Genomic DNA, 57,404 nt, shown 5'->3' with positions numbered 1-57,404 from the left:
GCGGCTGGCTCCTGCATCTCGACAGATGCGACAGGCGCAACGGCGGTTTGTTCAAGGCTCACGCCACAGGCCGTTAACAGGGCTGTGCTCAGGGCTGTGCTCAGGGCTGTGCTCAGGGCCATGCTCAAGGCGAAAAATAATACGGGTGCTCGGCGCATCGTGCGCTCCTTCTTGTCGGGGTCGGGGACAAAGGGGGAATACTGCAGCGATCATGAGCCAAATTATTTGACGTGTAAAGTTAACTTTGGGAAATATTTCATTCCACTTCGCAACTAGTTGCGATTAGTCAGCATTGCACAGGATTGCCCCGCTCGGACCGGGCAAGCGCGGGGTCCCCGCGCGCGAATGGCGGGCTGCCGAAAGGCCCTTGTGGACGAAAAAAACGCTGCCGGTTTGCACGGGCAGCGTTTTTCTTGATAACGGTCAAGCCTGGATCAGGCGCCGGCTTTTTCCAGCTTCTCGAAAATCTTGTTCAGCTTTTCATCGAGGGTCGCGGCCGTGAACGGCTTGACGACATAACCGCTGGCGCCAGCCTGGGCGGCGGCGATGATGTTTTCTTTTTTCGCTTCGGCGGTGACCATCAGCACGGGCAGCTTGGCCAGTGCAGGATCGGCGCGGATATGCTGCAGCATCGTCAGGCCATCCATGTTTGGCATGTTCCAGTCCGACACGACGAAATCGTACGATTCGGCGCGCAGCTTGGCCAGGCCCATCACGCCGTCTTCCGCCTCATCGACGTTGGCATAACCCAGTTCCTTCAACAGATTCCGGACAATGCGGCGCATCGTCGAAAAATCGTCAACGACTAAAAATTTCATCTTTGGATCAGCCATGAATAACTCCGTTGTTTCTGTAGCGGTTTGTTAATAATATCGACATGAATGCCGACATTATGGTCGACACTACGGCAGCAAGTTGTAGGATAGCATTTTCGTTGCTTTTAGGCGAACAAACTTGCCTCAGATCATATAAAACGTGGCTTACACGCGCAAAGCGCGCATGCCATGCGCCGCCAGGTGTCCCAGCACCATGCCAGGCAGCGCCGTGAGAGCACCGACCTCGTGCGTAGCGCCGACAGCGATCGCCTCGCGCGGCATGCCGAACACCACGCAACTGGCTTCATCCTGTGCAAAATTATACGCTCCTGCGGCCTTCATCTCCAACATGCCTTGTGCGCCATCCTTGCCCATGCCGGTGAGGATCACGCCGACGGCATTTTTACCGGCCGATTGCGCGGCCGAACGGAACAGCACATCGACCGATGGGCGATGACGGTTCACCGGTTCGCCCTGGTCGATCTTGGTCATGTAGTTGGCGCCGCTGCGCGTCAGAGTCAGGTGCGAATGGCCAGGCGCGATGTAGGCATGGCCGGGCAGCACACGTTCGCCGCCCGCCGCTTCCTGTACCGATATTTTGCACAGCGAATCGAGGCGGCGCGCGAACGAGCGCGTAAAGCCTTCCGGCATGTGCTGCGTGATCAGGATGCCGGGGCAATCGGACGGCATCTGCATGAGGAATTCGCGGATCGCTTCCGTGCCGCCCGTCGAGGCGCCCACGATGATCAGCTTTTCGCTCGACGTCAATGGGCTGCGCAGCGCAGGCAGCGGCGCGGCCACCTTGTCACCGGCCGACGGCAGGGTGCGCGCGCGGATGCGCGCCTTCGAGGCGGCGCGGATCTTGTCGGCGATCATGTCCGTGTACTCGCGCATGCCGCTCTGGATGGAAATCTTCGGCTTGGTGACGAAATCGACGGCGCCCAGTTCCAGCGCGCGCATGGTGATTTCCGAACCGCGCTCGGTCAGCGACGACACCATCAGCACCGGCATGGGGCGCAAACGCATCAGCTTTTCCAGGAAGTCGAGGCCATCCATCTTCGGCATCTCGACGTCGAGGGTCAGCACGTCGGGATTGGTCTGCTTGATCATCTCGCGCGCCACCAGCGGATCGGGCGCCGCGCCCACCACTTCCATGTCGGGCTGGCTGTTCACGATTTCCGTCATGACGCTGCGGATCAGCGCCGAATCATCCACGATCAATACTTTGATCTTCATATATTTTCCTTTGCGCCTACCGGCCCATTAAAGCACCTGATCCCACCTACTGCGCGTCGCGATTTGCGGCCTCCGATGCTCACTGTGCTACAGCACAGCTGCGCGTCTCGACCACAACTCCCATCTGCTCGCTACTACGGTGTGATCAGGTGTTGTTATCTATATCTCACACGATTAAAAAAGTTCCACTTCGCCGCCGACCGGCGCGACCTTGAGACGGCTGGCGTAATCGAGTTCGCGGCGCACCAGCGTATCGTTGTGCGTCTGCATCAGCTTTTTCACCAGCACCTTGCCGCTACGGGGGAAAAAATACACCTTGCGCGGGTGGATATCGTTCAGGTCTTCCGCCACCACGCGCATCTTTTCCGCCTTCAGGTAATTGATGACGAAGGCCGCATTGCGCTCCCCCACGTTGATCGCTGTAAAGCCGCGCAGCACGGCGCCGCCGCCGAATACTTTCGCTTCCATGTTCTCGCGCCGCGCGCCGGCCTTCAGCAAATCGTTGATCAGGATTTCCATGGCGTAGGTGCCATAGCGCATCGACGCGGAAATCGGGCTATTCGGATCGCTGCCGCCATCAGGCAGCATGAAATGGTTCATGCCGCCCAGGCCCGTGACGCGGTCGCGGATGCAGGCCGAGACGCAGGAGCCGAGCACGGTGACGATCAGCATGTCCTTGTTGGTAAAGTAATACTCACCAGGCAAGATCTTGGCGGCGTCACAATTGAACGTCCTGTCGTAATAGACGTTAGTGGCAAATTGCTCTTTGGATTCCAGGCTCATATTTCACTCTCATGTACGATGCGACGATGCCTTGGGCGCGGCGCCCCGAGGCTGATCGAGCTCATAGACTGTTTTACCGCGCAGCTTCAATGAATCCGACACGTACAGAAAATTTTCCGAATGGCCCGCAAACAGCAGGGCATCCGGCTTCATCAATGGCACAAAGCGCGACAGGATCTTGCGCTGCGTCGCCTTGTCAAAATAAATCATCACGTTACGGCAAAAGATGACGTCGAACTGGCCCGTCAATGGCCAGCTGTCGGCCAGCAGGTTGAGCGGCTTGAAGGTAATCATCTGGCGCAGTTCCGGGCGCACCCGCACCTGTCCCTCGCGATCGCCCTTGCCGCGCAAGAAAAAGCGCCGCGCGCGGTCGGCCGGCATCTTGTCGAGCCGGTCCAGGTTGTAGACGCCATTGGCGGCCGTGGCCAGCACGTTCGTGTCGATATCCGTGGCGATGATGGTGACTGGCGGCGTGAGCGTATTGAATGCCTCGCACACCGTCATGGCGATCGAATACGGCTCCTCGCCGGTGGAACTGGCCGAACACCAGATGGTGATCGGCCCACTCAGTTTTTTCACATGCTCGGCCAGCAGCGGGAAATGATGCGCCTCGCGGAAGAACGACGTCAGGTTGGTCGTCAGCGCATTCGTGAACGCTTCCCACTCGTCACCCATGCGGCCCGCTTCCAGGTCGTCCAGATAGCGGACGAACGAGGAGATGCCGGTCGCGCGCAGGCGCCGCGCCAGGCGGCTGTAGACCATCTCCTGCTTGCTGTCGGCCAGCGCAATGCCGGCCCGCTTGTAAATCATGGCACGGACCCGTTCGAAGTCCTTGCCCGTGAAATCAAATTCCTTGACCGAATCCGTTTTAGTTTGCGGCATTTTGTTTTTACCTCTCTATGACTACTCTGACCAATGCCTTTGCAAGTATAACTAGCGGGACCGGGTTGGCGTCAGAACTCTTCCCAATCGTCGCCGCCGGCCGCCGCCAGCTTTTTCGCGGGCGGTGGCGTGCCAGCTTGCGCCGTCTTTGCCAACCGCCGTGTCGTTGCCGCCACGCTCGGTGCCGGCCGTGCCGCCACCTGCACCGGCACGGGTGCGGGTGCAGGCATGGCCGCTTGCGCCGCGCTCTCGCCATCGAGCTTGAAGATGCTGACGGCGTCGGCCAGCCTCTGCGCCTGCTCCTGCATGCTTTCGGCCGCCGCCGCCGCTTCCTCGACCAGCGCCGCATTTTGCTGCGTCATCTGGTCCATCTGCGCGATGGCCTGGTTCACTTCCTCGATGCCATGACTCTGTTCCTGCGTTGCCGCCGTGATCTCGCCCATGATGTCGGCCACCTGCCGGATCGATGTGACGATCAGGCCCATGGTCTGTCCCGCCTCGTCCACCAGGCGGCTGCCGGCATCGACCTTGTCGACCGAGTCGCCGATCAGGCCCTTAATTTCCTTGGCTGCGCCAGCGGAGCGTTGTGCCAGATTACGCACTTCCGACGCCACCACCGCAAAGCCGCGTCCCTGCTCGCCTGCGCGCGCCGCTTCGACGGCCGCATTCAGCGCCAAGATATTCGTCTGGAACGCAATGCCGTCGATGACGCCGATAATGTCGACGATCTTGCGCGAACTGTCCTTGATGGAGCCCATGGTATCGACCACTTGCGCCACCACCTTGCCGCCCTGCTCCGCCACCGACGATGCCGACACGGCCAGCTGGTTGGCCTGGCGCGCGTTGTCCGCGTTCTGCTTCACGGTCGACGTCAGCTCTTCCATCGACGATGCCGTCTCTTCGAGCGAACTGGCTTGCGTTTCCGTGCGCGCCGACAGGTCCGCATTGCCGCTGGCGATCTCGCGCGACGCCACGGTAATCGTGTCCGTACCATTGCGCACGTCGCTGACCGTCTGCACCAGGCTCTCGTTCATGTCCTTCAGCGCCTGCTGCAGCGCGCTCGTTTCATCCTTGCCCTCGACCACCACGCGCGCCGTCAGCTCGCCGGCAGCCACTTTCTGCGCCACGGCCACGGCACCGGATAGCGGCACCGTGATCGAGCGGGTGATGAAGATGGCGCACCAGGCGCCGATCGCCACCGCCGCGCCGCCCAGGACGAACAATACCGTCATCAGGCGCGCATCGGCCGCCAGCGAATCGTCCATGAAGCTTTGCTGCGCCACGTGCTGCAAGTCGAGCAGCTTGTTGATATCGGCCAGAGTCGTCTTGTTCAAGGGGTCGATGCGGGTGGCAATCACCTTGGCCGCGCCCTCGCTGTTAAACGCCAGCACCTGCCCCATCGCCTCCTTGAAGGCGGCATCGACTTCGCCGTCGACCTTGGCGATATTAGCCAGCAGTGCCTTCTCGCCCTCGGACAGGCCCAGGCCGGCCAGCTTGCCGCGCGCGCCGTCGTACAGCTTGCGCTGCTCGCGCACCTTGCCCTCCTCCGCCTGCATCAGGCCCACATCGCCCTGCAGGCCGATATTGCGCATGGCGATACCGGTTTCCAGCATCGCGCTTTTCATCAGCGACGCCTGCGTATTTTTTTCGCTTGCCAGCTCCAGGCCCGTGAGCAACTGGGCCTTGTTACGGTAATTCAGTGCATTCGCCGAAACGATCACCACCACCAGGATGGCGAGGATGCTGCCAAAACCTATGCCCAGCCGGGTGCCTATCTTGAAATCGCGCAAACTCATTACAGTCTCCAATATTTATGTGAACGGCGCCCGTTCAACCGGACGGCGCCGTGTTGTGGCCTGGTCTCTGTCGGACCTTGCAGCCTGCCGGCGCGCCTCTAAGCAATACTGCCCGCGCCGGTACATGCATATCTGTAGTGATTCTTTGCGTGCCAAAACGCCGGCGCACAGGGCGCCGCCTTGCTGCCTCTTACGCCGCCAGCTTGTCGATCAGGCCCATCTCGCTGCTCGACATCAGCTTGTCGATGTCGACCAGGATCAGCATGCGCTCGTCGATGGTGCCCAGGCCGATCATGTAGTCGGTCGAGAAGGCGGTGCCCATTTCCGGCGCCGGCTTCACCTGTTCCGGCGTCAGGGTGGTGACGTCGGAAACGCTGTCGACCACCATGCCGACGATGCGACCGCCGATGTTCAGGATGATCACCACCGTGAACTGGTCATACACGGGCGTGCCCAGGTTGAACTTGATACGCATGTCGACCACGGGAATGATGATGCCGCGCAGGTTGATCACGCCCTTGATGAATTCAGGCGCGTTGGCGATGCGGGTGACCGCTTCGTAACCACGGATTTCCTGAACCTTCAGGATATCGATGCCGTACTCTTCGGAGCCCAGGGTAAAGGCCAGGAATTCACGGCCGGCGATATCCTTGCCGTCGCCCGCATTGCTTCCGGATGTTTGTTGAGTATCTGACATGGTGCGTTTTCCTATCTTTATCTATCGGTATTACGAAAAAATGGACTCGTCGGCCAGCTGCCGAGAGGAACGGATCAGGGCGGCGACATCGAGAATCAGCGACACGCCGCCATCGCCCAGGATAGTGGCGCCGGAAATGCCCACCACCTTGCGGTAGTTCGATTCGAGGTTTTTCACCACGACCTGCTGCTGTCCCACCAGGTCGTCGACAAACAGGGCCGCCTTGCGCCCTTCCGTCTCGAGGATCACGCAGATGCCTTCCGAGGGATTGGTAAAGCGCGGCGCGATGTCGAACATCTGGTACAGCGGAATCAATGGCAGGTATTCGCCGCGCACTTTCACCACCTGCCCCTTGCCACTGATGTCCTTGATATCCTCAACGGCTGGCTGCAGCGATTCGATGACAAAGCCCAGCGGTAAAATATACACTTCGTCGCCGACTCTGATCGACATGCCGTCCAGGATGGCCAGGGTCAGCGGCAGCGAGATGGAAATCGTCGTGCCGAAACCCTTCGCCGAACGGATGTCGACGACGCCGCCCATGGCGCTGATATTGCGCTTGACGACATCCATGCCCACGCCGCGGCCCGACACGTCGGTGACCGCTTCGGCGGTGGAAAAGCCGGGCGCGAAAATCAGCTGCCACACATCGGCGTCGCTCATCGTCTCGGACACGTCCAGGCCCTGCTGCGCGGCCTTCGCCAGGATGCGCTCGCGGTTCAATCCTGCGCCGTCATCGGACACTTCGATGATGATATTGCCGCCCTGGTGGCTGGCTGAGAGGAACAAACGGCCGGCCTCGGTCTTGCCGGCGGCCACGCGGGCGGCCGGCATTTCCACGCCATGGTCGATACTGTTGCGCACCAGGTGCGTAAGCGGATCGACGATGCGTTCGATGAGGCCCTTGTCCAGTTCCGTGGCGGCGCCATTGGTGATGAAATCGACCTTCTTGCCCAGTTTCGTCGCCAGGTCGCGCACCATGCGCGGGAAGCGCGAAAAGACGAAATCCATCGGCATCATGCGGATCGACATCACCGCTTCCTGCAAGTCGCGCGTGTTGCGCGTCAGGTGGCTGACGCTGTCGAGCAGTTTCTCGTGCAGCATCGGGTCGAGCGCACCGGCGCGCTGCTCGATCATCGCCTGCGTGATCACCAGTTCGCCCACCAGGTTGATCAGCTGGTCGACTTTTTCAATCGAGACGCGGATCGACGACGATTCGGCGCCGGCCTTGTCGCCCTCTTTCTTGGCCGGTTTCTTTTCCTGCTCCGCTTCGGCCACGGCGCTCGCCACGGCCGGCATGGCGGCAGCGCTGGCGTTGCCCGCCTTGGCGGCATCGGCACGAATCTGTTCGAGGGGCTGGAAGAAACCGTAGCCCTGTTCGGCGTCGCTCTGCACGCCGGCGGCGGCGCGGATGTCTTCGATCGGCTGGAAGAAGCCATAGCCGGGATCCGCCGCACCCTGCGCGCCAGGCGCGCCTGGCAGCGGCTCGAAGAAACCATAGCCCTGGGCTTTTTCCTGCGCCGCGCGGGCCGCATCGGCTTCGCCTGGCGCCAGTGGCGGCGCCTGCGTGATCACCATGTCGTCGGGATTGAGCACGAACGAGCAGATGGCCAGGATATCGTCCAGGCTTTCATGCGTCGTCACTTCCAGCACCTTGCGCGCGTCGGGCAAGGCGGACACGGCGACGTCGCCCAGCAAACCCAGTTCGGCCGCCAGCGCATCGACTTCGCGCGGCTCCATGGCCGGCAGTTCCAGGCGGATGCGATGGCCGCCGGCATGGCTGACGGCTGCCTTTTCCGCCGTGTGGAAGGCCGGCGCGACGGGCGTGAGCGCGGCCACCGGCACGTCTTGCGAGAACGACTGCAGCATCATGCGCACATTGGCCACGGCATCCTGATCGACGGCGCTGCCAAGACGATGGCCGTCGAGCTGCATCTTGAGAATATCCTTGGCCGCCAAAAAGGCGTCGACGTGTTCCGCCGTCAGGGCCATCTGGCCCTGACGGATGCGGTCGAGCAGCGACTCGAGGATGTGCGTCACCTCGCTCATATCGGAGAGACCGAACGTCGATGCGCCGCCCTTGATCGAATGGGCGGTGCGGAAAATGGCATTCAGGTCTTCGGCGTCGGGCGCCGCAATATCAACGGCCAGCAGCAGCCGTTCTTTTTCAGCCAGCAGTTCTTCGGCCTCATCGAAAAAGACCTGAAAAAACTGGCTAATATCGATGGTCATAGGGTGACTCCGTCAATTGCATCGTTGTGCTGCGCGGCTGGCATCAGCCGATCACCTTCTTGACCACTTCGATCAGGCGTTGCGGATCGAAGGGCTTGACCAGCCAGCCATTGGCGCCGGCGGCACGTCCTTTCGACTTCATCTCGTCCGACGACTCCGTCGTCAGCATCAGGATGGGCACTTTCTGGTAGGTTGGCAGCTCGCGCAGCAGCTTGATCAGCTCCAGGCCATCCATGCGTGGCATGTTCTGGTCCGTCAAGACCAGGTCCACGGTTTGCAGCTTGGCTTTTTCCAGTCCGTCCTGGCCGTCGACGGCCTCCACCACCTGGTAACCGGCGGCTTTCAGGCTGAACGCCACCATCTGGCGCAATGAGCTGGAATCGTCCACTGCAAGTATCGTTTTGGCCATCTTTGCTCCCACTTATTCCGGGCATCCTGCCCGAGTATTTGATTAATCAATCCATGCAACCACAAGCGTTCCGCACTGGCATGCTAGAACAGCTCGATGTCGCCACTTTCCAAATGCTGTTGACTGACAGCCTTGCGCAGCACGCTGCGCAACTCCAGGCTTTGAATCGCCAGCGCCATGCTGACCCGCCCCAGCAAGGCGACAATTTCTTCATTGTCGCTCTCCGGCAACATCTCCGCGCCATGTTCGCCCAGGGTCCCGAGGAACTCGCGCAAGCCCGTCACGCGCTTCAAGGTGCGCTCGATCAGCTGGCTGGTCATGTCCTGGAATTGCAGGCTGGTGATGGCGGCATTCACATAGCCCCCCACCTCATCTTGCAAGGCCAGCAGTTTTTCCCGCTGCTGCTCGGCCGGTATACCGCCTTCGAGCAGCAGGGCGATGGTATCTTGCTGCGCAGCGACGGCGGCGTGTATCGCCATGAAATTGAAGGACAGCTTTTCGATCGCCTCTTCCAGCAAGATGCCGGTCTGCACCAGGTCGGTTTCCACCTCCGTCAAGTGCTTGCGGCCATGGTCCGACACGCCAGACAGCAGGCGCTTTACATGCGAGCCAAGTATTTTCTTTCTTGTCATAAAGGTCTCATTGTTTCAATACACCACGCGTCGACAGCCTTGCGTGTTATTTTTTCGCTGCGGGCGGCGCACCGGCCGCCAGCCCTGTAGCGACGGCGGCGGAAGCAGCATCGGTCACCGGCAGCTCGATAGCCGAGCCATCGCGCAGCACATTTTCTTCCGTGCGTTTGTTCATGACGATGATGCTGATGCGCCGGTTGATCGGATTGAAGGGGTCGAGCTTGTCCAGGTGGGCGGCCGAACCGAGTCCCACTACGCGCAATACTTTCTCTTCCTTCATGCCGCCAATCACCAGTTCGCGCCGCGACGCATTCGCGCGGTCGGCCGACAATTCCCAGTTGCTGTAGCCGGCATCGCTCATGTAGGGCGTCGAATCCGTATGGCCGGACAGGCCGATGCGGTTTGGCACTTCATTGAGCACGAAGCCGATGGCGTGCAGGATTTCCTTGGTGTACGGCTGCAGATTCGCATTCGCGAGCGCAAACATGGGACGGTTCTGCTCATCGACGATCTGGATGCGCAAGCCTTCGCTGGTGATATCGAGCAGCAACTGGTTCTTGTATTTTTTCAGCAGGGGATTGGCATCGATGGTCGCTTCGATGCGCGCCTTGAGCGCCTGCAGGCGCTTGCCTTCCTCGCGTTCGAGCGCGGCCTTGGCGGAATTGAGGTCGAACGACTTGCGCTGCGGCTCTTCCTGCGCCTTGCGCACCTGCCCATCCTGGCGCGACAAGTCCTGGCCGCCGCCCTGGATGACGGAATTGCTTTCGCCGCTGCCGGAGCCGCCTGCCATGGCCACTTTCAAGGGCGTCTTGAAGAATTCGGAAATGCCGTTCAAGTCGCCCTTCGAGGTGGAGCCTAGCAGCCACATCAGCAGAAAGAAAGCCATCATGGCCGTGACAAAGTCGGCGTAGGCGATTTTCCACGCTCCGCCATGATGTCCGCCAGCCGTCTTCTTGATACGCTTGACGATAATCGGGCGCATGCCTTCATCGGCCATGGCGTCCCCCTTCCGTGTGCTGCAAATGACTCATGGTGTCCAGGCGTATATTCACTGCTTACTTCGTTTTCGATTTCTTGATGTGGTCTTCCAGCTCATTGAACGTCGGACGCTCGGTCGAGAACAGCACCTTGCGGCCGAACTCCACGGCCAGCGCCGGCGCATAGCCGTTCAGGCTGGCCAGCAGGGTCACTTTCACGCACTGAAACATCTTGCTCGACTCGTCCAGCTTCTGTTCCAGCAGGCTGGCCAGCGGGCCGACGAAACCGTAGGCCAGCAAGATGCCGAGGAAGGTGCCGACCAGCGCGTGCGCAATCAGCATGCCCAGTTCGGCTGGCGGGAGGCCCACCGATTCCATCGTGTGCACCACGCCCATCACGGCAGCGACGATACCGAACGCGGGCAAGCCATCGCCCACCTTGGCGATCACGTGGGCCGGCACGGCGCCTTCGTGATGGTGCGTTTCGATTTCGTTATCCATCAGGTTTTCGATCTGGAAGGCATCCATATTGCCCGATACCATCAAGCGCAGGTAATCGGTCATGAATTCGATGATATGGTGGTCGGCCAGCACGGCCGGATACTTGGAAAACAGCGGGCTTTCTTCAGGCTTGTCGATGTCGCCTTCGATCGACATCAAGCCTTCCTTGCGCACCTTGCTGAGCACTTCGAACAGCAGCGACATCAGCTCCATGTACAGCTCTTTGGTATAGCGCGAGCCCTTGAACAGGCTGGGCAAGGCGGCGATTGTTGCCTTGATGGCCTTGTTATTGTTACCGACAAGGAAGGCGCCCAGGGCGGCGCCGCCGATCATCAGCAACTCCAGCGGCTGGAACAGCGCCGCCAGATGGCCGCCGGCCATTGCGAAGCCGCCAAAGACCGAGGCGCAGACGATGATGTATCCGATTATGACTAACAAGTGCCCTGACTCCCAATAATGGCCGCGGCTGTGCGCCCGGCATGTTCAAACCTGTTCCTGTCTTCTGGCGGCTGCGCCGCCGGAGACTGCGGCAAAAAAGCAACCGGAAGTTAATTGAAATGCGCTGCTTTTCAATGCAATTCCGAGAAAATGCCGTGTGGAACTACAATAACGTGAGATTGCCCCACGGGCAAGCAAATAACGCAGACAATTGCTTAAAAGCACCATATGTAAAGTAAAGCCCCCCCCTCTGTGGCGGCGATGGTCTTATCGGGCGCGCGTGCCGCAATCTGAAATTCGTAACTAAGAAGCATGCTACCAGGCAACATTTCCCTTTCCGCCTTGCTCCACAGGGCCGCCATCGCCGCTGGCGACAGATAGGCAAACACCGCGTCGTAGTGGCCGAAATCGAGCGCCTCGTAGTCGCCGCGCAAGAAGCGCGCGCTGCTCCCCGCCAGCGCTGCGCGCAAGCGGCTGGCCAGCCACGGCAGCGGCGCCAGCTCGATGCCGGAAAACTGCCCATCGGGCCGGCGTCGCGCCAGGTCCAGCACCAGCCCGCCCAGGCCGCTGCCGATATCGACCAGCCGCACGCCGGGACGGTCTGCGATCAGCTCGGCTACCGCCTGCCACACCTTCGGCCCCGACGGATAAAACGGCACTTGCGTGCGGAACGTGGACCAGTACAAGCTCAGCAGGAAAACAAAGGCCGCCAGGAACACGGCCGGCGGCCATTTCAGCAGGCTGGCCGCCAGCAAGGCTGGCGCAAACAGCAGGCCGATGGCGCACCACCAGCGCGCCAGTCCCGCGCGCCACGTGATGAGCGCCGCCAGCACGCCCTGCACCAGCGCCACGACTGGCAGCGACATGGCCATGCCCGCGCGCGCCAGGCCATATACCAATAGCAACATCAAGGGAAAGGCCAGCACCTGGATCAGGATGGCCTTGAGCGCCGGCGCGCGCAGGATTTGTTGCAGCATGGGCTAGTCACAGGAGGAAAACGCCAGTGTAAGCGAAAGCACCATGAAAAAACCGGAGTCCGGTCTGGCGACCGCTCCGGTTCTCACTGAGTTTGCATGAGAGGGCAGTATCAGGCGGCGACATCCGGCGCCGCGATCGCGGCCGCCTCATCGCGCGCCTTCTTGGTCTTGCCGGCACGTGAAGGCATGTGGCACAGGCCACATACATAATCGGCATTCAGGTCGAGGCAATTGACGACAAACTTGCCACCGCACTTGCCGCAGGGCGCCATGGCCAGCATCTTGCTGCTGAAAAAGCGCACCAGGGTCCAGGCCCGCGTCAGCGACAGCAGCGGCTCTTCACCCGCTTCGGGCGGCATCTGTTCCAGATACAGCTTATAGGCCTTCATCACGGCTTCGATGCCGGTGGCGCCGGCGTGGTCGACGAGGAATTTATGGATATTGATGAACAGCGAGGAATGGATATTCGGTTGCCAGGTGATGAACCAGTCGGTGGAAAACGGCAGCATGCCCTTGGGCGGCGAGACGCCCTTCAATTCCTTGTACAGATTCAGCAGGCGTTCGCGCGACAGCGAGACCTCCGTCTCCAGCAGTTGCAAACGGGCGCCCAGCTGTATCAATTCGATGGCCAGCTGGATTTCCTGCGCTTCCGATACGACACTTTTCTTGGCCATGCTGTGTACTCCACTACTGACTGATACTGACTGAAGGTTGCTGAATCAAGCGATTTCTTCGACACCCTGGCCGGCCATCAGGATGGCGGCGTGCGACTGGGCCAGCGAGCGGTCTTTATTGTAGTTCGTCAGCATGCCCAGGATGGCACTGTCGTCGAAGCGGAAGCGGGCCAACATCATGTTGCCGCCAGCGAGCTTCAGGATCTGCGCATTGCTCATGCCTTCGATCAGTTCGGCGATTTCGGCGGCAATGCCCAAACGGAAGATGGCCGTTACCTTGTCCGCACGAATCATTTGCTGGGCCAGCATCAGGTAGCTCAGGTTAGCGTCGCGAATCTCAGCCATCATATCGTTAGCAGTCATTTCCATCTCCTCAATCCGTTGAATTCAGCTGGCGTTGTGTGTTGCCAGTGAGATACATTCTGCAGGAGCAACATTAAACGCAACAGAGGCGTAGCGCTGTATTTTTGGTCGGGAAATGGCGGAAAGGATCGTAGGTGTTTGTCTGACAAACACTGCTCGATCATGCTCGCACGCCAGTCAGGGCGCGGATGTGGGAGGTTGGCTCTGTGCCGGATTTAGCCGACTTTTGGCCTGTAAAAAAAATCACTTTCTTACAACAGCTTGATCAGAATCAAGCCTGTCTACTGAGATAACGGCAGCTTCGACGGGAACTTTAGGCTTTTTTTTAAAAATATTTAAAAATTTTTGATGCTTGCCTGGCCGATTACCGCCCTTCATGTAGTTGTTGACGGCGGCGAATCGCAGAACTTTAGGCGTTTTTGAAAATATTTTTAAAAATCGTGATTTTTTTCGTTGACGCCCCACAAGCGGGCATTTTTTCACCGCCTTCCAAGCCCGGAAGTGCGCGTTGCGGCAGGGATTTGCTACACTGCCACTTCAGCGTGATACTTTAAGCCTCAAGCAATATCATGCCATCCAGACAAGCATCAATATGAAAGCCACCATGATTTCTCGACAAGACTGCAGCGCGCGCGACCTCGACGATCCCCTGGCGCCCCTGCGCCAGCAATTCGACTTGCCGCAAGGCGTAATTTACCTCGATGGCAATTCCCTGGGCGCACGGCCGAAAGCGGCCCTGGCCCGCGCCCAGCACGTCATCACGGCCGAATGGGGCACGAATCTGATCCGCAGCTGGAATACGGCTGGCTGGTTCGACCTGCCCAAGCGCCTGGGCGACCGCCTGGCCCCGCTGCTGGGCGCCGGCACGGGCGAAGTGGTAATCACCGACACCACCTCCGTCAACCTGTTCAAGGCCCTGGCCGCCGCCCTGCAGATGCAGGCCAGCGATCCTGCCCATGCCGCGCGCAGAGTCATCGTCAGCGAACGCAGCAACTTCCCCACCGACCTGTACATGGCGCAAGGCCTGGCCGCCTGGCTCGACCGTGGCTACCAGCTGCGCCTGGTCGACAGCCCGGACGAACTGGTGCAAGCCATCGCTGCCGATTGCGCCGTCGCCATGCTCACGCATGTGAACTACCGCACGGGCTACCAGCACGACATGGCCGCCATCAGCAGCCATTGCCACGCGCAGGGCGCGTTGGCGCTGTGGGACCTGGCCCATTCGGCCGGCGCCGTGCCGCTGGACCTGAACGGCGCCGGTGCCGACCTGGCCGTCGGCTGCACCTATAAATACCTGAATGGCGGCCCCGGCTCGCCGGCCTTCATCTGGGTACCGGAAAAACACCAGGCGCGCTTCCGCCAGCCCTTGTCCGGTTGGTGGGGCCATGCCACGCCGTTCGCCATGGATCCGGGCTTCGCGCCCGCCGACGGCATCGCCCGTGCCCTGTGCGGCACGCAGCCGATACTCTCGCTGGCCCTGGTCGAATGCGGCCTGGAGATCTTTGCGCAAACGAGCATGGAAGCCATCCGTCGCAAGTCGCTGGCCCTGACCGATTTATTCATCGCCCTGGTGGAACAGCGTTGCGCCAGCCACCCGCTGGGCCTCGTCACGCCGCGCGAACATGCGCGGCGCGGTAGCCAGGTCAGCTTCACGCACCCGCACGGCTATGCCGTGATGCAGGCGCTGATCGCGCGCGGCGTGATCGGCGACTACCGCGAACCGGCCATCATGCGCTTCGGCTTCACGCCTCTGTACACGAGCTTTGCCGACGTGTGGGATGCCGTGGACATCCTGCGCGACATCCTCGACACACTAGCCTACGACATCGCCGCCAGGCGCGATGCGGTCACCTGAACCATCCCATGAGCGACGACAAGAATATGAACACGGAAAACACCAGCGGCTGCCCCATGCATGCCGGCGGCCAGGATGCGCAGTGGCATGGCGCGCAGATGGATTTCAGCGAATCGATGAGCTACGGTAACTACCTGGCGCTGGACCGCATCCTGACGGCCCAGCATCCGCTGTCGCCGAACCACAACGAAATGCTGTTCATCGTGCAGCACCAGACGAGCGAATTGTGGATGAAGCTGATGCTGCACGAAATGCACGCCGTGCGCGCCAATCTGCAAAGCGGCGACCTGGCGCCCGCTTTCAAAATGCTGGCCCGCGTGGCGCGCATCATGGACCAGCTGGTGCATGCCTGGGACGTGCTGGCTACCATGACACCGCCCGAATACACGGCCATCCGCCCCTACCTGGGCGCCTCGTCCGGCTTCCAGTCCTTCCAGTACCGTGAAATCGAATTCATTTTGGGGAACAAGAACGCCGCCCTGCTCAACGTACATACGACGGCGCCAGAAACCTATGCCGTGCTCGACGCCGCCCTGCGCGCGCCATCCGTCTACGATGAGTCAATCAAGCTGCTGGCGCGCAGCGGCTTGCCCATCTCTGCCGAGCGGCTGAACGCCGACTGGACCCTGCCGACGAGCGCTGACGCTTCCGTAAAAGCGGCGTGGCTGGAAGTCTACCGCGACCCGTCGAAACACTGGGCACTGTACGAGCTGGCCGAAAAGCTGGTTGACCTGGAAACGGCCTTCCGCTTCTGGCGCTTCCGCCATGTGACGACGGTGGAGCGCATCATCGGCTTCAAGACGGGTACCGGAGGTACGGCCGGCGTGAGCTATTTGCGCAAGATGCTCGACGTGGTATTGTTCCCGGAGCTATTCGCCCTACGCACCGAACTTTAAAAATGCCAGACCAAATCTACTGCGCGGCGCGCCTTGTGGCCTACGATGCTCACTGTGCATGCGCACAGCTGCGCGTCTCGGCCACAATCCACTGCCGCTCGCTACGATTATGTCGGGTATTTTACAAGGAGAAATGATGTCGCCTCTCGTCCTGACCCTGGCCGGCCTGTGGAATTCCGGGCCGCAGCACTGGCAAACCCATTGGGAAGCGCGCCACCCGCAATGGTCGCGCGTGCCGCATGGGGAATGGCAGACGCCGGACAAGGACGAATGGGTGGCGGAGCTCGACCGCGCCATCGCCGCCTGCGAGCGAGCGCCCGTGCTGGCCGCGCACAGCCTGGCCTGCACGCTGGTGGCCCATTGGGCGGCCAGCGGCTCGCCGCACAAGATCGCCGGCGCCTTCCTCGTCGCTCCCAGCGATGTGGAAGCGCCCTCCTACCCCGCCGGCACGACGGGCTTTGCGCCGATGCCGCTGCAAGCCTTGCCATTTCCCAGCCTGGTGGTGGCCAGCGGCGATGATCCCTACGTCAGCTTCGCGCGGGCACGCGCGTTTGCCGCCGCCTGGGGCAGCGATTTCACCATGATCGGCGACGCCGGCCATATCAACGGCGACGCCGGCTATGGCCCCTGGCCGGACGGCGAACAGCTGCTGCTGGACTTCTGCGCCGCGCACCAGCCATGAACCAGGGCGCGCACACGATAGACGCGCGCCCATTTGCCCACGCGTAAGAACGCAGGCAGAATCGTGGCCTTTCCATTGCGGCGCCCCGGCGCCAGCCTCACGATGAAACGTCTGCTTCTGCCCTTGCTGCTCTGCTCCGCCCTCGCCCACGGCGCGCCCTTCTACGAAGGCCAGAGCCTTGCCCATCCCGCCATCAGCGCCTCACAGGACAGCGGCCTCGATATCGCCTTCCTCAAGGAAAAAGAAGGCGTCAACGGCTATTACTGCGAGTGCAAGGGCGGCAGCTCGAAACCTATGCTGCTCGACCAGTTCGGCAACGCCGTCATCCGCTCCGTCTTCTACGCCTCGCTGGACCAGGAGACGGACGACAGCGTGCAAACCATGCTGGTGCTGTTCCGCCAGGGCGACAAGAACGGCTTGCGCGCCTACCGCTACCACCGCAGCTCCGGCAAATACCGCCGCCTCGATGGCTTGCAGCCAGCCTTGAACCGCATCGTAGCGCAAAGCAGTACTCCCAACGCGGGCCAGGTCAAGGCCGCGCTGGCCAAGCTGGCGCCGATGGATTACAGCGTCGCCCGTGGCAAGAGCGGCAATGCGGACTTCGACGCCATCGACCATACGCAAGGCAGCATCGTCGGCTACTACAGCGATGACGGCAAGCCGGTGGCCGGTGCCGGCAAGGACGCCATCACCTACAAAAAAACCTTCCAGAAAAAGGGCGAGCGTTTTCTCACCGCCAGCTACACCCTGTACAGCGATGCGGGCGCCGGCATCCTGCCCAATTACCGCCTGTGGCAAGTGACGTGGGAAACGGCGCCAAAGCAATTCGCGGGCAGCGCAGACGGCCCGTCCGTCATCTACAGCCTGGCCTGGGACGACGGCTCGGTGGTCGAGCGGGGCCAGTACGTGAAGGGCAAGCGCCAGGGACTGTGGGTACGCGAGGGCATGCACGAAGGCAGCGAAAAGGGCCACTACGTCAACGGCCTGCAGGAAGGCATGTGGTACTTCAATTATCCCAAGCAGAGCGAGAGCGGCATGTACCGGGCCGGCAAGCGCGAAGGCCGCTGGACCGTCATCAACTATGCCGATCAAGAGGAAGTGACGGGTTTCGACACCTATGCGGCCGGCCAGCTGAACGGCCCGCACGAACGCCGCATGGGCGGCAAGCTGCAAACGCGCGGCAACTATGTCAACGGCACGCGCCACGGCGCGTGGATCACGGAAGACGGCGACGGCAGCTTCATCGACGGCTTGCGCGATGGACCGTGGAAGCTCAAGCTCAAGGACAAGGTCACGCAAAGCGTCACCTTCGTCAAAGGCAAAAAACAGGGCGAGGCCCTCGACAAGGATGCGCAAGGTGCGCTGCGCGTGCGCGACCATTACCAGGCGGGCGTGCTCGATGGCAGCCGCACGCGCTATCTGGGCCCGGCCGGCAAGGAATACGTGATCTACACGGCCACCTACCGCAATGGCCAGCTCGATGGGCGCGAACAGGCGTTCGACGACAGTGGGAAAATCCTGCGTCTCGATACGCTGTGGGACAAGGGCAAGAAGCAGGGCCTGGACGCGCGCTACTACCCGAACGGCAAGCCGGAACGCCTGGCTGTCATCGACCAGGGCCGCCTGCTCACACACCTGCGCGAGTACTACGAAGACGGCCAGTTGCTCAACGACATCCACCGCTGCACCTTCAAGGAGTACGGCAGCACGCGCGACGACGTATGTGAGTACCACCACATGTACTACCCGGACGGCAAGGCGCAGTATTACTACGCATTCCAGTATGGCCAGCGCCAGGAAGGCTATTCGAACTACCCGAACGGCAAGCGCAAGGACGAACTGCTGGTCGACCGCACCGCCGACACCTCCGTCTTCAACGCGTATTACGAAAGCGGCCAGCTCAAATGCACGGAGCCGCGCAGCGGCCACAGCACGCGCACGGTCAACGGACAGTCGATAATCAGCTATGCGTCAGCCGACCGCGATGGCGACAATATCTGCTACCACCCGAACGGCAAGGTAGCCAGCATCTACACCTTCCGCAAACGCGTGCTCGTGGAGTGCGGCAAGCGCTACGATGACACGGGCAAGCAGACGTTCCCGGGGCCGGAAGGTTGCCCTCCCCCCAGGCAAGTGACCTACCCCATCGGACTGTGACAATCATGCAAACAAGACCGCCGCAGTGCATCCAGAACCCCGGGCACATCGACGCCGGGGCGATCCGCGCCGCCATCGCGAGCGGCCAGCAGGTGCTGGTACAGTTCAATACCCTGGCCGAGCCGGAGCCGCTGCTGGCCGACCTCGATGCCCTGGCCGCCACCTGCGGCACGGCGCTGACCATCCGCATCTACGGTTACGACCCGAGGGTGTTCGATGCCCGCATCCTGCGCGCGCTGCCGCATGTGGCCAGCCTGTCCATCGATTGCCACCGGCAAGCCATCCATCTGGAAGCCCTGGGAGAGCTGCGCCACCTGAAGCGCCTGAGCCTGGGCGTGTACGAGCTGGCGCAAGACGACATCCTGCAGCTGGATAATTTGCGCGGCCTCGAATACCTGAGCCTGGGCGAGTCGGCCAGCAACAATATCGACCTGGCGCCCCTGCGCCACTATGCGCACCTGGCCAGCCTGGTCGTCGAGGGCCACAACCAGCACATCGACACCCTGGCCAGCCTGCCGGTGCTGCACGACCTGTCGCTGTACCGCATCAAGAACAAGGTAGCACTGGATTTCATATCGGCGATGGCCCGCCTGGACCGGCTGCTGTTGCAGCTGGGTGGCCGCGAATCGCTCGCGCTCATCGAAGCGCCAAGGCTAAAGAAGCTGGAAGTGATACGCGTGCGTGGCCTGGAAACGCTGGGCGATATCGGCCGCTTTCCCCTGCTGCAGGCGCTATGGGTGGAAGACCAGATCAAGCTGCGGCAGATCGCGCTGGGGCCCAACCCCATGCTCGAACGCCTGGACCTGCACACCTGCAAGACGCTCGACAGCCTGCCCGGCCTGGCCGCCCTGCCCGCCCTGCGCCAGCTGTCGGCATCAGAAACCATGCTCGACATCGACGCGCTGCTGGCGCATGGCTTGCCCGCGTCCCTGACGCATGCGCGCCTGCGCACCGGCAGGAAAACACGCGACGACGCCATCGCCGCGCAGCTGGCGCAACTGGGCTACGACAGCGCGCGCAGGATAGACCTAGCGGACCTGGCGGCCGGCCACCAGCTTGCGCTGCCATAGCGCCACGTCGATCATCACGCCGTCCACGCCCGTGTTGCGGATGTAGACGCGGTAGCTGCCCTGCCCCATGTCGCCATCGAGGTAGGCCGTGCGCTCATTGCGCTGCAGCCTGGCGCCCTTGGCCAGCTGGCGGTAGCGCTCGACCACCGTGTCGAAACTGGCGTAGCTGCGCAACGCCACTTCCAGGTCGCGCGGCGGGCGGCCTTCGGCATGGTCCAGCACATTGTTCTGTTTCTTGCCCTTCAGCGTGAGCGGATAGGCAAACACGCCGGCGCCGGCCGACGTCAGCACCGTGGATTTATCTAGCAGCAGCGGCAAGAGCGCCGGTGGATAGGCGGGCGGCAGCTGGGCGCGGTTCCAGCCCGGCAGGGCCGGCTGCGCCAGCACATACTCGACGCTGGCGATCTTCTGCCCATCGGCGCCCGCTTCCTTGTCGCCCGCGATCAACGCCAGCATGGGCGGCAATTGCCGGGCCCAGGCCAGCAAGGGTGCCGCATCCCCGACCAGCATGCCCTTGCGGTGGAACACCGTCAGCACCGTATTCGGATCAGGATTGCAAACTTTCTCCAGCGGCTGCCCCTCCAGGCGGCACTGCCCGTTGACCAGGCCAAAGGCGATGATGGCGCCGCGCTTGTCGAGCAGCATGGCGCCGCGTTCGCGGCCCTGCTTGCGGTCATTCATCGACGCCAGCAACTGGCGGCCATCGGCCAGCACGGTGCGCGTGGCGTCGCGTTTTTCGCTGATCGCTTCTAGCGCCTGCGCCAGCAGCAGTTCATCGTCTTCCGTGTAGCTGCCGCGCGCGTAACCGAAGAAATCGAACAGGGCTGCGCGCACTTGCGGGGCTTCGCTCAGGCGCGGCAAGGGGCCGCCGGCCAGCAACGAGGACAGGCTTTTGCCGGCCGGCGCCGAGGGCGCCGCCGTGGCACGGGCAGGCTGGGAAAGGACGCAGGCCGCTGCCAGCAAGGCGCCACCCAGGGTGCGGTAATTCGAAAAAATGATATGCATGATTCTGTCTGTCGGTGATTTGACCGCGATTCCGGCCACGCATGGCGCGCTGGCGATTCTAGCATGGCGCCAGCGCCCATGCGGTGCGGCTGGCGGACGGCATGTGTGCCGGCGCGGCTGTTATGATGCGCGCAATGACGACACCAACCCACGCCTCGCCCCTGCTTGTCCTCCTGCCCGGCATGGATGGCACGGCCCTGCTATTCCACCGTTTTGACGCCGCCTTGCGAGCGCAAACCACCATCGAGACCCAGGCCATCGCCTATCCGGCCGCGCCACTCGAATACACGGCGCTGGAAGCGTTCGTGCGCGAGCGCTTGCCGCAGGACCGCCCCTTCATCGTGCTGGCTGAATCGTTTTCGGGACCGCTGGGGGCAGCTTTGCGCGCCAATCCGCCGCCCGGCATGCGCGCCCTGATCCTGTGCTGTTCCTTCGTGCGTAATCCGCACCCGATGCTGGCGCCGCTGCGCCACCTGCTCGGCCTCGTCCCCTTTGGCGCGCTGCCCGGCTTCGCCCTGCGCCAGGCTCTGCTGGCGCCCCGCTCCACGCCGCAACTGCAGGCGGACCTGGCAACGGCGCTGGCGCAAGTGCCGCCCAGCGTGCTGCGCCAGCGCCTGCGCGCCGTGCTGGAAACAGACGCCTCGCGCAGCTTCGCGCGCGGTAGCCTGCCCGTGCTGTATCTGCGCGCCCGCCACGACCGCCTGGTGCCGCCGGCGAACGCCCTGCAGATACTGCGCCAGGCGCCAGGCACGCAACTGGTCGACATCGCCGCGCCGCACATGCTGCTGCAGGCGGCGCCGGAAGCGGCAGCCGAGGCCGTCGCCGCCTTTCTCGCGGGCCTGTCAGACCCGCAGGCGCTCGGCTAGGCGCGCGCTGGCCAGCACGGCCAGCCAGCTCAAGGCGCCCGACAGCGCGCTGAAGTAAATCGCCCGCAGCGGATGCTGGGGCAGCAGATAGGCGAGGACGGCCGCGCCCAGCAAGGCGCACAGCACGGGCTTCCACTGGCCAGGCGGCAGCAGCGCCAGCAGCAAATTCGTGGCCGCATACACATAAAACACCAGCAGCAGGGCCAGGCCGCCGGCCACGCCGCGCGAGCCAAGGCTGCCGAACAGCTGCGTGTACAGGTAAAAACCCAGCCAGCTCAACACAATAAACAGCAGGCAGCCCAGCGCATGCGCACCCAGGCCCGCCATCAAGCGTATTTTCATGCGGCTCCTTAAAGAAAAAGCCAGCCCTTTCACGTAGAAAGGGCTGGCTTGATTACGTCGACAGCAAGGTGTTTACTTCGCCGAATTGAGCAGCAATTCGTTGAGGCGTTTCACAAAACTGGCAGGGTCGGCCAGCGAGCCGCCTTCGGCCAGCATGGCCTGGTCGAACAGGATGTTGGCCCAGTCGCCGAACTTGCCGCCTTGCGCATCTTCATATTTCAGGCGCGTCACCAGCGGGTGGTTCGGGTTAATTTCCAGAATCGGCTTCGATTCCGGCGCGCTCTGGCCTGCCGCCTTCAGCATGCGCAGCAGGTTGCCCGACAATTCGTTTTCATCGGCCACCAGGCAGGCTGGCGAATCGGTCAGGCGGAACGTGACGCGCACGTCCTTGGCCTTGTCGGCCAGCACGCTCTTCATCTTGCCCACCAGGTCGGCGTACGAAGTTTCCGTTTCTTCGTGCTCTTTCTTTTCCGCTTCATCTTCCAGCGCGCCCAGGTCCAGGCCACCTTTTGCGACGGAGACCAGTTCCTTGCCTTCGGAATCCTGGATGAACGACAGCATCCATTCGTCGACACGGTCCGTCAGCAGCAGCACTTCGACGCCCTTCTTGCGGAAGATTTCCAGGTGCGGGCTGTTCTTGGCGGCGGCGTAGTTGTCGGCCGTGACGTAATAAATCTTGTCCTGGCCTTCCTTCATGCGCGCCACGTAGTCGGCGAACGAGGTGATTTGCTCATCGCTGTCGTTGGCTGTGGAGGAAAAACGCAGCAGCTTGGCCAGACGTTCCTTGTTGGCCGCGTCTTCGCCGATGCCTTCTTTCAGCACCTGGCCGAATTCCTTCCAGAAGACGGCGTACTTGTCTTTCTTGTCCTGCTCGTCCGCGTTCGCCAGTTCTTCCAGCATGCCCAGCACGCGCTTGGTCGAGCCTTCGCGGATCACCTTGACGTCGCGCGATTCCTGCAGGATTTCACGCGACACGTTCAGCGGCAGGTCGGCCGAGTCGATCACCCCGCGCACGAAACGCAGGTAGGTCGGCATCAGTTGCTCGGCATCGTCCATGATGAAGACGCGCTTGACGTACAGCTTGATGCCGCCGCGCTTGTTGCGGTCCCACATGTCAAACGGCGCCTTGGCCGGGATGTACAGCAGTTGCGTGTATTCGCTGCGGCCTTCCACGCGGTTATGCGTGTGGCTCAAAGGCGACTGGAAGTCGTGCGACACGTGCTTGTAGAATTCGTCGTACTGTTCCGGCGTAATGTCGGCCCTGTTGCGGGCCCACAGGGCGCTGGCCTGATTGACGGTTTCGAACTCGTCTTTCAGGACGGTTTCTTTTTTCTCGTCGTCCCACTCTTCCTTCTGCATCACGATCGGCAGCGAGATATGGTCCGAGTATTTGCGGATGATGGACTTGATCTTCCAGCTCGACAGCAATTCGTCCTCGCCTTCGCGCAGGTGCAGGATGATGTCCGTGCCGCGCGACGGCTTGTCGATCGATTCGATGCTGTAATCGCCTTCGCCGGCCGATTCCCAGCGCACGCCCTCGGAGGCGTCCACGCCGGCGCGGCGCGTTTCGACGGTGATCTTGTCGGCGACGATGAAGCCCGAATAGAAGCCCACGCCGAACTGGCCGATCAGGGCCGCGTCCTGCTGCTGGTCGCCCGACAGCTTGCCGAAGAATTCCTTGGTGCCCGACTTGGCGATGGTGCCCAGGTGCGAGATCGCCTCGTCACGGGTCATGCCGATGCCGTTGTCGGAAATGGTGATGGTGCGCGCATCCTTGTCGAAGCTGACCTTGATCTTCAATTCGTGATCGTTGCCGTACAGGGCGTCGTTATCGATCGCTTCGAAGCGCAATTTGTCGGCCGCGTCGGACGCGTTCGAGATCAATTCGCGCAGGAAGATTTCCTTGTTCGAGTACAGGGAATGGATCATCAGGTGCAGCATTTGCTTCACTTCGGTCTGAAAACCCAGGGTTTGCTTTTCGGAGACAGCCATTTTTACCTCATAGTCTTGTGGATGGGACGGATGCTACGGAGTTGGGGATGGTACAAGCGATTTCAAGAGCCCCGCTCGAATGTCCTGCAATGTCCTGTTTAGCCCAGTGCGCGGGCGAAAAATGCCCAGATGCGCTCGTCCTGCACCGTGGCCAGGTTCAGGCGCATGCGGGTCGACGGCAGCTGGCGCGGCGAAAACAGGCTGCCCGGCGCCAGCACCAGCCCCTCGGCCAGCGCCTTCTCGGCCAGCAGATTCGTGTCGCAACCCGCGTCCGCCCACACGAACATGCCGGCCGGCGCAGGATCGAAGCGCAAGCCCGCCTGTTCGACCTTGCGGTAGGTGCCCTCGCGCACCTTGTCGAGCCGCGTGCGCAGGCGCTCCGCATGCTTGCGGTACAACCCCTGCGAGAGGATTTTATACACCACGCGTTCGCCGATGTCGCTGGTGGTGAGGGTGGCCAGCATCTTGCGGTCGGCCAGGCGCTGCGCCCGCTCCTTTGCGGTGGCGATGAAGCCCACGCGCAAGTTCGCGGCCAGGCTCTTGGAAAAGCCGCCCAGATAGATTACGCGGCGCAGCTGGTCCAGCGCGGCCAGGCGCGTGGCCGGCTGCACCGCGCCGCCCGGATGCATGTCGCAATAAATGTCATCCTCGACGATCAGGAAATCGTGCTGTTCAGCCAGGCGCAGCACCTGGAACGCCTTGGCCGCCGACAACGACGTCGAACTGGGGTTATGCAGCACCGAGTTGATCACGTACAGCTTGGGACGGTGCAAGGCCGCCAGCTCGGCCAGCACGGCGATATCGGGGCCGTCATTCAAGCGCGGGATGCCGATGACGTGCATGCCCATGGCGGCAAAGGCGCCAAACATCAGCCAGTACGCGGGATCGTCGACGAAAATGGTCTCGCCGGGACGGGCAAACTCGCGCGCCACCAGGTCCAGCGCCTGCATCACGCCCACCGTGGTGACGATCTGCTCGGGCGGACAGGCGATTTCCAGCCCCGCCAGCTTCAGTTGCAACTGCTGGCGCAGCGGCAGAAAACCCTGCGGCGCGCCATAGCCCAGCAGCAAACTACCAGGCTGACGGCTGACGTCGCGCAAGGCGCGCGCCACCAGGTCGCCGTCGAGCCACTCGGCGGGCAGCATGCCGGTGCCGGGTGCGGGGATGGCCGGCGTCTGGCGGAACATGTTACGGATCAGCCACACCACATCCATGGTCTGCGCCGCCGCGTCCTGCGCGCCAGCGGACGGCGCCGGTGTGTTCAGGGATGCGCGCTCGCGCACGAAAAAGCCGGCGCCGCGCCGCGACTCGAGGTAGCCGCGCGCCACCAGCTTGTCGTAGCTGGCCACCACCGTGGCGCACGACACGCTCAAGCTGGCGGCGCACTGGCGGATCGAAGGCATGCGCGCGCCGCCGCGCAGCAGCTTGTCATCGATGCGCGCCGCCAGCGAGCGCGTGATCTGGTCGATCAGGGTTTCGCCCGAGGCGCGCGACAGCAAAGGAATTGTATTGCTCATATGACCAGGACAGTATGTGAAATTATGCGTGGAAGTGTATTTGTACTGTACTGCTATTCACGCCTAGCATAGCAGCATGGATCACACAAATCCATGCCTTTCCCTTACCGCATGCACCAGGAAACCCATGTCTTCACACACGAGCACCGCCACTTCTACTACCCACCCGCCCCGTCTCAGCGATGACCACAAGGGGTTGTTGCTGGGCTTGATCGCCGTCGCCCTCTTCAGCCTGACCCTGCCCTTCACGCGCATGGCCGTGGCCGAACTCGATCCTACCTTTGTCGCCCTGGGCCGCGCCCTCGTGGCCGCCTGTCTGGCCGGTCTGTGGCTATGGCCGCAGCGTGCGCCAATGCCGCGCCGCGAACAGTGGCTGCCGCTGGCGTTCGTCTCGCTGGGCTGCGTGCTGGGCTTTCCCTGGCTGACGTCGATCGCCATGCGCAGCCTGCCCGCCTCGCACGGCGCCGTGCTGGTGGGCATCCTGCCGCTGGCCACCGCCGTGTTTGCCGTGCTGCGCGGCAAGGAACGCCCTTCCCTGGGATTCTGGCTGATGGCCCTGCTCGGCACGGCGCTGGTGGTGGTGTTCGCGCTGCGCCAGGGCGGCGGCAGCTTCCACTTGGCCGACTGGCTGATGTTTGCCGCCGTGCTGCTGGCTGCACTCGGTTATGCAGAGGGCGGACGCCTGGCGCACGCCATGCCCGGACAGCACGTAATTTCCTGGGCGCTGCTGCTGGCCGCGCCCTTCGCGCTGCCTGTGGTGTTGTGGAACGCCTGGCCGCAACGCGCGCTGATGGCGCAGGCCAGCGGCGCGGCCTGGCTGGGCTTTGCCTACATCTCCGTGTTTTCCATGTTTATCGGCTTCTTTTTCTGGTACCGGGGCATGGCGCTGGGCGGCGTGGCCCGCGTGGGACAGACGCAGCTGCTGCAGCCTTTCCTCACGCTGGTGGGCGCGGCGGTGCTGCTGAACGAGCCATTGACGGGCGTAAGCCTGCTGTTTGCCGGTGCCGTGATCGCCGTGGTGGCCATCGGACGCAAGCTGAAGTAAAGTGCCTTGACGCCCATTTGCAACGCCCTTGCGCGTGTGGATGGGCACAGCGGCGTGCAAGCCGTACAATACCGCAGCACCATGGCGACGCCTATCCGGCGCCGCTTGCGCACGCACCGCCACAAGCGGGCCAACAAATCCAGCCGGCGCAGCTCGGCATCTTCTGTGAGACTCGTATGAAAATTGAAAATCCGAATCCGATCCAATGGCGCTTTGCCGAACGCGCGGAACAGCTGCAAAGCTCGTTCATCCGCGAAATTCTGAAGATCACGCAGCGTCCCGAGATCATCTCGTTTGCCGGCGGCCTGCCCTCGCCCGCCACCTTCCCCGTGGAAGAAATGAAGACCGCCTTCGACAAAGTCCTGTCGAACAATGGCAAGGTGGCCCTGCAATACGGCCCGACCGACGGCTACCTGCCGCTGCGCCAGTGGATCGCCGACTCCTTATCCAGCAATGGCAGCACCATCCTGCCGGAACAAGTGCTGATGACGTCCGGCTCGCAGCAGGCGCTGGACCTGCTGGGCAAGGTGCTGATCGACGAAGGTAGCAAGGTATTGGTGGAAACCCCCAGCTACCTGGGCGCGCTGCAGGCGTTTTCCGTCTACCGTCCCGAATTCGTTTCCGTCGACACCGATGACGAAGGCCTGGTGCCGTCGTCGATCGACCCCGTCGCCGATGGCGCGCGCCTCCTGTACGCGCTACCGAACTTCCAGAACCCGACGGGCCGCAGCCTGTCCGTGGCGCGCCGCGTGGAACTGGTGGAAACCTGCGCCCGCCACGGCCTGCCGCTGATCGAGGATGATCCGTACGGCGCCCTGAGCTACAGCGGCGAGCCATATCCGAAGATGATCAACATGAATCCGGATGGCGTCATCTACATGGGTTCATTCTCCAAGGTGCTCACGCCCGGCATCCGCCTCGGCTACGTGGTGGCGCCGATGCCGCTGGTGCGCCGCCTGGAATTGGCCAAGCAGGCGGCCGACCTGCACACGTCGCAATTGACGCAGATGGTCGTGCATGAAGTGATCAAGGATGGCTTCCTGGACCGGCACATCCCCAGCATCCGCAGCCTGTACGGCAACCAGTGCCAGGCCATGCTGTCGGCGCTGGAAGAACACTTCCCGGCCGGCGTCACCTGGACGAAGCCTGAAGGCGGCATGTTCATCTGGGTCACCCTGCCGAAACACATCGACGCCATGAAATTGCTCGATGAAGCCATCGCCAACAAGGTCGCCTTCGTGCCGGGCGCACCGTTCTACGCGAACACGCCGGAAACGCACACCTTGCGCCTGTCATTCGTGACGGTGCCGCCGGAACGCATCCGCGAGGGCATCGCCATCCTGGGCAAACTGATCGCCGCAAAAATGTAACTCGTTTCTTCACGCCCCGCTACTGCGGGGCGTGTCACTGCTGCCCACGGTGTCAGGGGGCACGCATCTTTTCCGCCAAAAACTGCCTTCATGATGGCAACTGCGTGTATTTATTCATAAAAATATTAAAATAACAATATTTTACCGCCTCGTGCAACATCGATTTTTCCACCCAAAAAATTAGCAAGGCGGTATGATTTGACCGCTGTATCCGATTTGAATGCAGTCAGCATCACTTAAAGTACAGCAAACGCTGGCATCGCAAAGTACATCGAGAAGGCCGGAAGCAATGAGTTCAGGCAGTGTGGAGCATTCCCAGCGGCGCGACGCCGCTATTTTGATTGTCGACGATGCGCCGGCCAACCTTGAGCTGCTGCGCAAGCTGATGAGCGAGCAAGGTTATCAAACCTATGTCGCCACGTCCGGCGAGCGGGCGCTGGCGATCGCCCAGCGCGCCCATCCCGACCTGATCCTGCTCGACGTGCTGATGCCGGACATGGACGGCATCGAAACGTGCCGCCGCCTCAAGCAGCATCCGCTGACGCAGCGCATTCCCGTCATCTTCATGAGCGCCAAGACGGAAACGGAAGACGTGGTGGCCGGCTTCGACTGCGGCGCCGTCGACTACATCAGCAAACCGCTACGCATGGCTGAAGTGTGCGCGCGCGTGCGCGCCCAGCTGCAAATCCGCAGCAACAATGAAACCCAGCAGGAACAGGCCGAGCGCCTGCGCACCATCGTCAACAACATGGCCGAGGGCTTGCTGATCATCGAAGCCGATGGCCGCATCCAGTACACCAACCCGGCCTGCGACCAGTACCTGGGCTACCGCGAAAACGAACTGGCGGGGCGCTCCATCGGCGAGTTGCTCAGCCCCCTGGTAACGCAGGAATATCTCGATTACTTCGCCATGTACGCAGCCAATCCCGAAAAGGCGCACAAGCACGGCACGCGCGAAGTGGCGATCCGCCACCGCAGCGGCGAGGCGCTGTGCATGGACCTGACCCTGACGCCGATGTATCTGCGCCAGCCCCTGTATATCGGCCTGCTGCACGACATCACGCACCACAAGCAGTCGGAAGACGCCTTGCAGCGCGCCGCCTATCTCGACCCGCTGACAAAAATCGCCAACCGCCGGCATTTCGACAGCTTCCTGGAAAAGGAATGGCAGCGCGCCGTGCGCGGCGGCGGCACCCTGTCGCTGGTGGTGCTCGACGTCGACCACTTCAAGCTGTACAACGATAGCCTGGGCCACCCGGCAGGTGACAGCTGCCTGCAGCAGGTGGCGCAAGCGATCGCCTCGCACGCTGCCCGCCCGGGCGACCTGGCGGCCCGCTACGGCGGCGAGGAATTCGTCCTGCTGTTCGCCGACACGGATGCCGAAAGCGCCCTGCACCTGGCCGAAACCATCCGCGCACATATCGAGGCACTGCAACTGCCGCACCCTCGCTCCGCCACTTCGCCATGGATCACCGTCAGCATCGGCGTGGCGACCATCCACCCGCACCAGCTGGACGACCGCAAGGTGCTGTTCGTCGCCGCCGACCGCGCCCTGTACGTGGCCAAGGAAGGGGGCCGCAACCAGGTGCGCGTCACGCAGTCGGGCGGCACGGCCTGGGACACGGTCAAGGCGCTCGTACTGCGCTAGCCGGTCACCTTTCAGGATAGCCGGTGATCTCGGCGATCTCGCGGTACAGGGGCTGCAGCCGCGCATACATCTTGCGGTACACGCGCCGATACAGCTGTTCGTAGATTTTGCGGTGCTCGGGATGCGGCTGGAAGACCTTGCCCCTGCGCGTCATCGCTTGCACAGCGGCGGGAAAGTCCGCATGCCAGCCCAGGCCCACGCTAGCGGCAATGGCCGCGCCCAGACCAGAGCTTTCATACACGTGGGCGCGCGCGGCGGGCAAACCGAAAATGTCGGCCGTCAGCTGCATCGCCGCGTCGCTCTGCGAACCGCCGCCCGCGATGCGCAGCTCCGTGATGGCGATGCCGCTGCGCTGCTCGATGCGCTCCTTGCCTTCGCGCAGCGCATACGCGAGACCTTCCAGGATGGCGCGATAGATGTGCGCACGCGTGTGCACGTCACCAAAGCCGATCATGGCGCCCTTCGCTTCCGGGCCCGGCACCTTGATGCCGGGACTCCAGTACGGCTGCAGCATCAGCCCCATGGAACCGGGCGGCACGGCCTCGACCAGGCGGTCGAACAGCGCTTCGGCGGACAAGCCCGTGCCATCTTCGGTGGCGGCCGCCCGTTCGCGGTCGCCGAACTGCTCCTTGAACCAGTTGACCATCCAGTAGCCGCGGAAAATCTGCACCTCCGTGCTGTAGGCGCCCGGCATGGCGGCCGGATACGGCGGAATGAAGCGCGTCACTTCCACATACTTGCGGTTGGTCGTATTAATGGTGGCCGTAGTGCCGTAGCTCAGGCACGCCACGTGCGGTTCGACGCAGCCGGCGCCCAGCACCTCGCACGCCTTGTCGGCGGCCGCCGCCAGCAGCGGCGTGCCTTCCAGGATACCCGTCGCTGCCGCCGCTGCCGCCGTGATGACGCCCATGCGCGTGCCCGGGGTCACCAGCTCGGGTAGCATCGAGCGTTGAATCGCCAGCGCCTGCCACTTCCAGTCGAAGCGCCCGGCCCAGGCGTGGCGCTTGTAATCGAACGGGATGTACGCCACTTGCGATCCCGTCGAATCGGCGTAGCGTCCGCAGAGGCGGTGATTCAAAAAACCCGACAGCAGCAGGAATTTGTGCGTGCGGCGCCAGATGTCGGGCTGGTGTGCGCTGATCCAGTTGATCTCGGCCTCGCGGCGGAAATACGTAATCGTGCCATCGAGACGCGTGGCGCGGAAAGCGGCGCGCCACCATGGCGCCAGTGGCGGAATGTCGCGCGTGCTGCGCTGGTCCAGCCAGGTGATGGCAGGGCGCAAGGGTACGCCATGTTCATCCACGTTGACGACCGTACCGCGCTGCGTCGTCACGGCCACGCCGGCCACCGAGGATTTATTGATGTCCGTGCCGCGCCACAGCTGCTGGCACGCTTCGCACACGGCTTGCCAGTAACCGTCGGCGTCATGCTCGGCCCAGCCGGGGTGCTCGGAGTAATACGGCTCCAGGAACACTTGCGCCTTGGCCGCCAACGTCCCCTCACGGTCGAACAGCAGTGCGCGCACGCTTTGCGTGCCATTGTCGATGGCAAGAATGTACGGCCCCTGGCCCGATACGCTCGCCATGGCCTCAGCCCAGGCTGGCCAGCGCGGCGCGCAGCGCCTGCAGCAGCGCCTGCGGATCCTTGTCCGGCTGGGCGCTGAAGACGGGCGCTTCCCAGTCCTGCCCGCGCACTGCCACCACGCGCAAGCGTCCCCCTTCGTTCCAGGCCGGATACCAGCCCACGTCGACGATGTCGCCATTCGCGCAGGTGATTTGCAGCAGGTCTTCGCCCAGGTCGTCGACGAGGACGTCCACGCTCAGGCGCAAGTCCAGCGGCGACAGGCTATCGTAGGTGATGCGGGCGTCGCCCAGCGCCAGGGGCTGGCCAAACAGGGTGGTCTCGATGATGTTCTCCTCTTGTTTATTTTTTTATGGTTTTTCAATCGCCCTGCGGCACGCTGTAATGGCGGCGCCACAGGGCCAGGTAGCGCGCCTGTTCTCCATCCCAGCGCGCATCGTCCCAGCCCATTTCATCCTGGCAGATGGCGCGCAGGCGCGGCATGATAGCAAGCGCGCCGCCGGCCAGCTGCAAACCGAGGCGCGTGCGCCGCAGCAGCAGGTCGTCCAGGTGCTGCACGTCCTCGTTGCGCGCGCCCCAGCGCAGCTGCGCCCACAGGGTCTGCGTGCCGGGAATCTGCTCCAGTTCGCCGTCCTGCGCCGCATCGCACAGCGCTTGCGCGGCCGCGCCATGACGGCCCAGCAGGCGTGCGCGCTGTTCCCCATCGAGCGCCAAGGCCTTGCCCGACAAGGGCGATGTGGCGTCGAAAATCGGCAAGGGACGCAGATCCGCCTGCCATCCCGGCAGCAGCGGTGCGGCGCGGCGCAATGCGTCGAGGGCGATCACGCGAAACGTCGTCAGCTTGCCGCCCGCCACCGTCAGCAAGCCGTTTTCCAGCCATAGCGCATGTTCGCGCGCTTCCTTCGACGGGTCAAGCTGGCCGCTGCCGATCACGGGACGCACGCCGGCAAACGTGGCCAGCACATCGTCGTCGCCCAGCGCCAGCTGCGGGAACTGCCAGCGCAGCGCCGCCAGCAGATAATCGAATTCGCCGCGCGTGATGGCCGGTTCCAGGTCCAGGCTGGCGCCGTGGTCGACGTCGGTGGTGCCTACCAGGGTCACGCCCTCCCACGGATACGCAAACACGGGGCGGCCATCGCGCGGGTGCATCAGGCTGACGGCTTGCGCCAGCGGCAAGCGCCAGGCAGGCAGCAGCAGATGGCTGCCGCGCAGGGGCCGCAGCTTCGGCTTTTCTCCCACCTGGCCGCGCAAGCCGTCGGCCCAGGCGCCCGTGGCGCTGATCACCAGGCGCGCGCGCACGGTCGACACCATGCCATCGAGCGCATCGTTCAACGTAGCGCCAGCGACCTTGTCACCTTCACGCAGCAAGGACGCCACGCCCAGGTAATTGACGGCCACGCCGCCATGGCGGCGCGCCTCCTGCAGCACGCGCAACACCAGGCGCGCATCGTCCGTCTTGGCGTCCTGGTACAACATGCCACCCTGCAGGTCTTCACGCCGGATGTGCGGCGCCAGCATGGCAAAGTCAGCCGCATCGACATAGCGGCGCGCGCGCCGGCCCGCCATCACGTCGTAAATGGCCAGGCCCAGCATGAACTGGCGCCGGCCCGGCTTCCTGCCCGTGTAGTCGCCAAAGGCGAAGCCCTGCGGCTCGACCAGCCCGGCCGCATCCGTCAGCAAGGCTTGCCGCTCATGCACCGACTCGCGCGTCATCGCGAACTGTCCCTGTTTGAGGTAGCGCAAGCCGCCGTGCACCAGCTTCGAGGAGCGGCTCGACGTACCCCAGGCAAAATCGCGCTGCTCCACCAGCAACGCCTTCAAGCCGCGCCGCGATGCCTCCAGCAAAATGCCGGCGCCCGTGATGCCGCCGCCGACGATCAGCACATCCCAGTCTCGCGCCAGGAGGCCAGGCAGCTCCTCCCGGTTCACAATGGGCCTCCGGCGTCAGGCAGCAGTTTGCCGGGGTTCATCATGCCCTGCGGATCGAACTGGCGCAGCAGCGCGCGCATGGCGGCGATGCCCAGCTCTCCCTTTTCCGCCGCCAGCCACGGCGCATGGTCCGTGCCCACACCATGCTGGTGGCTGATGGTGCCGCCGTTGGCGACGATGGCGGCGCAGGCCGCGTCTTTCAAGGTACGCCAGCGCGCCATGTTTTCTTCATACGTGGGTGCCAGCCGATAGACGTACGTGGTGTAGACGCTGGCGCCCTGCGCGTACACGTGCGACAAATGCGTGTACGCATGCACCTGCTCGCCGTGCTGCGCCAGCGCTTTGGTGCCCGCCTGCTCCAGCGCCGCCATCATGGGCGCCACGCGCGGCCAGTCGACGGCCGTTTCCACCGTGTCGATGACGTAACCGTGTTCCCAGGCGCCGTTGCGCAGGTACACATTGCGAAAACGCCCCTGCTTCCACTTCTCGCCCATGTGGCGTCCCACATGCACGCCCTTGTGCCGGCGCGCCAGCGCCAGGGCGCCGCGCAAGGCCGCGCGCGCCGTTTTTTCTTCTCCGCTGACGCCCAGCATCAGCATGCATTTCCCTTCTGCGCAGCCGCGCAGGGACAGGTAACGCTCCAGCAATCCCACCAGTTTTTTATGCCCGGCCAGGGTCAGCATGGTTTGCGTCTCCAGGGGGTTAGACAGGCGCAGCATGCACAGGGGCAGGCGTGACTGGGCCAACGCCCGCACGGCTGCCTGCGCCTGCTCCCAGCCGGCGAAAAACACGGCGTGGAATGCTTCATAGGGCGGCAGCGGCGAGACGCGCACGGTAGCCTGCGTCAGGATGCCCAGCCGCCCTTCGGAGCCGAGCACCATTTCACGCAGGTCGATGCCGGCCGCCGAGGCGGGAAAGGTGGGGATGCTCAAGGTGCCGACCGGCGTTTCCACTTCGCCGCCCGCGAACAGCTGCTCGATGCGGCCATAGCGCAAGGATTGCTGGCCCGACGAGCGCGTGGCGATCCAGCCGCCCAACGTCGAATATTCGAATGACTGCGGATAGTGGCCCAGGGTATAGCCATGTGCGCGCAGCTGCGCTTCCAGGTCGGGACCATACACGCCCGCGCCGAACGTGGCCAGCTGCGCTTCGCGGTCCAGGTGGCCCAGCGCAGACAAACGCCGGAGGCTGAGCGCCAGCACGGGACGCGGCCCCGCCGCCACCGTCAGGTGCCCGGCCACGCTGGTGCCGCCGCCATGCACGATGACGGCCACGCAGGCCTGGCGCGCATACGCCAGCAGCTGGCGCACCTGCAGCGCGCTGTCGGGAAAGGCCACGCCGTCGGGCACCGCGCCGATGCGGCCATGACGCAGCTTGAACCAGTCCGGCAGGCTTTGACCCAGCGCATGGCGCACGCGCGTGGCAGGCTGGGTGTCGATCAGCGGATGCGGCGCCAGACGCGAGGCTGCTACCTGCGCGCAGGCGTCGTCGAAGGTGGCGTCGACCATGCTGGTGCCGGGCCCCAGGCGCTCGCCCAGGAAGGCCAGCGCCTCGTCACTCAGCGCATACGTGATGCTCTCGTCTCCCCAGCCGTTCCAGCGTTGCATCGACATCCCCTGTGTTGTGGTCAGTTGCGCGCCACGGCGGCTTGCTATACTGTCCTTGCCTTATTTTCTTGCCAGATCAATAGCATATGCCGCCACGAACGAAGGGTATTGGTTTTTCATGACAATCGCATTGTTCCATCATGACAAGTACTGAAAGCCACCACGCGGAAGGCAGGGTCGCCGGCGCCTATCTGCAGCCGCTGCTGGAAGCGGCCGGCGCGCACGGCATCGCAGCAACCACCCTGGCGCAATCGGCCGGCGTGGCGCCGCACAGCCTGGAAGCATCCGCAGCCAGCCTGGCCGCGCGCGACTACGTGCGCCTGCTCGATGCGGGCGCGCAACTGGCGGGCGATGCGCATTTCGGTCTGCACGTGGGACAGCGCGTGCGCATGGGCACCTACAGCGCGTATGGCTTGATACTGCTCAGTTGCAGCAACGTGGGCCAGGCGCTGGAACAGACAGCCCGCTACGAACGGCTGGCGCACGACCTGGGCCGCTCGACCCTGCAGCGCGATGGCGCCGTCGCGCATTACCGCTGGACCAGCAACTATCCGGGCGCCAGCCGGCACCTGGTCGACAGCGTCTTTGCCGGCGTCAAAGTGTGCGGCGACTGGCTGGCGGGCATGCCGCTGCCGCCGGCCCGGCTGGCGTTCAGCCACGATGGCGGCGGCGACTTGCTGCGCCACGCAGCGCACCGCGACGAATACGTGCGCGTGCTGGGCAGCCTGCCCGCCTTTGGCGCGGACGCCAACACGGCCAGCTTCGACGCGCAATTGCTGGACTGGCCCGTGCCGAACGCCGACGTCAGCCTGTATCCCGTGCTGTGCCAGCATGCGGAACAATTGCTGGCGCAACGCCAGGCCGCAGCGCAGACGAGCGGCGGCACCATCGACGCACAAGTGCACGCGGCCATCGTGGCGGGCTTGCGCCAGGGTTCGGCGCGGCTGGCCAGCGTTGCCGCCACCTTGGCCGTGACGCCACGCACCCTGCAGCGCAAGCTGGCCGACGCGGGCACCAGCTACCAGGCCGTGCTGGACCAGACCAGGTACGGCCTGGCACGCGATTATCTGCGCGAGCCGGATCTGTCGCTGGTCGACATCGCCTTCCTGCTGGGCTACCAGGAACAAAGCGCCTTCAACCACGCGTTTCGCACCTGGGCGGGCACCAATCCCGGCGCCTGGCGCTTGCAGGAACTGCAGGCGAAGCAAGCCGGTTTGTAGGCGTGCGCGGGGCGTGCGCGGCCCGTTTTCTGGCTATACTGGCATAGTCAGGTTTTCCAAGATCACTCCAACCCGCAATGCAAAGGATTAATATGCAACTCAAAGACAAAGTCGCACTGATTACCGGCGCCGCCAGTGGTATCGGCAAGGAAATGGCCATTGAATACGCGAAACAGGGCGCCAAGGTAGTCATCGCCGACCTGGCCCTGGAAGCGGCCAGCAAGACGGCCGAGGAAATCAAGCAGTCGGGCGGTCAGGCGTTTGCCGTCGCCATGGATGTCTCCAGCGAAGAACAAGTCGACAAGGGCGTGGCCGATGCTGCCGCCCACTTCGGCGGCATCGATATCCTGATCAGCAATGCGGGCATCCAGATCATCAGCCCCGTCGTCGACTACCCGTTCGATCAATGGAAAAAGATGCTGGCCATTCACATGGACGGCGCCTTCCTCACCACGCGCGCCTGCATGCGCGAAATGATCAAGGCCGGCCGCGGCGGCGCCATCATCTACATGGGTTCCGTGCATTCGCACGAAGGCTCGCCCTTCAAGAGCGCCTACGTGGCCGCCAAACACGGTTTGCTGGGTCTGGCCAAGGTGGTGGCCAAGGAAGGCGCAAAGGACGGCATCCGCGCCAACGTCATCTGCCCCGGCTTCGTGCGCACGCCGCTGGTCGACAAGCAAATCCCCGAACAGGCGGCCCAGCTGAACATCAGCGAAGAAGACGTGATCAAGAAAGTCATGCTGAAAGACACCATCGACGGCGAATTCACCACCACGCAAGACGTGGCGCAAACAGCCGTGTTCCTGGCAGCGTTCCCGTCGAACGCCCTGAGCGGCCAATCCATCGTCGTCAGCCACGGCTGGCATATGCAATAACACCTAGCGTCTCCGGCAGGCGGCGCCGTCCGCCTGCATCACCGCATCTGAAAGTTCCCAATTGCAAGACAACTCTTACCGTCACCCGCGCGCGGGCTGGCCGGGGCGCCTGTTTGCCGCGCTCGCCAATTGCACACGTTTTGCCAAGCTACGCCAGGCGATGATGTCCCGCCTGCCCTTCCTGACCTTGCACAGCGAGGTGCGCGACGTCGTCTATGTGAGCTGGCTGGTGGACGCCGCTGCCGCGCAGCAACTGCTGCCCGCCGGCGTGACCTTGTGGCAGCGCGGCGGCAAGACGCCATTTACCGTGCTGACCTACCGCCACGGGCATTTCGGCCCTGCCCTGCCCGGTCCGTTACGCAAGCTGCTGCCATCGCCCCTGCAAAGCAACTGGCGCTTGTACCTGGAGCACACGCCAGCGGGCGCGCCGGACGTGCCCTGCGTGTACTTTCTGAAAAACATCATGGATAGCCTGCCGCATGCGCTGGGCACGCGGCTGTTCAGCGACATCCTGCCGACCCACCTGGCTGCCGGCATGACGCTGGAAGTCAGCGCCACGCAAGCCCGCTGCGCCATTGCCAGCGGCGCCGGCAGCGCGCCGCCGCTCGATGTGCAGGCGGACATCGCAGCGGAGCATGGCCTTGATGCCGACTGGCAGCAGCTGTTTGGCAACTGGCACGATGCCGTCGCCTTCCTCGCCTGCCAGGATGCGGCCATTGCGCACGTGCCGCGCAACGGCAAGCTGGTCTTCGGCGAAATCGACTTGCCCGTTGATGTGGATCAAGTGCAAGCGCTGACGGCCTTGCGCGCCGACTGCGGCTTGCTGGGACAGCTTCCGCCGGTATCCAGGCCGTTTGCCTTTCTCGTGCCCAAGGTTTCCTTCAAGGCGTTGTCAGAGCGCCTGCTGTAGCGCGGCGACGCTCGGGCGCGCGCAGGGGCGTGGCCGGGCCGCCGCGCCGCCGTTCCAGCTTGAACAGGGCCATCGCCTGCTCCAGCTGCAAGGTCTGGTCTTGCAGCGACGCCGAGGCGGCCGCCGATTCCTCGACCAGCGCCGCGTTCTGCTGCGTCACTTCATCCATCTGCGTGACGGCCATGTTGACCTGGCCGATGCCGTGGCTTTGCTCGCGGGAAGCTGAGGCGATCTCTTCCATGATGCCGTGCACGCCCTGCACGGCGCCCAGCATCTCGGCGCTGCTGGCGCCCGCCTGCTGCGCCAGCTTCGCGCCTGCCTGCACCTGCGTCAAAGACGCCGTGATCAATTGCTTGATTTCCGTGGCCGCTGCCGCGCTGCGATGGGCCAGGCTGCGCACCTCGCCCGCCACGACGGCAAACCCGCGCCCCTGGTCGCCCGCGCGTGCCGCCTCGACAGCCGCATTCAGGGCTAGGATATTCGTCTGGAAGGCGATGCCTTCGATGATGCCCGTAATCTCGCCGATCTTCTTCGATGATGCGTTAATGTCCGCCATCATCGTCACCATCTGGCCGACGATTTCGCCGCCGCGCCCAGCCAGGCCATGCACCTTGCCCGCCATGTCGCTGGCCTGCACGGCGTTGCCGCTGTTTTGCTGCACCGTGGCGGCCAGTTGTTCCATGCTCGACGCCGTCTGCTGCAGGGCCGACGCCTGCGCTTCCGTGCGGCCAGACAAGTCCATATTGCCAGCAGCGATTTCCTGGCTGGCCATGCTGATGCGCAAGAAATTGCCGCGCACGTCGCCGACGATGGAATGCAAGTTCACGCGCAGCTGGCGCAGCGAACGCAACAACTGCCCCATCTCGTCGCGCCGCGTGGTATCGAGTTCAGCCGTCAGGTCGCCGCCCGCCATCACGTCGCACGCCTGGCGTGCACGCTGCAAGGGTTGCAGCACAGCACGGTGCAAACTGTGCCAGAAATACAGGGTCGCACCCAAGGCCAGCACGGACAAGCCCGTCAGCCAGCCGTGGGCCGCCTCCGGCAACACGCCCGCATTCCACGCCAGCTGCAGCAGCAATACCAGGCTCAGCAAGCCCAGATTCCAGCCGATGCGCTTGCCCAGCGGCAGGTCCTGCAAGCTCGCCAGCCTGGCCAGCCAGCTGGTCCGCACGGCCGCGCCCTGGCTGAGGGCGATGCCATCGGCCTGCCCCGCCTTGATGCGCGCGTACAGGGCGGATGCCTGCGCCACCTGCTGGCGCGTCGGTTTGGTGCGCACGGACATGTAGCCGACAGCCACGCCGTCTTCCACCACCGGCGTCACGTTTGCCAGCACCCAGTAATAATCGCCATTCTTGCAGCGGTTTTTCACCATGCCGCTCCACGAGCGCCCTGAGCGGATGGTGGCCCAGAAATCGGCGAATGCTTCGACCGGCATGTCCGGATGGCGCAAAATGTTTTGCGGCGCACCGATCAATTCTTCCGCGCTGTAGCCGCTGACGGCGATGAAATACGGGTTGGCATACGTGATATTGCCTTGCAAGTCGGTAGTCGAGACGATGGTCTCGGTATCGCTCAGCTTGATTTCGGTATCGCTGACGGGAAGATTGAGTCGCATGGTCACATCCTCAGAAGTAGCCCGTACAGTGACGGGTATGCGGACAGGGAACAGCCGCCAGGCAGTAAAGCGTGCACTGCACTGGCAACATTATTTTAATATTTTATTATTAATAAAATATACTTTATTCCAGCCTTGCCAGCGGTCAGGCCACGGCAGGCTCGCCGACCCAGTAACGGTCGATGTCTTGCAAGTGCCACTGGGCCGCGCTTTCCGTGGAAACAATGCGCTCCTGGCAACCTGGAACGGCCCAGGCGCTCGACATACATCCCCAGCACCAGTTCGCTACTCGTTATTTTTTTCAGCACGAGGACTCTCCAGACATTCAACTCGCGGCATTGACTTGCGCATTATCAATATCATACGTCAGAAATAATGATTAAACCAAATATTTACTCAATATGGGAAATATCAACAAATACAGCAATAATCACCAATTCTATCATTTAAATATACTAAATTAATTAATTAATAAATATATCAATTAAAGCATATTGAATTCATTACATTGTCTGCATCCTGCCGATGATGCATGCGTATGCCTGCCAGCGGCCGCATGGACCGCTACACGGGGATGATGTGAGGAAAGAAAGTGCGCCAGCGCCAAGCGCCCCGAAGTGGGGCTGGCGCTATGGGAGGAGGAATGTCAGACTGATGCGCGAGTGACGTGGCGGCCGGCTTAGCGCGGCACGTAGCGCCAGTTGGCGTTTTCCAGCATGAAGGTCAGTTCCGTCTTGATGCCTTCCGGACGGCTCGGCACGCTCAATTCCGTATCGCATACCAGGTAGCCCGTCTTGCGCTTGACATCGCACTCGTTGACGGCCTTGACCTGCATGGTGCTTTGCGCTTCCTGCATTTGCACATCCTTGGCCGCTTCCGGATCGCGCGCCACTTCTTCCTTGGCCCAGGCGCGTATCATCGCTTGCGCCTCGGCCGGAGACGGTCCCGCGAACTTGGCGTCCTTGCGCTCGACGCCGACCCAGGTACCGTTCTCGTTACGCAGCGGCAGCACCATGAAAGCATCGCGCATGCCCCCGCTCATGCCAACCAGGCACACCACTTCGCCCGGCACTTCCTGCGAATCCTGGCAGCCGGTCAAGCTGGTGACCTTGACGGCGATTGGTACCGGCAAAGTCGATTGTATTTTGGCCCGGGTCTTGGCCACGCCCGCCTGCACGGCGGCGTGGATTTGCTCCAGCGTGGGCATGGTAGCGGCATGGGCTGGCAAGGCGGCGAACAGGGCGGCGGCGGTCAGGGCGAGGGAAGTCAGGCGCATGGGTGTCGAGAGTAGTTGTCAAAGGCGGGCAGTCTAGCACTTTGCATAAAAACAGCTGTTTCTGTAAGAAAACATCTGCGCGCCCGACCACTCGACCAACTGGCACTGCCAGCCGGCTAACCGGCGGTCAACTCCCGCAGCAGGCGCGTCTTTGTTGCTATGATGTCGGGCTGCCGGCGGTACAGCCGGCCACGTCAATACCATATCGATAACGTCGCAATATAAAACGGGAGTTTGAATGAGTTTACGTCTGCTGCTCTTGGGAGCATTCAGTGCCGCCATGGCCACCACCGCCGTTGCTGCAGAACCTGCGCTGGCCGCGCCGCGCGGTTTTACCGTGGAAGACATGGTTGCCATGGAGCGCGTGGGTAGTCCTGTGCTGTCGCCGGACGCCACGCGCGTCGTCTATACGGTGCGCAGCACCAATCTGGACAAGAACCGCGGCAACACGCAGCTGTGGATGATCGACCTGCGCGCGCCGAACACGGCGCCGCGCCAGCTCACGCGCGGCGAGTCCAGCGCCAGCGACCCGCAATGGTCGCCAAACGGCGACGCCATCTACTTCCTCTCGGGCCGCTCCGGCTCCTCGCAAGTGTGGCGACTGCCCCTGAACGGCGGCGAAGCGGCCAAGGTCACCGACCTGGCGCTGGATGTCGATACCTACCGTTTGTCGCCGCAGGGCGACCGCCTGGCCTTCAGCATGGGCGTCTTCCTCGATTGCGCGGACCTCGCCTGCACGAAAAAACGCTTGGATGAAAAAGCCAAGAACAAGGCCAGCGGCATGGTCTACGACCAGATGTTCGTGCGCCACTGGGATACCTGGGCCGATGGCCGCCGCAATGCACTGTACTCGGCGCCGATCGACGCCAGCGGCAAGGTCAGCACCGCGCCCGTCAGCCTGAGCGGCACCCTCGATGGCGACGCGCCATCGAAGCCGTTCGGCGACAACAGCGAATACCATTTCAGCCCGGACGGCAAGACCGTGGCCTTCTCCGTGCGTGTGGCCGGCCGCACGGAATCGTGGTCGACCAACTTCGACGTCTACACGATTCCTGCCGCCGGCGGCCAGGCGCCGCGCAATCTCACCGCCGACAATCCGGCCTGGGATGCGAAAGCCACCTACTCGCCCGATGGCCGCACCCTGGCCTATGTCGCCATGACCAAGCCGGGTTTTGAGGCGGACCGCTTCCACCTGGTCTTGATGGATGTCGCCACCGGCAAGAAGCGCACTCTGGCCGACGACTGGGACCGCTCCGTGGCCGACTTCCGCTGGACGCCGGACAGCAAGGCTTTCCTCGTCGCTGCCGATGACGTGGGCCAGCACCGCTTGTTCCACATCGACGCGGCCAGCGGCAAGGTCGCTGCGTTGACGGGCAAAGGCGCCGTGGGCGACTTCGACGTGCGCGGCAATACCATCGTGCTGGCACAAGCCAACCTGGCCTCGGGCGCGCAACTGTACACGCGGAAACTCGACGCGAAGTCGGAAAACGCACCGATGGTCCAGCTGACGAAGCAGAATGCGGCAGCCCTGGCCGACGTGCGCTTCGGCGAATATGAACAGTTCTCGTTCACGGGCGCGAATGGCGACACCGTCTACGGTCACGTCATGAAGCCATGGAATGCCAAGGCGGGCGAAAAGTATCCCGTCGCTTTCCTCGTGCACGGCGGCCCGCAAGGCAGCTTTGGCAACAGCTGGAGCTACCGCTGGAATCCGCAAGTGTATGCGGGCGCCGGTTACGCCACCGTCTTCATCGACTTCCACGGTTCGACAGGCTATGGCCAGAAGTTCACGGACTCCATCAGCGGCGACTGGGGCGGCAAGCCGCTGGTCGACTTGCAAAAGGGCCTGGAAGCGGCCACCAAGAAATTCCCGTGGTTGGACCGCGAACGCAGCTGCGCGCTGGGCGCGTCGTACGGCGGCTACATGATGAACTGGATCGCCGGTAACTGGCCGGACGGCTTCAAATGCCTGGTCAACCACGATGGCGTGTTCGACAACCGCGGCATGGCTTACGCGACGGAAGAACTGTGGTTCACGGAATGGGAAAACGGCGGCCCGTACTACGACGCGCCAGCCAGACACGAACAGTTCAATCCCGTGAACTTCGTGAAAAACTGGAAGACGCCGATGCTGGTGGTCCAGGGCGACCTGGACTTCCGCATCCCCACCGCGCAAGGCCTGGGCACCTTCACGGCGCTGCAGCGCCAGGGTATCCCGAGCAAGCTGCTGGTCTTCCCTGACGAAAACCACTGGGTACTGAAACCGGCGAACTCGCTGCTGTGGCATCACACGGTTTTGGATTGGTTGAATACCTACACCAAGAAGTAAGCCAAGAAGTAAGCCGGTGAATGTCGGATTACGGCCTTTGGCCTAATCCGACCTACCCTCGATTTCCACAATAAAAAGCCGCGCGGTGCATCCAGCACCGCGCGGCTTTTTGTTTTGTAGGTCGGATTAGCGGCACGCGCGCCGCGTAATCCGACCCTGCACATCACATCAATACGTAGTGAGCGCCTTGGCGAACTTCACGATCCACAAACGGCTTGGGCGCTCACGGTCGTCGCCGCGCGCCACACGGATGGTATTGGCAGCATTGCAGCCGGCCGCGCTGCTGGTGACGATGACGCCGTTGGCGTCGACCGTGCACTTGGTCACGTCGGCATCCGCCACTTCCACGCCATTCGCGTCAAAGACCTTGGTTTTCAGGCCGAAGTCGTTGTCGTTGGCCAGCGCGATGGTGGCGTCGTCGATCAGGGTCAGGCCTTCCGCCTTTTCCGCCGCCCAGCCGATGGCGTTCAAGTCCAGCAGCAGGGTTTTCTTCAGCGGCGTGACGGCCGCCCAGTCGGCGCCATTGACGGCTGCGCCGCCCATGCTGCTTTTTTCCAGGTCCGAGCTCGTCGCATTGAAGGCGGCGGCCGCAATGTCCGTGGCGCCCTTCAATTCGACCAGCATCAGTTTATTGAAGACCTTGCCCGAAGGTGCGGCGCCCTGCTCGATGACGAGGAACTTGCCGCCGCCCAGCGCCACCATGTCGCCCAGCTTGGCATTGCCCGTGCGGCCATCCTGATAGTCGGCGGCATTCAGCGGATACGCATACATCTTGCCGCTGCTGCCCGTCACCGGATCGAATTCGATCCAGCGCGTGAAGCGGGCGAAGCGTTCGACCTGTTCATTCTTCTTCGTCACCGAATAGGGTGCCGTGCCATCGGACAGAGGGCTTTGCAGGAAGGCATACAGCTTGTCGTTACTGGTATCTAAGGTCATGCCTTCCATGCCGCGATTCGCGCGGCGCTTGGAGAACAGCGCCGGCAAGCCCTTGCCCGGCTCGTACTTGGCCTGGATGACGCCCGTGGCAGCATCGATCTTGATGATGAAGGGGCCGTATTCGTCGGAGACCCACAGCGCGTTGCGCTTGGCATCGACGACGATGGCTTCCGAATCGAGGCCGCCCGCGTTGAAGACAGCCTTGCCGGTCGCATCAAACTTCATCGCATCCATGACGGGAATCTCGGCCGAATTGCCCACCGCGCCCACGGGCACGGGCAAGCCCGAGCTGTTGACCGTGGCCGACACCTTGATCGGCGTGCTCGATGCCAGCACGGCGCCGTTCTTGCCCACCGTGATGACGCCGAACGATGGCGTGAAGCTAGGCGACGGGAAGATCTTGCTGCCGATCGTGCCCTTGCCCGATGGATCGGGCACCAGCGGGCCGTCGCCGTTCGGGCCGCGGTCCGTCAAGCCATAGAATTCCAGGTCGCCGGCCGCATTCTTGCCCTTGTAGGCCAGGCCCGAACCGTAAGATGGCAAGAAGCCATTCGGGAATTCGCCCTTGATCTTGGCATTCGCGCCTTCGTACGGCACGTAGAATTTGTCAGCCGCCTGGATCTGGTAGCGCGTCACGGTGACTTTCACTTCGCCGACCGGATTGGCTTGCGTCAGCGCCTCGTTGACGGGCGCGCCCGCCTTCGAGGCGAGGGTGTCTTCGAAATGCTCGCGCACCAGCGCGCGGCGTTCCGCATCGACCGTGCGGCTGGCGAATTTCCCGCCCACCACTGCCAGATGCGCGGCCAGGGCCGTATTGAAAACGGCCGGGGCGCTAGCAAAGTCCAGGGTCTTGCCGGCCAGCGCCGCCTTCACTTCGGCCGTCAGCTTGATGCCGTTCGATGGATCGCTGTCATCGTCCAGCAATTGCAGTGCCAGCAGGCGGTTGACGACCTTGTCGTCCGCCACATTCGTGCTGGCGGCCAGCGCCAGCGGCGTGACGATGGCGCCGCATGGCGCCGAGCCCAGGGCCAGCCCGCCGATGCTGAAGGCGACCGTATCGCCGGGGTTGCACATGAATTCGCCCTTGGCATTGGTGCTGGCCTTGGCCGCGCTGCCAGCCACATAATCGAGGCCTTCCACCGCACCGTCGAGAAACACGCCCGTCTGCGCCACAGGCTTGGAAGGCTCCGCCGGCGCATTGTCGCTGCCGCCACAGGCGGCCAGGGTCAGGCTGGCGGCGATGGCCAACAGGGTCAGTTTCGGGATCGACGTTACGGCAGTATTCATGCATTCCTCGGCTAAGGTGGGATTCAAGCCGAGGAGGATAACTGTTCAAAGTGACAAGCCCATGACAGGCGTCACGGCGGTGGCGTATTCGCAACAGGCCCGCCGATACCGCCAAAGCGGCCATCGGCCTGGCGCCGGAATTCCTTCGGCGTGACGCCCTTCACCTGCAAAAAGCGGCGGTTGAAATTGGCCACGTTCTGGAAACCCACGTCGTAGCAGACGTTCGACACGTATTGATCCGTGTCCATCAGCAGCTGGCACGCCTTGTTGATGCGCAAACGGCTGATGAAATCCGTGAAGCTGTTGCCCGTCGCCTTGCGGAAGAAGCGCGAAAACTTACTCAGCGACATGCCCACCTGCTCGGCCAGCATTTCCGCCGAAATCGGCTCGCGGTAATTGTCCGTAATGTAGTTGAGGACGGAATTGACCTTGGCCAGCGTGGCGTCATCGTCGTACGAACGCAGGGAGGCGCTCGACAACAGGCGGTAGTTGGCCGTGCGCGCCAGTTTGCTCATTAATTGCACGAATTCGGCGAAGCGCTCGGCGCCATGCGTGGCGCGGATGTACGCCAGGTGCTGCTCGGCCTCGTGGCCCATGTCGAAAAACTCCACGCCATAGCTGGAGCGCTCGAGCAGCGGCAGCAGCTCGCGCAGTTCGGGGATGACGCGCGCGGCGCCGGCCAGCGGCGCGTGGGCGAATTGCACGATCATGTCGCGCAGGGCCACGCCGCCTTCCGGCATGACGTTGGAAATCCAGTTGTGCGGCAGGCGCGGGCCCGTCAGCACCAGGTGCCCGGGCGAGAATTCGCCGATATAGTCGCCCACGAACAGGCGTCCGCTGGTGGCGACGATCAGGTGCAGCTCATATTCCTCGTGACAGTGCCAGCGCACGCGCGAGCTGGGATAGCCGTGTTCCAGGTAATTGATGATGCCATCGTAGCTTTCGCGCTCCAGCTCGGGCGCCTTGCGCTCGCTGTCCTTCTGCCATAGGTGTTCCATGCTTGTCTCTCTCAGGCTGTCCCCGCCTGTACCATCGAATGTACCTCAAAAAGCGTCACTCGCCAAAACGGCCCAGCGCCTGCTGGCGAAACTCCTTCGGCGTCATGCCCTTCAATTCCAGGAAGCGCCGGTTGAAATTGGCCACATTGTTAAAACCCGCTTCGTAGCAGATGCTGCTGACATAGCGCTCCGTCTCCATCAGCAGCTGGCAGGCCTTGTTGATGCGCAGGCGGTTGACGAAGTCCGTGAAACTGTTGCCCGTGGCGCTGCGAAAGAAACGCGAAAATGTCCGCTCGGGCATGTCCACCTGCTCGGCCAGCTGTTTCAGCGAAAACTGGCTGCTGTAATTGTGCACGATGAAGTTGATGGCCGAGCTGATGCGCGCCAGCGCCACGTCATCGTCGCTCGACTGCATCGGCACTGTCGACAGCAGCTGGTAATCGCTGGTCTGCGCCAGTTCGCCCAGCAGTGTCAAAAATTCGATGAAGCGCGGCAGGCCGCTGCTGTCGCGGATGCGCCGGAAACGCCGCAGCGACTGTTCGCTGACGCCAAAAAACTCCACGCCGTGCAGGGCGCGCTGCAGCAGCGGGAAAATGTCCTTCAGTTCGGGAATGGCGGCGGCCATCGACGCCAGCGGCGCATGCGAAAACTGGATCACCATGTCACGCAAGGCCAGGCCTCCGGGCGGCGTGTCCAGCGAGACCCAGTTATGCGGCACGCGCGGCCCCGTCAGCACCAAATGACCGGGCGCAAACTGGCCGATGTAGTCGCCGACAAAAACCTTGCCGCTGCTCTCGACGATCAGGTGCAGTTCGTACTCGTCGTGGTAATGCCAGCGCACCAGCGCATTCGGAAAGCCGTGCTCCAGGTAGCGGATGAAGCCAAAACTGCCTTTCGGCTCGAAGCCCGGCGTGGCATCGCGCTGCTGTTCCAGCTCCATCTGCGGCAAGGAAGTTGGCATGGCGCGCCCTCCCCGTCAGGCGACGATCTGTTCCAGCGCCGCGCGCGCGCCCAGCCCATACAGGCTGGCCAGTGCCGCGCCCACCGCCTGCGTGAACGCGGGCGTGTCGGAAAGGTCGCCGAACAGCTCGCGCAGGGACAGCAGCGCCGTGGCGTCCACCCCGCCCTGCAGCGCCAGCACGCGCAGGCGCGCCGCATACGGGTCGTTCAATGGCATCTCGCGCCCCTGCTCATCGTGACCTTCCAGATAGCGAAACCAGCACGCCACCGTGAAGGCCAGCAGCGTGATGGCGCCGCCTTGCGCCAGCGCTTCGCGCACGGATGGCAGCACGAATTTCGGAATACGCGCGGAGCCTTCCGTGCCGATGCGCGCCAGCTGGTCGCGCACGGCCGGATTCGAAAAGCGCTCGATCAGGGTGTCCTTGTACTGCGTCAGGTCGATGCCATCCACTGCGCCGAGCAGGGGCGTGACTTCCTCATCCATCATGCGCCGCACGAGCGCGCGGATGCCAGGGTCAAGCATCGCTTCATGCGCAAACGTGTAGCCAAGCTGCATGCCTATATAGCACAGGGCCTGGTGGCTGGCATTGAGCAAGCGCAGCTTCATCTTTTCATACGGCAGCACATCGTGCGTCAGCTGCGCGCCCACCTTTTCCCAGGCCGGCCTGCCCCGCGGGAATGCATCCTCGATGACCCACTGGCGAAATGGCTCGCACACCACGGGCCAGGCGTCGAGGATGCCAAAGGCATCGCGCACAAGCGCCCGGTGTTCATCCGTGGTGGCCGGCGTGATGCGGTCGACCATGCTGTTGGGGAAGCTGCCATGCGTGGCCAGCCAGCGCGCCAGTTCTGCGTCGCGCAGGGCGACAAAGGCCAGCAGCATCTTGCGCGTCACGTCGCCATTGTTTTGCAGGTTATCGCAGGACATGATGGTAAACGGCGCCAAGCCGCGCTGATGCCGCAGGGCCAGCGCGGCGGCCAGGTAGCCGAACGAGCAGCGCGGCGCCTGCGGGTGCGCCAGTTCATGCACGATGTCTGGGTGAGCCGCATCAAACTCGCCCGTGCCCTGATTCACATAGTAGCCCCCCTCGGTGATGGTCAGCGCGACGATGCGCGTGCCGGGGTCGGCCAGCTTTTCCAGCACGGCTTGCGGCTCGTCGGGCGCATACAGGTATTCGCCGATGCAGCCGATGATGCGCGCCGTATCGCCGGCCGCGCTGCGCTCGACCACCGTGTACAGCCCGTCCTGCGCCCGCATGGCGTCGCGCATGGCCGCATCGGTCGGCAGCAAGCCCACGCCGCAATAGCCCCATTGCTCATTTCCGGGCAAGGCCAGCAAATCGTCGAGGTACACGGCCTGGTGGGCGCGGAAAAAGCCGCCCACGCCGATATGCACGATGCTGGGCACGAGCGCGCCGCGCGCATACGCGGGCACGGCAACGTTGGCGGGCAGCTGCGCCAGGTTTGCCTGGTTCAAGGCGATGGCGTCCATTACAGCGCTCCTTTCGCTGCCGCGTAAGTCTTGCCCGCGCGGTCAAAATAATGGGCGAAACCCGGCTCGAACGTCAAATGCGTCTGCTGGCCCGGCTGCAGGCTGCTGCGTTCGGCGCCGCGCGAGACCAGCTGCACATTGTTCGGCAAGCGCACATAGGTGAGGGTTTCCACGCCCAGGGACTCCACCAGATCGACGGTGACGGGCACGCTGCCCGGCTGCGCCGCGCCCAGGTGCACGTGTTCGGGGCGGATGCCGACAAAACCGTCCGCCTGCGCCGCGCTGCCCGCCTGCGCCAGCAGTTGCGGCGCCGCATCGGCGGGTACCACGTTCATGCTGGGCGTGCCAATGAATTGCGCGACAAAACGGTTGGCGGGACGGTCATACAGTTCCAATGGCGAGCCATGCTGCTCGATCTGCCCATCGCGCAGCACCACCACCCGGTCGGCCAGGGTCATCGCTTCGACCTGGTCGTGCGTGACGTAGATGGTGGTGGCGCCCAGTTCGCGGTGCAGCTTGGCGATCTCGATGCGCGTCTGCACGCGCAGGGCCGCATCGAGGTTCGACAGCGGTTCATCGAACAAAAACACTTTCGGGTCGCGCACGATGGCGCGGCCGATGGCCACCCTCTGGCGCTGGCCGCCCGACAGTTCCTTCGGCGTGCGTTCCAGGTAACGCCCAAGGTCGAGGATGGCGGCCGCCTTGTCGACTTTCTCGCGGATGATGGCCGGATCGACGCCAGCCAGTTTCAGCGCAAACGACATGTTCTGGAACACCGTCATGTGCGGGTACAGCGCATATGACTGGAATACCATCGCCAGGTCGCGCCTGGACGATGGCAGGGACGTGATGTCGCGCCCGTCGAGCGACAGCTTGCCGCCGTCGATGGGCTCCAGGCCCGCGATCAGGCGCAGCAGGGTTGATTTACCGCAACCAGACGGCCCCACGAAGACGACGAATTCGCCCTGTTGGATGTCCAGGTCGATGCCCTTGATGGCGCGGTGCTCGCCAAAGAATTTCTCGATATTGCTCAGTTGAAGGTAAGCCATGATGTGTGTCTCTATTCTGTAGATTATTTGACTGCGCCGAAGGTCATGCCTTGCACGAGTTGCTTCTGGCAGAACCAGCCCAGCGCCATGATGGGCGCGATCGCCATCAGGGAAGCGGCCGACAATTTCGCCCAGAAGAGTCCTTCCGGGCTGGAGTACGAGGCGATCAGCCAGGCCAGCGTGCCCGCATTGGAGGCGCCCAGGTTCAGTGACCAGAACGATTCATTCCACGACCACACCATGCACACGAGGGCCGTGGAAGCGATACCGCCCACGGACAGGGGCAGCACGACGTGGCGGAATTCATCCCACACGGTGGCGCCATCCATGCGCGACGCTTCCAGAATTTCGCGCGGCAACTCCTTCATGCTGGTGTACAGCAGCCAGATCATGATGGGCAAATTCATCAGCATGAACATGATGGTCAGGCCGATGCGCGTGTCGAGCAGGCCGAAATACTGGTAGCAGATATAGATCGGCATCAGGGCGCCTACGCCGGGCATGTAGCGCGAGCTGAGCATGAATTTTAGCAAACCGATGGTGCCGCCCGTGGGAAAGAAGGCCATCGAATACGCGGCCGGGATGGCAATCAACAGGCCGATGGCCGTCGAGAGCACGCTGGTAAACAGCGAGTTCCACGCGTAGCCGAAGTAATTGTCGCGCGCCAGCACTTCGCGAAAACTGTCGAGCGTGGGCGTGAAAAACAGCAGCGGCGGCGTGGAAATGGCTTGCCCTTCCGTCTTGAAGGCCATCAGGCCCAGCCAGAAGATGGGGAAGAACAGCAGCAGCGCGAACAGCCAGGCGGCGCCCGTGCGGCCAAGCAGATTGAGTTTGCTATGCATCAAGGTCTCCTTATTTCGACAAATTCTTGCCGATGACGCGCATCAGGAAGAAGGCGGCGATGTTGGCAATGAGCACGGCGAACAGGGCACCGGCCGAGGCCGCTCCCACGTCATACGACAGCAGTGCCTGCTGATAAATCATGAAGGTGATGGTGGTCGTGTCGAAGCCGGGACCGCCACCCGTGGTGGTAAAGATTTCCGCAAAGATCGACAGCAGGAAAATCATCTCGATCATCAGCACCACCGAGACGGCGCGCCCCAGGTGGGGAATGTAGAGGTAGCGCAACTGCTGCAGATAGGTGGCGCCATCCATGCGCGCCGCTTCCAGCTGCTCGCGATCCATCGATTGCAGGGCCGTCATGAAGATCAGGCAGGCAAACGGCAACCATTGCCACGAGACCATCATGATGATGGAAAACAGCGGGTGGGCCGACAGCCAGTCGACGGGCGTGGCGCCAAAGAACAGGCTGATTTGCGCGAACAGGCCATAGATCGGATTGAGCAACATGTTCTTCCACATCAGGGCATTCACGGCCGGCATGATGAGAAACGGCGAAATCAGCAGCACCCGCACGATGGCGCGCCCCGGGAACGCTTCATTGATCAGCAGCCCCAGCGCCGTGCCCAGCACTACCGTGATCAGCATGACGGAAAACAGCAGGGTGAAGGTGTTCTGCAAGGCCGGCAGAAACGAGGCATCGGTAAAGAAAAAGTGGAAATTGGCCAGGCCATGAAAAGGATGGCCGCTCGGATCGAGCATGGAATAGCGCACGAACGCGTAGTACAGCGTGATCAACAGCGGAATCACGGAAATGACGGAGACGGCAACCACAGCCGGCGTCAGCAAAGTCCGGGGGATAATGCGTTTCATAGGAGTTCTCTTGGGACGTGAGGTATTTTTCAAACCCGCAAGACTGAAATACCGGGGTCGGACCCTGAGGGGGAATGCGGCCCAATGGGACGCATTCCGATCCGAGGGGCCGACCCCAGCTTTCGTCATTCGGGTTACAACAGCATCACCTGTTTGCAAACTACCGCCAGCGCAGTAGGTACTGTCAGGTGTTACCCATTATTTGTAATACCCACCCTTGCGCATTTCCCGCTCCGCCGTCTGCTGCGACAATTCCAGCGCCTTGTCGACGCTGATCTTGCCCAGCAGCGCTGCCGCCATCTGCTGGCCGGCGGCCACGCCGATCACCTGGAATTCAGGAATCGATGCAAATTGCACGCCCACGTACGGCGATGGCGGCAAGGTGCTTTGCACGGCGCGCGTGGTGGCCAGGGCCTTGCCTTCGGCGGCGGCGAATTTTGCCACTTTCTGGAACTCGGGGCTGGCATACGTCGACTTGCGCGTGCCCGTCGGCACATTGGCCCAGCTGGTTTCCTTGGCAACCAGTTTCACGTAGTCGGGCGAGGTGGCCCAGTTGATGAAGCGCTGTGCTTCATTCGGGTGCTTGGAACTCGCGGGTATGGCCAGCGACCAGATCCACAGCCAGTTGGCGCCCCGCTCCGTCACGCCCACGGGCGACTGGGCGAACGCCACCTTGTCGGCCACCTTGCTTTGCTTCGGGTCCGTGATGAAGGAGGCGGCAATCGTCGCGTCGATCCAGATGCCGCACTTGCCCTGGTTAAACAGCGCCAGGTTTTCATTGAAGCTGTTAGCGGCCGCGCCCGGCGGGCCGTATTTCTTCATCAACTCGACGTACATGGTGACCGCGTCCTTCCACGGCTTGCTGGTAAATTGCGGCTTCCATTGCATGTCGAACAGCTGGCCGCCATAGGAATTGGCCATGGTAGTGATCAGGGCCATGTTGTCGCCCCAGCCCGGCTTGCCGCGCAGGCAGATGCCGTACACGCCGTTGGCCGGATCGTGCAGCTTGGCCGCCACGTCGCGCAACTGGTTCCAGGTGGGACGATCCTCGATGGACACGCCCGCTTTTTTGACCAGGTCGCTGCGGTACATGATCATCGAGCTTTCGCCATAGAACGGCGACGCGTACAGCTTGCCGTCGCCGGAGAGGCCTTCGCGTATGGCCGGCAGCAAGTCGTCGATATCGTATCTGGCGTCCGGCTTGATGGGAATCAGCCAGTTTTTCTTGCCCCAGATGGGCGTTTCATACAGGCCGATGGTCATCACGTCGAACTGGCCACCCTTGGTGGCGATATCGGTGGTCATGCGCTGGCGCAAGACGCCCTCTTCCAGGGTCACCCATTTGAGCTTGATGTCGGGATTGGCTTGCTCGAAGAACTTGCTGAGCTTTTGCATTTCGATCATGTGGCCGTTGTTGACGGTCGCGATGACCAGGTCGGTTGCGGCAAACGCAGACGAAGCGAAGCAGAAGGCGCCGGCGCACAGCGCGGCAATGGCGGAACGTTTCATTGTGTGTCTCCAGTGTTTTTTGTCGTTGGCAATGCTCAGATACTTAGCACCACGACCACAATGTAGCACCGGACTTTGATACTTTCTGATACTCCAAAACCGCAATTCAATACTCTTTTGCAGGCGCACTATGCGCAAGAGTATCGATATGCAGCAAAAACAACACTCTGAAAGAAAGTATCAGCACTTGCACGTTTTGTATCAGGGTGGTTAAAAAAGCGCTGCTAGACTTGGTTTTCGGCATTAGACCGTGCGCGGTGAGAGTTCCCCTGGGGTGCCACCGCTACCACCTACATTCTTCTGGAGACCGCATGAACCGCACTGCATTGAAAACTTTACCTGCCCTGATCCTGGCCATCGCCAGCGCTTCCGCCATCGCCGACCCCATGTACCCATCCGACGCCGAAGGCTTCCACGGCTACCTGCGCGCTGGCGCCGGCAGCAATACCTCGGGCGACGGCGGTTCGCAAGGCTGCTTCGGCCTGGGTGGCAATACCATGAAATATCGTCTGGGCAATGAGTGCGACGCCTACACGGAATTCGGCTACACCAAGTCCGTCGCCAAGTCCGGCGGCGTGAACTACCTGGCCACGATCTGGGTCAACGCTTATGCGCCAAACTCCGATTTCGGCGACAACAAGCTGGGCATCGTCAAGGCTTATGTCGAAGCGCAGGGACTCGATTTCCTGAACGGCGGCACGGCCTGGGTCGGTAAACGTTTCTACTACCGTCCTGACATCCACATGCTGGACTTGCAATACATCAATATGAACGGCACGGGCGCCGGCCTGGACCGCATTCCTGCCGGCCCCGGTAAATTCTCGTATGCCTTCTTCAAGGACAACGATATCAATACCGTGTCGCCGACCGGCGTCGTCAGCACCAAGTCTGCCGTGCGCCAGAACTTCATCTTTGGCGAAATTCCCGTCAATGAAAACGGCACGCTGGACCTGGCCGCGACCTACATCATCGGTGAAGGCAAGGACAACGACGCGAATGGCCAGAAGCACAATGGCTGGCAACTGTCGGCCTTCCACCGTCAAGGTAAAGTGTTTGGTGGCGGCAACACCTTCGGCGTGCAATATGGCGTCGGTCCCGGCACTGGCAACGGCGCGCAGTTCGGCGCTTCGGGGGACACCAGTTTCGGTTCGGATGTGAAACGCACGCGCGTGTTCAATGACATGGCGATCCAGCCGTTGCCGAACTTTGGCATGGAATTCGTCGCCCTGTGGCAAAAAGACGAGTCGAATGCCAAAGGTTCCTCGACCTGGACTTCGGTCGGCGTGCGTCCTGTGTACGCCTTCACCGACAATTTCAAGCTGGTGGGCGAACTGGGTACGGACCGCGTGACGCAAGCGGGCGGCCTGCCAGCCAAGCGGCTGACCAAGCTGACCATCGCACCGACGATCTCGGCCGGCCCTGGCCTGTGGTCGCGTCCTGAACTGCGCGCTTTCGTGACGTACGGCAAATGGAACGATGCGGCCACCGCCTCGGTCAATGCGTCGAACAACGGCGGCCCGATCTACAACAACAATACCAGCGGTACTTCTTATGGTTTCCAGGTGGAAACCTGGTTCTAAACGGGATCAGCGGTAAAAACTAAAAAGGGCGGAACCTCGGTTCCGCCCTTTACTTTACGGCATCACGAACTTACGGTAGCGCTACCGGCAATTCCGGATACTCCTGCGTCAATGCGTACTTGGTGCCGCCCACGGTGACCGTGTAGTTGGCCGGCCCCGAGATCGGCAAACGGTAGTTCAGGGTCAGCGCCACTGAGCCGCCCGGCGCCAGCGATTGCCAGGCGGGAATCGCAAAGCGGGCCCGGTTGTAGTTCTTCGTGAAGCCGCCGATATTGTTCGGCCCCGTGTAGCCCGCATTGATCACCGTCAAGCCGAAGCCGGACTGATCGCTCATGTCCGATGGCGCCGAGACGGGATAGTCGAACTCCACCACGGTGCCGCCCGGCAGGGTCGAGGCCGTGTTGTTCTTCACCGTCATCACGGGATTGATGGGAAAGTTGTTGTCGCCCAGCTTCCAGCCACCGAGGGAGATGCTGACGTTGGCCGCCGTGCCCGGCATGGCGATTTCGGCGCGCTTATTGCCATACACGCCAGCCGTGCGGAAGGCCTGGTACAGCACGTCCGTCAGGGTGGTGCCCATGAAGTACTCGCCCTTGCCGCCATTGCGCGTGGCATCCCAGGCATAGTCGCCCGCCATTTCCCAGATCATCACGCCGCCGATATTGTTGTTGACGATGTACTGGGCCTTGGCCGCGATCGACTGCGTGGTTTCCGTGGAAAGGAACACTTTCTTGCTCGCATTCCACAACCACGGCGCCACCATGGTGCTGCTGTAATGCGGCACATAGGTGCCCACCAAGGCCTTGTCCGTGACTTTATACGCATCGAGGTAGCTTGGCACGATACCGTTCTGCAAGTTCAGCGCATGCCAGATGGGGTTGCCGCCACCCGGCGTCGGCTTGCCTTGCGAGTCCAGGTCGTACCACACGTTGTCGATGCCGGTGGCGCCCGTGCCGCAGGTTTTCACGCCTGCGCAGGTGACCGTGGAATTGGTCAGCGCCGTCGTGCCCCACAGGCCATTCGTGCCGCCCGTCACATCCTTCCAGCCCCGCGTGTAGAACGGCACGCCGATATTGATGCGGCCCGCCTGCATGGCGCCACGGTAGTAGCGGTAAGCCCAGTCCGTATTCAGGTAGCCGATGTTCTGGTACTGGTAAGCGTTACCGGCACGCAATTCGCCATCGTTGCCGTCGTCAAACAGCGCCGCGTTCGGTCCCACATACTGGTTCCACGCGCCATGCAAGTCGTAGGTCATCAGGCTGGCATAATCGAGATATTTCAATCCCGACATATTTTCCTCGCCGCGCAAGACCCAGCCCGAGGCGGAACCGGCGATGGTGAGCAGATAGTATTTATTGTCCTGCACGGCCGCTTCGTCGAGCTTCTGGCGCAGCACTTTCAGCAGCACGTTGTAGCTCGTCATCAAGCCGGCCAGCCGTGGTTTCGAGACGGCGAAGTCGTTCGGATTGCCCGCCTCATTGTTGGTGGTCGGGTGTTCGTAATCGACATCGACGCCATCGAAGAAGTTGTACTGGCGCACGAAGGCCACCATGGAATCGGCCAGGGTATTGATGCCGGCCGTGTTGATGCTGCCGTCCGCGTTCGTCGTGGCCGTGTAGAAGCCGCCGCTGCCGGCCCAGCCGCCCACGGAAATCATCAGTTTCACGCCCGGATACTTCTTCTTGTATTGCGACAGCAAGTTGAAGTGGCCCTTGTACGGCAAAGATGGGTCCATGGCGGCGGCCGGCACGTTCGGCCACGTCAAGCCCGTATCTGGATTGGCCGCACCGCTGCCGATGGCGATTTTTGACGTCGCCGGGTCAACGGAAGCAAACGCATAGTTCAGGTGGGTGATCTTGTTCCACGGCAGATTGTTTACCAGATAGGTGGGGCTGCCATCGACGCCCGTGCGCCAGCTGGCGAAGTAGCCGACGATGCGCCGGTTCAAGCCATTGCCCAGCACTTCGCGGCCATTCGCGTCGTATACCTTGCAATACGGCACATTCGGTACGGCCGAGATCAGACCGTCGGGACGGCAAGCCGTGGGCGTGGGTGTTGGGGTCGGTGTTGGGGTCGGTGTTGGGGTCGGTGTTGGGGTCGGTGTTGGGGTCGGGGTCGGGGTCGGGGTCGGGGTCGGGGTCGGGGTCGGCGTTGGCGTTGGCGTCGGTGTTGGGGTTGGGGTTGGGGTTGGGGTTGGGGTCGGCGTATCCGTCACTGCCCATGGGCCCCACTGGTCGGCGGCGCTGGGGACATTGCCCTGCGTCCACCACTTGGCCTTGTAGGTGACGCCCTGGTAGAGCACGCACTGGCCGCCCGTGTAGACGGTGGCGGCATCCCAGACGGCGCACGCTTCGGCGGCGGCGAGCAAGGTGTTTGGCGCGGCGGTCGTGCCGTCCTGGCCGCCGCCGCAAGCGACGAGCACGCCGCTGAGCAGGGCCATCAATAATGCATTCGATTTCATGTGGTGTCTGTCTCCGTTATGGTGGTACAGCTTGTACGTTGTGCGCTGTTGCAGGCCCCTCAAGGGGCTCTTGTCAACTGTTATCCCTGGCCGGCTATTCCTGCATTGACTGCTACTGCAACTTCACATTCCAGTTGGCTTCCACGCATTTCACGTAGTTCCCGGCCAGCAAGGCGCTGTACGGGGTTTGATAGCTGACCAGTTGGCATTGATTGTCGCC

50 protein-coding genes (2 of these 50 cut by a window edge) are annotated in these 57,404 nt (G+C 62.6%); 14 read left to right on the top strand and 36 right to left on the bottom strand.

Features of this window, described 5'->3' with window-relative positions; translation table 11 throughout:
- From ACQ4WS_RS06520 to ACQ4WS_RS06445, 16 genes are all read right to left on the bottom strand, one after another.
- A protein-coding gene (locus ACQ4WS_RS06520; protein WP_436474738.1) for a hypothetical protein crosses the window boundary here: on the bottom strand, positions 1–62 show its beginning. 331 nt of this gene lie to the left of the window's left edge; only the first 62 of its 393 coding nucleotides appear in the window; its start codon is at positions 60–62; its stop codon lies off the left edge, out of view.
- A 372-nt stretch (positions 63–434) separates the two neighbouring features.
- A complete protein-coding gene (gene cheY, locus ACQ4WS_RS06515; protein WP_010396677.1) occupies positions 435–833 on the bottom strand; it encodes a chemotaxis response regulator CheY in 399 nt (132 codons plus the stop codon).
- 147 nt (positions 834–980) lie between these two features.
- On the bottom strand, positions 981–2,051 hold the full coding sequence (locus tag ACQ4WS_RS06510) for a protein-glutamate methylesterase/protein-glutamine glutaminase (protein ID WP_035826603.1): 1,071 nt from the start codon (positions 2,049–2,051) through the stop codon (positions 981–983).
- 174 nt (positions 2,052–2,225) lie between these two features.
- Entirely contained in the window at positions 2,226–2,834 is a 609-nt protein-coding gene (gene cheD, locus ACQ4WS_RS06505; protein WP_034758343.1) for a chemoreceptor glutamine deamidase CheD, read from the bottom strand.
- 9 nt (positions 2,835–2,843) lie between these two features.
- Positions 2,844–3,716, bottom strand: coding sequence for a CheR family methyltransferase (locus ACQ4WS_RS06500; RefSeq protein ID WP_034778025.1), 873 nt, complete (start codon positions 3,714–3,716; stop codon positions 2,844–2,846).
- Between the two features lie 71 nt (positions 3,717–3,787).
- Positions 3,788–5,512: a methyl-accepting chemotaxis protein gene (locus ACQ4WS_RS06495; RefSeq protein ID WP_436474734.1), complete on the bottom strand. Its 1,725-nt coding sequence runs from the start codon at positions 5,510–5,512 to the stop codon at positions 3,788–3,790.
- Positions 5,513–5,702: 190 nt separating this feature from the next.
- Entirely contained in the window at positions 5,703–6,209 is a 507-nt protein-coding gene (locus tag ACQ4WS_RS06490) for a chemotaxis protein CheW (protein ID WP_034758356.1), read from the bottom strand.
- A 30-nt stretch (positions 6,210–6,239) separates the two neighbouring features.
- Positions 6,240–8,441 carry a chemotaxis protein CheA gene (gene cheA, locus ACQ4WS_RS06485; protein WP_436474732.1) on the bottom strand — a complete coding sequence of 734 codons (2,202 nt, stop codon included), beginning with the start codon at positions 8,439–8,441 and terminating at the stop codon, positions 6,240–6,242.
- 43 nt (positions 8,442–8,484) lie between these two features.
- Positions 8,485–8,850 (bottom strand): response regulator, encoded by a 366-nt coding sequence (locus ACQ4WS_RS06480; protein WP_034758362.1) that lies wholly within the window; start codon positions 8,848–8,850, stop codon positions 8,485–8,487.
- 83 nt (positions 8,851–8,933) lie between these two features.
- Positions 8,934–9,482 (bottom strand): chemotaxis protein, encoded by a 549-nt coding sequence (locus ACQ4WS_RS06475; protein WP_353658008.1) that lies wholly within the window; start codon positions 9,480–9,482, stop codon positions 8,934–8,936.
- Between the two features lie 46 nt (positions 9,483–9,528).
- Positions 9,529–10,479, bottom strand: a complete 951-nt coding sequence (motB, locus tag ACQ4WS_RS06470) for a flagellar motor protein MotB (protein ID WP_436474730.1) — start codon at positions 10,477–10,479, stop codon at positions 9,529–9,531.
- Between the two features lie 58 nt (positions 10,480–10,537).
- Positions 10,538–11,398, bottom strand: a complete 861-nt coding sequence (motA, locus tag ACQ4WS_RS06465; protein ID WP_436474728.1) for a flagellar motor stator protein MotA — start codon at positions 11,396–11,398, stop codon at positions 10,538–10,540.
- A gap of 215 nt (positions 11,399–11,613) precedes the next feature.
- Positions 11,614–12,375 (bottom strand): class I SAM-dependent methyltransferase, encoded by a 762-nt coding sequence (locus ACQ4WS_RS06460; protein WP_436474726.1) that lies wholly within the window; start codon positions 12,373–12,375, stop codon positions 11,614–11,616.
- A gap of 110 nt (positions 12,376–12,485) precedes the next feature.
- The gene (gene flhC / locus ACQ4WS_RS06455) at positions 12,486–13,049 is read right to left on the bottom strand and encodes a flagellar transcriptional regulator FlhC (protein WP_436474724.1); all 564 of its coding nucleotides are present in this window, start codon (positions 13,047–13,049) and stop codon (positions 12,486–12,488) included.
- A gap of 45 nt (positions 13,050–13,094) precedes the next feature.
- A complete protein-coding gene (gene flhD / locus ACQ4WS_RS06450; RefSeq protein ID WP_034758381.1) occupies positions 13,095–13,412 on the bottom strand; it encodes a flagellar transcriptional regulator FlhD in 318 nt (105 codons plus the stop codon).
- 243 nt (positions 13,413–13,655) lie between these two features.
- Entirely contained in the window at positions 13,656–13,895 is a 240-nt protein-coding gene (locus tag ACQ4WS_RS06445; RefSeq protein ID WP_436474722.1) for a hypothetical protein, read from the bottom strand.
- 121 nt (positions 13,896–14,016) lie between these two features.
- Between ACQ4WS_RS06445 and kynU the strand changes: the two genes are divergently transcribed.
- The 5 genes from kynU to ACQ4WS_RS06420 all read left to right on the top strand — a co-directional run bounded on the left by kynU (position 14,017) and on the right by ACQ4WS_RS06420 (position 20,072).
- Positions 14,017–15,267 carry a kynureninase gene (gene kynU / locus ACQ4WS_RS06440; protein WP_436474720.1) on the top strand — a complete coding sequence of 417 codons (1,251 nt, stop codon included), beginning with the start codon at positions 14,017–14,019 and terminating at the stop codon, positions 15,265–15,267.
- A gap of 8 nt (positions 15,268–15,275) precedes the next feature.
- The gene (gene kynA, locus ACQ4WS_RS06435) at positions 15,276–16,163 is read left to right on the top strand and encodes a tryptophan 2,3-dioxygenase (RefSeq protein ID WP_436474718.1); all 888 of its coding nucleotides are present in this window, start codon (positions 15,276–15,278) and stop codon (positions 16,161–16,163) included.
- Positions 16,164–16,299: 136 nt separating this feature from the next.
- Positions 16,300–16,845 carry an RBBP9/YdeN family alpha/beta hydrolase gene (locus tag ACQ4WS_RS06430; protein WP_436474716.1) on the top strand — a complete coding sequence of 182 codons (546 nt, stop codon included), beginning with the start codon at positions 16,300–16,302 and terminating at the stop codon, positions 16,843–16,845.
- 102 nt (positions 16,846–16,947) lie between these two features.
- Complete coding sequence (locus ACQ4WS_RS06425; RefSeq protein ID WP_436474714.1) at positions 16,948–19,002, top strand: toxin-antitoxin system YwqK family antitoxin; 2,055 nt, start codon at positions 16,948–16,950, stop codon at positions 19,000–19,002.
- A 5-nt stretch (positions 19,003–19,007) separates the two neighbouring features.
- Positions 19,008–20,072, top strand: a complete 1,065-nt coding sequence (locus ACQ4WS_RS06420) for a leucine-rich repeat domain-containing protein (RefSeq protein ID WP_436474712.1) — start codon at positions 19,008–19,010, stop codon at positions 20,070–20,072.
- Here the strand turns inward: ACQ4WS_RS06420 and ACQ4WS_RS06415 are convergent.
- Positions 20,031–21,077, bottom strand: coding sequence for a hypothetical protein (locus tag ACQ4WS_RS06415; RefSeq protein ID WP_436474710.1), 1,047 nt, complete (start codon positions 21,075–21,077; stop codon positions 20,031–20,033). The genes ACQ4WS_RS06420 and ACQ4WS_RS06415 overlap by 42 nt on opposite strands.
- A 134-nt stretch (positions 21,078–21,211) precedes the next feature.
- Here ACQ4WS_RS06415 and ACQ4WS_RS06410 point away from each other — a divergent pair, with 134 nt between their 5' ends.
- On the top strand, positions 21,212–21,943 hold the full coding sequence (locus tag ACQ4WS_RS06410; RefSeq protein ID WP_436474708.1) for an alpha/beta fold hydrolase: 732 nt from the start codon (positions 21,212–21,214) through the stop codon (positions 21,941–21,943).
- Here the strand turns inward: ACQ4WS_RS06410 and ACQ4WS_RS06405 are convergent.
- The 3 genes from ACQ4WS_RS06405 to ACQ4WS_RS06395 form a co-directional block, all read right to left on the bottom strand.
- Entirely contained in the window at positions 21,920–22,285 is a 366-nt protein-coding gene (locus ACQ4WS_RS06405) for a hypothetical protein (RefSeq protein WP_436474706.1), read from the bottom strand. The genes ACQ4WS_RS06410 and ACQ4WS_RS06405 overlap by 24 nt on opposite strands.
- Positions 22,286–22,357: 72 nt before the next feature.
- A complete protein-coding gene (gene htpG / locus ACQ4WS_RS06400; RefSeq protein ID WP_436474705.1) occupies positions 22,358–24,277 on the bottom strand; it encodes a molecular chaperone HtpG in 1,920 nt (639 codons plus the stop codon).
- Positions 24,278–24,375: 98 nt separating this feature from the next.
- Positions 24,376–25,794, bottom strand: a complete 1,419-nt coding sequence (locus tag ACQ4WS_RS06395) for an aminotransferase-like domain-containing protein (protein WP_436474704.1) — start codon at positions 25,792–25,794, stop codon at positions 24,376–24,378.
- A gap of 127 nt (positions 25,795–25,921) precedes the next feature.
- On the opposite strand from ACQ4WS_RS06395, the gene ACQ4WS_RS06390 reads away from it, so the two are divergent.
- The 3 genes from ACQ4WS_RS06390 (at position 25,922) to ACQ4WS_RS06380 (ending at position 29,857) form a co-directional block, all read left to right on the top strand.
- On the top strand, positions 25,922–26,839 hold the full coding sequence (locus ACQ4WS_RS06390) for a DMT family transporter (RefSeq protein ID WP_436474702.1): 918 nt from the start codon (positions 25,922–25,924) through the stop codon (positions 26,837–26,839).
- Positions 26,840–27,015: 176 nt separating this feature from the next.
- Positions 27,016–28,209: an aminotransferase-like domain-containing protein gene (locus ACQ4WS_RS06385; RefSeq protein ID WP_436474700.1), complete on the top strand. Its 1,194-nt coding sequence runs from the start codon at positions 27,016–27,018 to the stop codon at positions 28,207–28,209.
- Positions 28,210–28,498: 289 nt separating this feature from the next.
- Complete coding sequence (locus ACQ4WS_RS06380; RefSeq protein ID WP_436474698.1) at positions 28,499–29,857, top strand: diguanylate cyclase domain-containing protein; 1,359 nt, start codon at positions 28,499–28,501, stop codon at positions 29,855–29,857.
- Between the two features lie 4 nt (positions 29,858–29,861).
- On the opposite strand, the gene ACQ4WS_RS06375 is transcribed toward ACQ4WS_RS06380, so the two are convergent.
- The 4 genes from ACQ4WS_RS06375 to ACQ4WS_RS06360 form a co-directional block, all read right to left on the bottom strand.
- Complete coding sequence (locus ACQ4WS_RS06375) at positions 29,862–31,442, bottom strand: FGGY-family carbohydrate kinase (RefSeq protein WP_436474696.1); 1,581 nt, start codon at positions 31,440–31,442, stop codon at positions 29,862–29,864.
- A gap of 4 nt (positions 31,443–31,446) precedes the next feature.
- Positions 31,447–31,674 carry a hypothetical protein gene (locus ACQ4WS_RS06370; RefSeq protein ID WP_436474694.1) on the bottom strand — a complete coding sequence of 76 codons (228 nt, stop codon included), beginning with the start codon at positions 31,672–31,674 and terminating at the stop codon, positions 31,447–31,449.
- 124 nt (positions 31,675–31,798) lie between these two features.
- Positions 31,799–33,367: a glycerol-3-phosphate dehydrogenase/oxidase gene (locus ACQ4WS_RS06365; protein WP_436474692.1), complete on the bottom strand. Its 1,569-nt coding sequence runs from the start codon at positions 33,365–33,367 to the stop codon at positions 31,799–31,801.
- A complete protein-coding gene (locus ACQ4WS_RS06360; RefSeq protein ID WP_436474690.1) occupies positions 33,364–34,974 on the bottom strand; it encodes an FAD-binding oxidoreductase in 1,611 nt (536 codons plus the stop codon). The genes ACQ4WS_RS06365 and ACQ4WS_RS06360 overlap by 4 nt, the downstream gene beginning before the upstream one ends.
- A gap of 140 nt (positions 34,975–35,114) precedes the next feature.
- On the opposite strand from ACQ4WS_RS06360, the gene ACQ4WS_RS06355 reads away from it, so the two are divergent.
- From ACQ4WS_RS06355 to ACQ4WS_RS06345, 3 genes are all read left to right on the top strand, one after another.
- Complete coding sequence (locus ACQ4WS_RS06355) at positions 35,115–36,194, top strand: AraC family transcriptional regulator (protein ID WP_436474688.1); 1,080 nt, start codon at positions 35,115–35,117, stop codon at positions 36,192–36,194.
- Between the two features lie 92 nt (positions 36,195–36,286).
- On the top strand, positions 36,287–37,069 hold the full coding sequence (locus ACQ4WS_RS06350; protein WP_034777971.1) for a 3-hydroxybutyrate dehydrogenase: 783 nt from the start codon (positions 36,287–36,289) through the stop codon (positions 37,067–37,069).
- Positions 37,070–37,130: 61 nt separating this feature from the next.
- Positions 37,131–37,979, top strand: coding sequence for a DUF2071 domain-containing protein (locus ACQ4WS_RS06345; protein ID WP_436474685.1), 849 nt, complete (start codon positions 37,131–37,133; stop codon positions 37,977–37,979).
- Here ACQ4WS_RS06345 and ACQ4WS_RS06340 read toward each other — a convergent pair.
- Together ACQ4WS_RS06340 and ACQ4WS_RS06335 are read right to left on the bottom strand one after the other, a co-directional pair.
- Positions 37,951–39,594 carry a methyl-accepting chemotaxis protein gene (locus tag ACQ4WS_RS06340; RefSeq protein ID WP_436474683.1) on the bottom strand — a complete coding sequence of 548 codons (1,644 nt, stop codon included), beginning with the start codon at positions 39,592–39,594 and terminating at the stop codon, positions 37,951–37,953. The two genes, ACQ4WS_RS06345 and ACQ4WS_RS06340, sit on opposite strands and share 29 nt — an antisense overlap.
- Before the next feature lie 679 nt (positions 39,595–40,273).
- Positions 40,274–40,870, bottom strand: coding sequence for a hypothetical protein (locus ACQ4WS_RS06335; RefSeq protein WP_436474681.1), 597 nt, complete (start codon positions 40,868–40,870; stop codon positions 40,274–40,276).
- A 238-nt stretch (positions 40,871–41,108) separates the two neighbouring features.
- Between ACQ4WS_RS06335 and ACQ4WS_RS06330 the strand changes: the two genes are divergently transcribed.
- Entirely contained in the window at positions 41,109–43,199 is a 2,091-nt protein-coding gene (locus tag ACQ4WS_RS06330) for a S9 family peptidase (protein WP_436474679.1), read from the top strand.
- A 168-nt stretch (positions 43,200–43,367) separates the two neighbouring features.
- On the opposite strand, the gene ACQ4WS_RS06325 is transcribed toward ACQ4WS_RS06330, so the two are convergent.
- The 8 genes from ACQ4WS_RS06325 to ACQ4WS_RS06290 form a co-directional block, all read right to left on the bottom strand.
- A complete protein-coding gene (locus tag ACQ4WS_RS06325; RefSeq protein WP_436474678.1) occupies positions 43,368–45,422 on the bottom strand; it encodes an esterase-like activity of phytase family protein in 2,055 nt (684 codons plus the stop codon).
- A 71-nt stretch (positions 45,423–45,493) separates the two neighbouring features.
- A complete protein-coding gene (locus ACQ4WS_RS06320) occupies positions 45,494–46,420 on the bottom strand; it encodes a helix-turn-helix domain-containing protein (RefSeq protein WP_436474676.1) in 927 nt (308 codons plus the stop codon).
- Between the two features lie 55 nt (positions 46,421–46,475).
- A complete protein-coding gene (locus ACQ4WS_RS06315) occupies positions 46,476–47,381 on the bottom strand; it encodes a helix-turn-helix domain-containing protein (RefSeq protein ID WP_436474674.1) in 906 nt (301 codons plus the stop codon).
- Between the two features lie 15 nt (positions 47,382–47,396).
- Positions 47,397–48,872, bottom strand: coding sequence for a mannitol dehydrogenase family protein (locus ACQ4WS_RS06310; RefSeq protein WP_436474673.1), 1,476 nt, complete (start codon positions 48,870–48,872; stop codon positions 47,397–47,399).
- Positions 48,872–49,921, bottom strand: coding sequence for an ABC transporter ATP-binding protein (locus ACQ4WS_RS06305; RefSeq protein WP_436474671.1), 1,050 nt, complete (start codon positions 49,919–49,921; stop codon positions 48,872–48,874). Before ACQ4WS_RS06305 ends, ACQ4WS_RS06310 begins: the two co-directional genes overlap by 1 nt.
- 23 nt (positions 49,922–49,944) lie before the next feature.
- Positions 49,945–50,763 carry a carbohydrate ABC transporter permease gene (locus ACQ4WS_RS06300; protein WP_436474669.1) on the bottom strand — a complete coding sequence of 273 codons (819 nt, stop codon included), beginning with the start codon at positions 50,761–50,763 and terminating at the stop codon, positions 49,945–49,947.
- A gap of 10 nt (positions 50,764–50,773) precedes the next feature.
- Positions 50,774–51,634 carry a carbohydrate ABC transporter permease gene (locus ACQ4WS_RS06295; RefSeq protein WP_436474667.1) on the bottom strand — a complete coding sequence of 287 codons (861 nt, stop codon included), beginning with the start codon at positions 51,632–51,634 and terminating at the stop codon, positions 50,774–50,776.
- Between the two features lie 198 nt (positions 51,635–51,832).
- Positions 51,833–53,143: an ABC transporter substrate-binding protein gene (locus ACQ4WS_RS06290; RefSeq protein ID WP_436474665.1), complete on the bottom strand. Its 1,311-nt coding sequence runs from the start codon at positions 53,141–53,143 to the stop codon at positions 51,833–51,835.
- Between the two features lie 311 nt (positions 53,144–53,454).
- On the opposite strand from ACQ4WS_RS06290, the gene ACQ4WS_RS06285 reads away from it, so the two are divergent.
- Positions 53,455–54,723, top strand: coding sequence for a maltoporin (locus ACQ4WS_RS06285; protein ID WP_436474663.1), 1,269 nt, complete (start codon positions 53,455–53,457; stop codon positions 54,721–54,723).
- Positions 54,724–54,793: 70 nt separating this feature from the next.
- Here ACQ4WS_RS06285 and ACQ4WS_RS06280 read toward each other — a convergent pair whose 3' ends face one another.
- Positions 54,794–57,184, bottom strand: coding sequence for a chitinase C-terminal domain-containing protein (locus ACQ4WS_RS06280; RefSeq protein WP_436474661.1), 2,391 nt, complete (start codon positions 57,182–57,184; stop codon positions 54,794–54,796).
- 112 nt (positions 57,185–57,296) lie between these two features.
- Positions 57,297–57,404 carry the 3' portion of a glycoside hydrolase family 19 protein gene (locus tag ACQ4WS_RS06275; protein ID WP_436474659.1) on the bottom strand. It continues 1,350 nt past the right edge of the window, so the window shows 108 of its 1,458 coding nt (coding positions 1,351–1,458); its start codon lies off the right edge, out of view; its stop codon occupies positions 57,297–57,299.

This window comes from Janthinobacterium leeuwenhoeki (assembly GCF_051380795.1).
In the GTDB taxonomy this organism is placed as follows: domain Bacteria; phylum Pseudomonadota; class Gammaproteobacteria; order Burkholderiales; family Burkholderiaceae_D; genus Janthinobacterium.
The sequence above is the reverse complement of the archived record's forward strand: the minus strand, read 5'-3'. Positions and strand labels throughout refer to the sequence as shown.

Excerpts from the sequence above, each read along its gene's own strand:
- cheY (WP_010396677.1), bottom strand. The coding sequence starts at position 833 with ATGGCTGATCCAAAGATGAAATTTTTAGTCGTTGACGATTTTTCGACG.
- ACQ4WS_RS06510 (WP_035826603.1), bottom strand. The coding sequence starts at position 2,051 with ATGAAGATCAAAGTATTGATCGTGGATGATTCGGCGCTGATCCGCAGC.
- cheD (WP_034758343.1), bottom strand. The coding sequence starts at position 2,834 with ATGAGCCTGGAATCCAAAGAGCAATTTGCCACTAACGTCTATTACGAC.
- ACQ4WS_RS06500 (WP_034778025.1), bottom strand. The coding sequence starts at position 3,716 with ATGCCGCAAACTAAAACGGATTCGGTCAAGGAATTTGATTTCACGGGC.
- ACQ4WS_RS06495 (WP_436474734.1), bottom strand. The coding sequence starts at position 5,512 with ATGAGTTTGCGCGATTTCAAGATAGGCACCCGGCTGGGCATAGGTTTT.
- ACQ4WS_RS06490 (WP_034758356.1), bottom strand. The coding sequence starts at position 6,209 with ATGTCAGATACTCAACAAACATCCGGAAGCAATGCGGGCGACGGCAAG.
- cheA (WP_436474732.1), bottom strand. The coding sequence starts at position 8,441 with ATGACCATCGATATTAGCCAGTTTTTTCAGGTCTTTTTCGATGAGGCC.
- ACQ4WS_RS06480 (WP_034758362.1), bottom strand. The coding sequence starts at position 8,850 with ATGGCCAAAACGATACTTGCAGTGGACGATTCCAGCTCATTGCGCCAG.
- ACQ4WS_RS06475 (WP_353658008.1), bottom strand. The coding sequence starts at position 9,482 with ATGACAAGAAAGAAAATACTTGGCTCGCATGTAAAGCGCCTGCTGTCT.
- motB (WP_436474730.1), bottom strand. The coding sequence starts at position 10,479 with ATGGCCGATGAAGGCATGCGCCCGATTATCGTCAAGCGTATCAAGAAG.
- ACQ4WS_RS06460 (WP_436474726.1), bottom strand. The coding sequence starts at position 12,375 with ATGCTGCAACAAATCCTGCGCGCGCCGGCGCTCAAGGCCATCCTGATC.
- flhC (WP_436474724.1), bottom strand. The coding sequence starts at position 13,049 with ATGGCCAAGAAAAGTGTCGTATCGGAAGCGCAGGAAATCCAGCTGGCC.
- flhD (WP_034758381.1), bottom strand. The coding sequence starts at position 13,412 with ATGACTGCTAACGATATGATGGCTGAGATTCGCGACGCTAACCTGAGC.
- kynU (WP_436474720.1), top strand. The coding sequence starts at position 14,017 with ATGATTTCTCGACAAGACTGCAGCGCGCGCGACCTCGACGATCCCCTG.
- kynA (WP_436474718.1), top strand. The coding sequence starts at position 15,276 with ATGAGCGACGACAAGAATATGAACACGGAAAACACCAGCGGCTGCCCC.
- ACQ4WS_RS06430 (WP_436474716.1), top strand. The coding sequence starts at position 16,300 with ATGTCGCCTCTCGTCCTGACCCTGGCCGGCCTGTGGAATTCCGGGCCG.
- ACQ4WS_RS06425 (WP_436474714.1), top strand. The coding sequence starts at position 16,948 with ATGAAACGTCTGCTTCTGCCCTTGCTGCTCTGCTCCGCCCTCGCCCAC.
- ACQ4WS_RS06420 (WP_436474712.1), top strand. The coding sequence starts at position 19,008 with ATGCAAACAAGACCGCCGCAGTGCATCCAGAACCCCGGGCACATCGAC.
- ACQ4WS_RS06415 (WP_436474710.1), bottom strand. The coding sequence starts at position 21,077 with ATGCATATCATTTTTTCGAATTACCGCACCCTGGGTGGCGCCTTGCTG.
- ACQ4WS_RS06410 (WP_436474708.1), top strand. The coding sequence starts at position 21,212 with ATGACGACACCAACCCACGCCTCGCCCCTGCTTGTCCTCCTGCCCGGC.
- ACQ4WS_RS06405 (WP_436474706.1), bottom strand. The coding sequence starts at position 22,285 with ATGAAAATACGCTTGATGGCGGGCCTGGGTGCGCATGCGCTGGGCTGC.
- htpG (WP_436474705.1), bottom strand. The coding sequence starts at position 24,277 with ATGGCTGTCTCCGAAAAGCAAACCCTGGGTTTTCAGACCGAAGTGAAG.
- ACQ4WS_RS06395 (WP_436474704.1), bottom strand. The coding sequence starts at position 25,794 with ATGAGCAATACAATTCCTTTGCTGTCGCGCGCCTCGGGCGAAACCCTG.
- ACQ4WS_RS06390 (WP_436474702.1), top strand. The coding sequence starts at position 25,922 with ATGTCTTCACACACGAGCACCGCCACTTCTACTACCCACCCGCCCCGT.
- ACQ4WS_RS06385 (WP_436474700.1), top strand. The coding sequence starts at position 27,016 with ATGAAAATTGAAAATCCGAATCCGATCCAATGGCGCTTTGCCGAACGC.
- ACQ4WS_RS06380 (WP_436474698.1), top strand. The coding sequence starts at position 28,499 with ATGAGTTCAGGCAGTGTGGAGCATTCCCAGCGGCGCGACGCCGCTATT.
- ACQ4WS_RS06375 (WP_436474696.1), bottom strand. The coding sequence starts at position 31,442 with ATGGCGAGCGTATCGGGCCAGGGGCCGTACATTCTTGCCATCGACAAT.
- ACQ4WS_RS06360 (WP_436474690.1), bottom strand. The coding sequence starts at position 34,974 with ATGCAACGCTGGAACGGCTGGGGAGACGAGAGCATCACGTATGCGCTG.
- ACQ4WS_RS06355 (WP_436474688.1), top strand. The coding sequence starts at position 35,115 with ATGACAAGTACTGAAAGCCACCACGCGGAAGGCAGGGTCGCCGGCGCC.
- ACQ4WS_RS06350 (WP_034777971.1), top strand. The coding sequence starts at position 36,287 with ATGCAACTCAAAGACAAAGTCGCACTGATTACCGGCGCCGCCAGTGGT.
- ACQ4WS_RS06340 (WP_436474683.1), bottom strand. The coding sequence starts at position 39,594 with ATGCGACTCAATCTTCCCGTCAGCGATACCGAAATCAAGCTGAGCGAT.
- ACQ4WS_RS06335 (WP_436474681.1), bottom strand. The coding sequence starts at position 40,870 with ATGCGCCTGACTTCCCTCGCCCTGACCGCCGCCGCCCTGTTCGCCGCC.
- ACQ4WS_RS06330 (WP_436474679.1), top strand. The coding sequence starts at position 41,109 with ATGAGTTTACGTCTGCTGCTCTTGGGAGCATTCAGTGCCGCCATGGCC.
- ACQ4WS_RS06325 (WP_436474678.1), bottom strand. The coding sequence starts at position 45,422 with ATGAATACTGCCGTAACGTCGATCCCGAAACTGACCCTGTTGGCCATC.
- ACQ4WS_RS06320 (WP_436474676.1), bottom strand. The coding sequence starts at position 46,420 with ATGGAACACCTATGGCAGAAGGACAGCGAGCGCAAGGCGCCCGAGCTG.
- ACQ4WS_RS06315 (WP_436474674.1), bottom strand. The coding sequence starts at position 47,381 with ATGCCAACTTCCTTGCCGCAGATGGAGCTGGAACAGCAGCGCGATGCC.
- ACQ4WS_RS06310 (WP_436474673.1), bottom strand. The coding sequence starts at position 48,872 with ATGGACGCCATCGCCTTGAACCAGGCAAACCTGGCGCAGCTGCCCGCC.
- ACQ4WS_RS06305 (WP_436474671.1), bottom strand. The coding sequence starts at position 49,921 with ATGGCTTACCTTCAACTGAGCAATATCGAGAAATTCTTTGGCGAGCAC.
- ACQ4WS_RS06300 (WP_436474669.1), bottom strand. The coding sequence starts at position 50,763 with ATGCATAGCAAACTCAATCTGCTTGGCCGCACGGGCGCCGCCTGGCTG.
- ACQ4WS_RS06295 (WP_436474667.1), bottom strand. The coding sequence starts at position 51,634 with ATGAAACGCATTATCCCCCGGACTTTGCTGACGCCGGCTGTGGTTGCC.
- ACQ4WS_RS06290 (WP_436474665.1), bottom strand. The coding sequence starts at position 53,143 with ATGAAACGTTCCGCCATTGCCGCGCTGTGCGCCGGCGCCTTCTGCTTC.
- ACQ4WS_RS06285 (WP_436474663.1), top strand. The coding sequence starts at position 53,455 with ATGAACCGCACTGCATTGAAAACTTTACCTGCCCTGATCCTGGCCATC.
- ACQ4WS_RS06280 (WP_436474661.1), bottom strand. The coding sequence starts at position 57,184 with ATGAAATCGAATGCATTATTGATGGCCCTGCTCAGCGGCGTGCTCGTC.